Source organism: Mesorhizobium sp. WSM3868 (assembly GCF_002294785.1).
Classification (GTDB): Bacteria; Pseudomonadota; Alphaproteobacteria; order Rhizobiales; family Rhizobiaceae; genus Mesorhizobium.
In genome coordinates this window covers 111,405-167,298 of record NZ_NSGB01000011.1, presented here as the reverse complement: position 1 = coordinate 167,298, position 55,894 = coordinate 111,405, and the positions used below count along the sequence as shown (strand labels likewise).

56 protein-coding genes, 1 tRNA gene and 1 pseudogene (1 of these 58 running past the window's edge) are annotated in these 55,894 nt (G+C 63.8%); 31 read left to right on the top strand and 27 right to left on the bottom strand.

The features are described from left to right. A protein-coding gene (locus CK221_RS18995; protein WP_095778812.1) for a zinc-binding dehydrogenase crosses the window boundary here: on the bottom strand, window positions 1-573 show its 5' portion. 465 nt of this gene lie to the left of the window's left edge; only the first 573 of its 1,038 coding nucleotides appear in the window; the start codon lies at window positions 571-573; its stop codon lies beyond the left edge, outside the window. A 5-nt stretch (window positions 574-578) separates the two neighbouring features. Further along, window positions 579-1,820, bottom strand: a complete 1,242-nt coding sequence (locus CK221_RS18990; RefSeq protein WP_095778811.1) for an acyl-CoA dehydrogenase family protein — start codon at window positions 1,818-1,820, stop codon at window positions 579-581. Window positions 1,821-1,934: 114 nt separating this feature from the next. Between CK221_RS18990 and CK221_RS18985 the strand changes: the two genes are divergently transcribed. The 6 genes from CK221_RS18985 (at window position 1,935) to CK221_RS18965 (ending at window position 5,652) form a co-directional block, all read left to right on the top strand. Next, entirely contained in the window at window positions 1,935-2,750 is an 816-nt protein-coding gene (locus CK221_RS18985; RefSeq protein WP_095778810.1) for an SDR family oxidoreductase, read from the top strand. Between the two features lie 51 nt (window positions 2,751-2,801). Beyond that, complete coding sequence (locus CK221_RS18980; protein WP_095778809.1) at window positions 2,802-3,281, top strand: MaoC family dehydratase; 480 nt, start codon at window positions 2,802-2,804, stop codon at window positions 3,279-3,281. Beyond that, window positions 3,278-4,315 (top strand): phosphotransferase, encoded by a 1,038-nt coding sequence (locus CK221_RS18975; protein ID WP_095778808.1) that lies wholly within the window; start codon window positions 3,278-3,280, stop codon window positions 4,313-4,315. The genes CK221_RS18980 and CK221_RS18975 overlap by 4 nt, the downstream gene beginning before the upstream one ends. 36 nt (window positions 4,316-4,351) lie before the next feature. Next, window positions 4,352-4,507, top strand: coding sequence for a hypothetical protein (locus CK221_RS30800; RefSeq protein WP_245299772.1), 156 nt, complete (start codon window positions 4,352-4,354; stop codon window positions 4,505-4,507). 106 nt (window positions 4,508-4,613) lie between these two features. Beyond that, window positions 4,614-5,258: a TetR/AcrR family transcriptional regulator gene (locus CK221_RS18970; protein WP_067002597.1), complete on the top strand. Its 645-nt coding sequence runs from the start codon at window positions 4,614-4,616 to the stop codon at window positions 5,256-5,258. Window positions 5,259-5,415: 157 nt separating this feature from the next. Beyond that, window positions 5,416-5,652, top strand: coding sequence for a DUF680 domain-containing protein (locus tag CK221_RS18965; protein WP_067002599.1), 237 nt, complete (start codon window positions 5,416-5,418; stop codon window positions 5,650-5,652). 87 nt (window positions 5,653-5,739) lie between these two features. On the opposite strand, the gene CK221_RS18960 is transcribed toward CK221_RS18965, so the two are convergent. The 5 genes from CK221_RS18960 to CK221_RS18940 form a co-directional block, all read right to left on the bottom strand. Continuing rightward, the gene (locus CK221_RS18960) at window positions 5,740-5,958 is read right to left on the bottom strand and encodes a hypothetical protein (RefSeq protein ID WP_095778807.1); all 219 of its coding nucleotides are present in this window, start codon (window positions 5,956-5,958) and stop codon (window positions 5,740-5,742) included. A gap of 85 nt (window positions 5,959-6,043) precedes the next feature. Next, window positions 6,044-6,628: a sarcosine oxidase subunit gamma gene (locus tag CK221_RS18955; RefSeq protein WP_095778806.1), complete on the bottom strand. Its 585-nt coding sequence runs from the start codon at window positions 6,626-6,628 to the stop codon at window positions 6,044-6,046. After that, window positions 6,621-9,629 carry a sarcosine oxidase subunit alpha gene (locus CK221_RS18950; RefSeq protein WP_095778805.1) on the bottom strand — a complete coding sequence of 1,003 codons (3,009 nt, stop codon included), beginning with the start codon at window positions 9,627-9,629 and terminating at the stop codon, window positions 6,621-6,623. Before CK221_RS18950 ends, CK221_RS18955 begins: the two co-directional genes overlap by 8 nt. After that, on the bottom strand, window positions 9,626-9,922 hold the full coding sequence (locus CK221_RS18945) for a sarcosine oxidase subunit delta (protein WP_067002607.1): 297 nt from the start codon (window positions 9,920-9,922) through the stop codon (window positions 9,626-9,628). Before CK221_RS18945 ends, CK221_RS18950 begins: the two co-directional genes overlap by 4 nt. Window positions 9,923-10,007: 85 nt before the next feature. Beyond that, a complete protein-coding gene (locus CK221_RS18940) occupies window positions 10,008-11,261 on the bottom strand; it encodes a sarcosine oxidase subunit beta (RefSeq protein ID WP_095778804.1) in 1,254 nt (417 codons plus the stop codon). A gap of 253 nt (window positions 11,262-11,514) precedes the next feature. Between CK221_RS18940 and CK221_RS18935 the strand changes: the two are divergent. From CK221_RS18935 to CK221_RS18910, 6 genes and pseudogenes are all read left to right on the top strand, one after another. Further along, window positions 11,515-12,273 (top strand): annotated as a pseudogene (locus CK221_RS18935) (SDR family oxidoreductase). A gap of 108 nt (window positions 12,274-12,381) precedes the next feature. Further along, on the top strand, window positions 12,382-12,768 hold the full coding sequence (locus CK221_RS18930; RefSeq protein WP_067002611.1) for an SET domain-containing protein-lysine N-methyltransferase: 387 nt from the start codon (window positions 12,382-12,384) through the stop codon (window positions 12,766-12,768). 177 nt (window positions 12,769-12,945) lie between these two features. Continuing rightward, window positions 12,946-13,209: a 30S ribosomal protein S21 gene (gene rpsU, locus CK221_RS18925; RefSeq protein ID WP_040969057.1), complete on the top strand. Its 264-nt coding sequence runs from the start codon at window positions 12,946-12,948 to the stop codon at window positions 13,207-13,209. A gap of 135 nt (window positions 13,210-13,344) precedes the next feature. Further along, entirely contained in the window at window positions 13,345-14,196 is an 852-nt protein-coding gene (locus CK221_RS18920) for a tetratricopeptide repeat protein (RefSeq protein WP_067002613.1), read from the top strand. A 189-nt stretch (window positions 14,197-14,385) separates the two neighbouring features. Beyond that, window positions 14,386-14,862 (top strand): DUF992 domain-containing protein, encoded by a 477-nt coding sequence (locus CK221_RS18915; protein ID WP_067002615.1) that lies wholly within the window; start codon window positions 14,386-14,388, stop codon window positions 14,860-14,862. A gap of 195 nt (window positions 14,863-15,057) precedes the next feature. Beyond that, window positions 15,058-16,509: an MFS transporter gene (locus CK221_RS18910; RefSeq protein ID WP_245430680.1), complete on the top strand. Its 1,452-nt coding sequence runs from the start codon at window positions 15,058-15,060 to the stop codon at window positions 16,507-16,509. On the opposite strand, the gene coaBC is transcribed toward CK221_RS18910, so the two are convergent. The 3 genes from coaBC to ubiE all read right to left on the bottom strand — a co-directional run bounded on the left by coaBC (window position 16,506) and on the right by ubiE (window position 20,416). Further along, the gene (gene coaBC, locus CK221_RS18905) at window positions 16,506-17,978 is read right to left on the bottom strand and encodes a bifunctional phosphopantothenoylcysteine decarboxylase/phosphopantothenate--cysteine ligase CoaBC (protein WP_210200034.1); all 1,473 of its coding nucleotides are present in this window, start codon (window positions 17,976-17,978) and stop codon (window positions 16,506-16,508) included. The two genes, CK221_RS18910 and coaBC, sit on opposite strands and share 4 nt — an antisense overlap. 73 nt (window positions 17,979-18,051) lie before the next feature. Then, the gene (gene ubiB, locus CK221_RS18900) at window positions 18,052-19,626 is read right to left on the bottom strand and encodes a 2-polyprenylphenol 6-hydroxylase (RefSeq protein ID WP_095778803.1); all 1,575 of its coding nucleotides are present in this window, start codon (window positions 19,624-19,626) and stop codon (window positions 18,052-18,054) included. 13 nt (window positions 19,627-19,639) lie between these two features. Further along, the gene (ubiE, locus tag CK221_RS18895; RefSeq protein ID WP_095778802.1) at window positions 19,640-20,416 is read right to left on the bottom strand and encodes a bifunctional demethylmenaquinone methyltransferase/2-methoxy-6-polyprenyl-1,4-benzoquinol methylase UbiE; all 777 of its coding nucleotides are present in this window, start codon (window positions 20,414-20,416) and stop codon (window positions 19,640-19,642) included. A 170-nt stretch (window positions 20,417-20,586) separates the two neighbouring features. On the opposite strand from ubiE, the gene CK221_RS18890 reads away from it, so the two are divergent. The 3 genes from CK221_RS18890 to CK221_RS18880 all read left to right on the top strand — a co-directional run bounded on the left by CK221_RS18890 (window position 20,587) and on the right by CK221_RS18880 (window position 23,024). Beyond that, the gene (locus CK221_RS18890) at window positions 20,587-21,561 is read left to right on the top strand and encodes an adenosine deaminase (RefSeq protein ID WP_095778801.1); all 975 of its coding nucleotides are present in this window, start codon (window positions 20,587-20,589) and stop codon (window positions 21,559-21,561) included. Window positions 21,562-21,722: 161 nt separating this feature from the next. Further along, window positions 21,723-22,352, top strand: a complete 630-nt coding sequence (gene upp, locus CK221_RS18885) for a uracil phosphoribosyltransferase (protein ID WP_095778800.1) — start codon at window positions 21,723-21,725, stop codon at window positions 22,350-22,352. Window positions 22,353-22,457: 105 nt separating this feature from the next. Beyond that, window positions 22,458-23,024, top strand: a complete 567-nt coding sequence (locus CK221_RS18880) for a TIGR02281 family clan AA aspartic protease (RefSeq protein WP_095778799.1) — start codon at window positions 22,458-22,460, stop codon at window positions 23,022-23,024. Between the two features lie 8 nt (window positions 23,025-23,032). Here the strand turns inward: CK221_RS18880 and deoA are convergent, their stop codons facing one another. The 6 genes from deoA to CK221_RS18850 are packed head-to-tail and all read right to left on the bottom strand — an operon-like array spanning window position 23,033 to window position 29,244. Continuing rightward, entirely contained in the window at window positions 23,033-24,349 is a 1,317-nt protein-coding gene (deoA, locus tag CK221_RS18875) for a thymidine phosphorylase (protein ID WP_095778798.1), read from the bottom strand. Further along, a complete protein-coding gene (locus tag CK221_RS18870; protein WP_095778797.1) occupies window positions 24,349-25,155 on the bottom strand; it encodes a purine-nucleoside phosphorylase in 807 nt (268 codons plus the stop codon). Before CK221_RS18870 ends, deoA begins: the two co-directional genes overlap by 1 nt. Continuing rightward, window positions 25,152-25,544: a cytidine deaminase gene (cdd, locus tag CK221_RS18865; protein ID WP_067325754.1), complete on the bottom strand. Its 393-nt coding sequence runs from the start codon at window positions 25,542-25,544 to the stop codon at window positions 25,152-25,154. Before cdd ends, CK221_RS18870 begins: the two co-directional genes overlap by 4 nt. A gap of 58 nt (window positions 25,545-25,602) precedes the next feature. Next, on the bottom strand, window positions 25,603-26,574 hold the full coding sequence (locus CK221_RS18860) for an ABC transporter permease (RefSeq protein WP_095778796.1): 972 nt from the start codon (window positions 26,572-26,574) through the stop codon (window positions 25,603-25,605). Between the two features lies 1 nt (window position 26,575). Then, entirely contained in the window at window positions 26,576-27,715 is a 1,140-nt protein-coding gene (locus CK221_RS18855) for an ABC transporter permease (RefSeq protein ID WP_095778795.1), read from the bottom strand. Next, on the bottom strand, window positions 27,712-29,244 hold the full coding sequence (locus CK221_RS18850) for an ABC transporter ATP-binding protein (RefSeq protein WP_095778794.1): 1,533 nt from the start codon (window positions 29,242-29,244) through the stop codon (window positions 27,712-27,714). The genes CK221_RS18855 and CK221_RS18850 overlap by 4 nt, the downstream gene beginning before the upstream one ends. A gap of 164 nt (window positions 29,245-29,408) precedes the next feature. Here CK221_RS18850 and CK221_RS18845 point away from each other — a divergent pair, with 164 nt between their 5' ends. Both CK221_RS18845 and CK221_RS18840 read left to right on the top strand, forming a co-directional pair. Beyond that, window positions 29,409-29,618 carry a SlyX family protein gene (locus CK221_RS18845; RefSeq protein ID WP_095778793.1) on the top strand — a complete coding sequence of 70 codons (210 nt, stop codon included), beginning with the start codon at window positions 29,409-29,411 and terminating at the stop codon, window positions 29,616-29,618. 38 nt (window positions 29,619-29,656) lie between these two features. After that, window positions 29,657-30,064: a hypothetical protein gene (locus tag CK221_RS18840; protein WP_095778792.1), complete on the top strand. Its 408-nt coding sequence runs from the start codon at window positions 29,657-29,659 to the stop codon at window positions 30,062-30,064. Here CK221_RS18840 and CK221_RS18835 read toward each other — a convergent pair. The 4 genes from CK221_RS18835 to CK221_RS18820 all read right to left on the bottom strand — a co-directional run bounded on the left by CK221_RS18835 (window position 30,059) and on the right by CK221_RS18820 (window position 32,884). Beyond that, a complete protein-coding gene (locus CK221_RS18835) occupies window positions 30,059-30,514 on the bottom strand; it encodes a GNAT family N-acetyltransferase (protein WP_095778791.1) in 456 nt (151 codons plus the stop codon). The two genes, CK221_RS18840 and CK221_RS18835, sit on opposite strands and share 6 nt — an antisense overlap. A 69-nt stretch (window positions 30,515-30,583) precedes the next feature. Beyond that, on the bottom strand, window positions 30,584-31,573 hold the full coding sequence (locus tag CK221_RS18830) for a BMP family ABC transporter substrate-binding protein (RefSeq protein ID WP_067002774.1): 990 nt from the start codon (window positions 31,571-31,573) through the stop codon (window positions 30,584-30,586). A 197-nt stretch (window positions 31,574-31,770) separates the two neighbouring features. Beyond that, entirely contained in the window at window positions 31,771-32,091 is a 321-nt protein-coding gene (locus CK221_RS18825) for a hypothetical protein (RefSeq protein ID WP_095778790.1), read from the bottom strand. Between the two features lie 91 nt (window positions 32,092-32,182). Beyond that, complete coding sequence (locus tag CK221_RS18820; protein ID WP_245430679.1) at window positions 32,183-32,884, bottom strand: hypothetical protein; 702 nt, start codon at window positions 32,882-32,884, stop codon at window positions 32,183-32,185. Window positions 32,885-33,285: 401 nt separating this feature from the next. Here CK221_RS18820 and CK221_RS18815 point away from each other — a divergent pair. From CK221_RS18815 to CK221_RS18805, 3 genes are all read left to right on the top strand, one after another. Further along, window positions 33,286-33,375, top strand: a tRNA-Ser gene (locus CK221_RS18815). Between the two features lie 557 nt (window positions 33,376-33,932). Then, on the top strand, window positions 33,933-34,871 hold the full coding sequence (locus tag CK221_RS18810; protein WP_348628441.1) for a GlxA family transcriptional regulator: 939 nt from the start codon (window positions 33,933-33,935) through the stop codon (window positions 34,869-34,871). A 426-nt stretch (window positions 34,872-35,297) separates the two neighbouring features. Beyond that, complete coding sequence (locus CK221_RS18805; protein WP_095778788.1) at window positions 35,298-36,869, top strand: BCCT family transporter; 1,572 nt, start codon at window positions 35,298-35,300, stop codon at window positions 36,867-36,869. 299 nt (window positions 36,870-37,168) lie between these two features. Here CK221_RS18805 and CK221_RS30325 read toward each other — a convergent pair whose 3' ends face one another. Further along, entirely contained in the window at window positions 37,169-37,336 is a 168-nt protein-coding gene (locus CK221_RS30325) for a hypothetical protein (protein ID WP_164746634.1), read from the bottom strand. 50 nt (window positions 37,337-37,386) lie between these two features. Here CK221_RS30325 and CK221_RS18800 point away from each other — a divergent pair, with 50 nt between their 5' ends. From CK221_RS18800 to CK221_RS18785, 4 genes are all read left to right on the top strand, one after another. Beyond that, the gene (locus CK221_RS18800) at window positions 37,387-37,959 is read left to right on the top strand and encodes an MgtC/SapB family protein (protein WP_348628409.1); all 573 of its coding nucleotides are present in this window, start codon (window positions 37,387-37,389) and stop codon (window positions 37,957-37,959) included. A 97-nt stretch (window positions 37,960-38,056) separates the two neighbouring features. After that, complete coding sequence (locus CK221_RS29855; protein ID WP_143749063.1) at window positions 38,057-38,413, top strand: hypothetical protein; 357 nt, start codon at window positions 38,057-38,059, stop codon at window positions 38,411-38,413. A gap of 641 nt (window positions 38,414-39,054) precedes the next feature. Next, complete coding sequence (locus tag CK221_RS18790) at window positions 39,055-39,978, top strand: NAD(P)/FAD-dependent oxidoreductase (protein ID WP_245299826.1); 924 nt, start codon at window positions 39,055-39,057, stop codon at window positions 39,976-39,978. A 19-nt stretch (window positions 39,979-39,997) separates the two neighbouring features. Beyond that, a complete protein-coding gene (locus CK221_RS18785; protein WP_067003911.1) occupies window positions 39,998-40,303 on the top strand; it encodes a hypothetical protein in 306 nt (101 codons plus the stop codon). An 83-nt stretch (window positions 40,304-40,386) separates the two neighbouring features. Here the strand turns inward: CK221_RS18785 and CK221_RS18780 are convergent, their stop codons facing one another. From CK221_RS18780 to CK221_RS18765, 4 genes are all read right to left on the bottom strand, one after another. Beyond that, entirely contained in the window at window positions 40,387-40,872 is a 486-nt protein-coding gene (locus CK221_RS18780; RefSeq protein ID WP_067003913.1) for a DUF2269 family protein, read from the bottom strand. Next, on the bottom strand, window positions 40,872-42,155 hold the full coding sequence (locus tag CK221_RS18775) for an SDR family oxidoreductase (protein ID WP_095778786.1): 1,284 nt from the start codon (window positions 42,153-42,155) through the stop codon (window positions 40,872-40,874). The genes CK221_RS18780 and CK221_RS18775 overlap by 1 nt, the downstream gene beginning before the upstream one ends. Window positions 42,156-42,228: 73 nt before the next feature. Then, the gene (locus CK221_RS18770; RefSeq protein ID WP_067003917.1) at window positions 42,229-42,735 is read right to left on the bottom strand and encodes a hypothetical protein; all 507 of its coding nucleotides are present in this window, start codon (window positions 42,733-42,735) and stop codon (window positions 42,229-42,231) included. Window positions 42,736-43,283: 548 nt separating this feature from the next. Next, window positions 43,284-44,429 (bottom strand): SGNH/GDSL hydrolase family protein, encoded by a 1,146-nt coding sequence (locus CK221_RS18765; RefSeq protein WP_179295165.1) that lies wholly within the window; start codon window positions 44,427-44,429, stop codon window positions 43,284-43,286. A gap of 398 nt (window positions 44,430-44,827) precedes the next feature. On the opposite strand from CK221_RS18765, the gene CK221_RS18760 reads away from it, so the two are divergent. The 7 genes from CK221_RS18760 to CK221_RS18730 all read left to right on the top strand — a co-directional run bounded on the left by CK221_RS18760 (window position 44,828) and on the right by CK221_RS18730 (window position 53,133). Beyond that, complete coding sequence (locus CK221_RS18760) at window positions 44,828-45,940, top strand: sugar ABC transporter substrate-binding protein (RefSeq protein ID WP_067318782.1); 1,113 nt, start codon at window positions 44,828-44,830, stop codon at window positions 45,938-45,940. A gap of 73 nt (window positions 45,941-46,013) precedes the next feature. Then, complete coding sequence (locus tag CK221_RS18755; RefSeq protein ID WP_095778784.1) at window positions 46,014-47,534, top strand: sugar ABC transporter ATP-binding protein; 1,521 nt, start codon at window positions 46,014-46,016, stop codon at window positions 47,532-47,534. A gap of 17 nt (window positions 47,535-47,551) precedes the next feature. Further along, the gene (locus CK221_RS18750) at window positions 47,552-48,502 is read left to right on the top strand and encodes an ABC transporter permease (protein WP_164746842.1); all 951 of its coding nucleotides are present in this window, start codon (window positions 47,552-47,554) and stop codon (window positions 48,500-48,502) included. A gap of 171 nt (window positions 48,503-48,673) precedes the next feature. Continuing rightward, on the top strand, window positions 48,674-49,558 hold the full coding sequence (locus CK221_RS18745; protein ID WP_095778782.1) for an AraC family transcriptional regulator: 885 nt from the start codon (window positions 48,674-48,676) through the stop codon (window positions 49,556-49,558). 199 nt (window positions 49,559-49,757) lie between these two features. After that, window positions 49,758-51,365 carry an FGGY-family carbohydrate kinase gene (locus CK221_RS18740; protein WP_095778781.1) on the top strand — a complete coding sequence of 536 codons (1,608 nt, stop codon included), beginning with the start codon at window positions 49,758-49,760 and terminating at the stop codon, window positions 51,363-51,365. Between the two features lie 111 nt (window positions 51,366-51,476). Further along, window positions 51,477-51,872: a hypothetical protein gene (locus CK221_RS18735; RefSeq protein WP_095778841.1), complete on the top strand. Its 396-nt coding sequence runs from the start codon at window positions 51,477-51,479 to the stop codon at window positions 51,870-51,872. A 70-nt stretch (window positions 51,873-51,942) separates the two neighbouring features. Continuing rightward, a complete protein-coding gene (locus CK221_RS18730; protein WP_095778840.1) occupies window positions 51,943-53,133 on the top strand; it encodes an NADH-quinone oxidoreductase subunit D in 1,191 nt (396 codons plus the stop codon). Between the two features lie 231 nt (window positions 53,134-53,364). Here CK221_RS18730 and CK221_RS18725 read toward each other — a convergent pair whose 3' ends face one another. Both CK221_RS18725 and CK221_RS18715 read right to left on the bottom strand, forming a co-directional pair. After that, window positions 53,365-53,799, bottom strand: coding sequence for a hypothetical protein (locus tag CK221_RS18725; RefSeq protein ID WP_067003930.1), 435 nt, complete (start codon window positions 53,797-53,799; stop codon window positions 53,365-53,367). Between the two features lie 623 nt (window positions 53,800-54,422). Beyond that, window positions 54,423-55,607 (bottom strand): Gfo/Idh/MocA family oxidoreductase, encoded by a 1,185-nt coding sequence (locus CK221_RS18715; protein ID WP_095778780.1) that lies wholly within the window; start codon window positions 55,605-55,607, stop codon window positions 54,423-54,425. Between the last annotated feature and the right edge of the window lie 287 nt (window positions 55,608-55,894).

The window sequence follows — 55,894 nt, the reverse complement described above, 5'->3', positions numbered from 1 at the left end:
GGTGACGATCGGCCTAAAACCCTCCTCTTTCGCCAGCCCGATGATCAGCTTGCAGAGCTGGCTGGAGCCGGCAGTCATGATGAAGGCCCTCTCACCCTCCTGCTTGACGATATCGAACATGGCTAAAGCGGTCAGCGGATTGACGATCATCGCCGCGGCGTCCTCGTCGCGCACCGTGTCGAGCAGTGGAATGCAGGAAGCCGCCTCGGCAACCGCGTATTCTGCCCAAGCACCCCAGTTCGACACGCCGGTGGCGAATGCGACGCGCTTACCCGCAAGGCTTTTTGCGTAGGCGTCCTCACCAGTCGCGACGACAACGCCTACGCCCTCAAATCCGGCCGGCCGGCCCTGCACACGGGGCTGGCCGTATTGCCCTGTGATGAAGGCGATATCGGACGGGTTGATTGAGGCGAGACTGACCTTGATCAGCGCTTGTGTCGGACCAGGCGCCGGCACGGCGATGCTGCCGGGCTTCAAATAAGCCTCCATCGCCTCCGGCACGCTGGCCGAAGGCGTTTTGCTGTAGCCGTCGCCGACAAGCAGCAAGCCTCGCATTTCCGATGGAAGCGTCATGGCGGTCAGATCTTCTCCTGCGTGTATTTCCTGAGCTCGGCGCGCGCCACCTGCCGCCGGTGCACGGCGTCGGGCCCGTCGGCCAACCGCAGAGTTCTTAGATGCGTCCACGAGCGGGCGAGCGGCGTATCTTGGCTGATGCCTTGCGCGCCGAACATCTGCACCGCCTCGTCGGTGACCTTGAGCGCGACGCGCGGCGCTACCACCTTGATCTGGCTGATCCAAGGGGCCGCAGCGCGTGCATCGCCCTGGTCGATCATCCAAGCTGCCTTCAGGCACAGGAGCCTCGCCATCTCGATCTCCATGCGGCATTCGGCGACGATGTCGAAATTGGCGCCGAGCTTTGCCAGCGATTGGCCGAACGCCTCGCGCCGCACCGAACGCTGGCACAGCATCTCCAGCGCCATCTCGGCCTGGCCGATCGCACGCATGCAATGATGGATGCGGCCTGGCCCAAGCCGTCCCTGCGCGATCTCGAAGCCCCTGCCCTCGCCGAGGATCAGGTTCGCCGCCGGCACCCGCACATCCTTGAACCTCAGATGCATATGGCCATGCGGCGCGTCGTCGTCGCCATAGACCTGCATAGGCCGGAGCTTGGTGGTCCCCTCGCTCTCTGCCGGCACCAAGATCATCGAATGCCGGCGATGCTGCGGCTCCTCGTCCGAGCCGGTCCTCACCATGACGATATAGATGGCGCAGCGCGGGTCGCCGGCCCCGGACGCCCACCATTTCTCGCCGTTAAGCACATAGTCGTCGCCCTGCCGCTCGCAGCGCATCGAAATATTGGTGGCATCGGATGAGGCGACGTCCGGCTCGGTCATCAGATAGGCCGAGCGGATCTTCCCTTCGAGCAGCGGCTCCAGCCATTGCCGCCTGTGCTCTTCCGAGCCGTAGCGCTCCAGCACTTCCATATTGCCGGTATCGGGCGCCGAGCAGTTGAAGGTCTCTGCGCCGAGATGCGCCTTGCCCATCTCCTCCGCCAGATAGGCATATTCGACCGTCGACAGGCCGTAGCCGCGCTTGGAATCGGTCAGCCAGAAGTTCCACAGCCCGCGCTCCCGCGCCGTCTTCTTCAGCCCTTCGAGGATTTCGGTCTGCCTGGCCGTGTAAGTCCAGCGGTCACCGTTTCTGCCGACCTCGGCGAGAAACTCCTCGCCGAGCGGCGCGATCTCGTCGCGCACCATCGCGGCCACGCGCTGATGGATCGGCTTCAGCCGCTCGGTCATGCCGAGGTTCATGTCCGCCATCGGTTCCGACCCTTTCGCTTCTTTATCCGTGGCAAGGATGACCGTACTTCGGCTAGCCTTGTCAACGTGAGTCCGTCGGTTCCGGCCGGGACGAGGCGCGCGGGAGGAATTTGGATGAGCTATCTCGACAAGCTGTTCTCGGTCGCCGGCAAGACCGCGCTTGTGACCGGTGCCGCAACCGGCATAGGCCGCATGGTCGCGACCGGACTGGTGCAGGCCGGCGCCTCCGTGATGATCGCCTCGCGCAAGGGCGAGGACTGTGTGCGGGTCGCCGACGAAATCAATGCGCAGGGCGGCTCCGGTCGGGCCGAGGGGTTTGCCGGCGACGTGTCCAGCGAAGCGGGCATCGCCGCGCTGGTTGCCGAGGTGAAGGTCCGAACGGACCGGCTGCACATCCTGGTCAACAATGCCGGCATTTCCTGGGGCGCGCCGCTCGCAGAGTTTCCCTACCACGCCTGGACCAAGGTGTTCGGCGTCAACGTCACCGCCGTCTTCCACCTGACGCGCGAGCTTTTGCCGCTGCTCGATGCCGCAGCAAGCGACGACGACCCGGCCCGCGTGATCAATCTGGGCTCGGTGATGGGCACGCAGCCGCTGGCCGACGATGCCTATTCCTACACCGCCTCCAAGGCTGCGGTGCATCACCTGACGCGCACGCTGGCGATCGAATTCGCCGCCCGCCGCATCACCGTCAACGCCTTTGCGCCCGGTCCCTTCCAGAGCCGCATGACGGCCTTTGCCACCGCCACGGAGGAGCAGGCGAAACGTGTCGGCACCCATGTTCCGCTCGGCCGCATCGGCGTGGCGGATGACATTGCCGGCGCAACGCTCTATTTGTGCAGCCGTGCCGGAAGCTATGTCACCGGCGCCATCCTGCCGATCGACGGCGGCCAGTCGGTGCAGCACGGGATGACATTGTTCAAGGAGTAGGACGCCCGGTTCAAGCAATCGCGATCCGGGCGGGGTGCGGAGGACATCAGCGTGGAACCGATCAGTCTCAATACGCTTCTGGCCAGCGTCGGCAAGGAAGTCGGCGTGTCGCCCTGGCGCACGGTGACGCAGCGCATGATCGATCAGTTCGCCGACGCCACCGACGATCACCAGTTCATCCATTGCGATCCGGAACGCGCCGCGCGCGAGACGCCGTTCGGCGGCACCATCGCGCACGGCTTCCTGTCGCTGTCGCTGCTGTCGGCCATGACCTTCGAGACCATGCCGCCGATCGAAAACACCAAGATGGGCGTCAATCACGGCTTCGACACGTTGCGCTTCCTGGCGCCGGTGAAGACCGGCTCGCGCATCCGCACCCATTTCGTGCTGGCCGACGTCAAGGTGCGGCCTTCGGGATGGGTGCAGACGGCGCACGACGTCACCATCGAGATCGAAGGATCGAAGAAGCCGGCGCTCACCGCGCGCTGGCTGACCCTGACGCTGATCGAGCGCCAGCCCGAGACCGCATGAGCGGCGACGCCAACGCGCTCGACCAAGCAGCGCTTGCGCCTTATCTCGAAGCGCATGTGCCGGGTTTTTCCAAGCTTTGCGCGGCCCAAAAATTCAAGTCCGGACAGTCGAACCCGACCTATCTGCTGACCGCCGCCAGCGGCCGCTACGTGCTGCGCGCCAAGCCGCCGGGGCAGTTGCTGAAATCGGCGCATCAGGTCGACCGCGAATTCCGGGTCATGCAGGCGCTGAGCACGACCTCCGTGCCGGTGCCGCGCATGCTCCATCTTTCAGGCGAGGTGACGCCGATCGGCCGCATGTTCTACGTCATGGAGTTCCTCGACGGGCGCATCTTCTGGGATCCGTCGCTGCCGGATACATCCGGCAATGACGAGCGTGCCGCGATCTACGACGCCATGAATGCGACCCTCGCCGCCCTGCACCAAGTCGATGTCGAGGCTGTGGGCTTAGGCGATTTCGGCAAGCCCGGCAGCTATTTCCAGCGCCAGTTCGCGCGTTGGACAAGTCAGTACCGCGCCTCCGAAACCGAAAGCATAGCCGCTGTGGATCGGCTGATGACCTGGCTGGAGACGCATATGCCGGCCGATGACGGCCGGGTCTCGCTGGTCCATGGCGACTTCCGATTGGACAATATGATTTTCGCCAAGGACGAGCCCAAGGTCATCGCCGTGCTCGACTGGGAACTGTCGACGCTTGGCCATCCCTTTGCCGACCTCGCCTATCAATGCATGCAATGGCGGCTGCCGCATGCGTCTGGCTTTCGCGGCCTAGACGGCGTCGACCGCGCCTCGATCGGCCTGCCGTCCGAGGAGGCCTATGTCGCCGCCTATTGCCGCCGGCGCGGCATCGACGGCATCGGCAACTGGACCTTCTTCCTCGCCTTCTCCTTCTTCCGCCTGGCGGCGATCTGCCAGGGTGTCTACCGCCGCGCGCTGGACGGCAATGCCTCCAACCCGGAAAAGGCCAGGACCTATGGCGAGGCGGTGAAGCTGCTCGCCGCGCTGGCGGTGGAACTGATTGACAAGAAAAGTTGAGGGAGCCAAGCCACGGGCCGTTTCGATGGAGCGACGGTGCTGATCACCGGTGCGACAGGCGGTCTCGGCAGCGGCGCGGCCAAAGCCTTCGCCACTGAGGGCTCGCGGCCATGCGCAGGCGCTGGACGGCGGCATCAGCGCGATTTAGTTCAGAAAAAGTGGGTAGCGGCTTTCCTGTTCGGAATTAAGTAGGAACAAAGCGTTAGGGCGTATCTTGGGGAACCAGGCCGCTCCCTTGTCCGTTTCCGTACAGCGTATATAATTTTATCAGGCAACCAACCATAAAGGCAGGCGGAAATTGCCGCTGAGCGTTCAGAAACGCCGCGAGAAACAGAAAGCCGAGCTTCGTTCCGAACTGGTCGACGCAGCTCACAAGCTTGTGCAGGAAGAGGGCTACGAAGGGCTTACCATTCGCAAGCTTGCCAAGCGGGTCGGCTACGCGCCGATGTCGGTCTATTCCTATTTTGCCGATAAGCAGGACATCCTGTTCGCGCTCGCCGAGGACGCGTTCGAAACGCTTGCCCGCCGCATCGAGGAGCACCCGGCAGACGATCCCGTTGAGGCGCTGCGGGCTGTGATGACCGAGTATGCCGCCTTCGGGCTCGGCAATCCCAATGAATACCGCACCGTCTTCATGACAGAGAAGACCCGGCTGCCGGAAGGCCGGAGCTACGAGGACATGGAACAGGGCAATCCGGCGATGAAGGTGCTGATCAGCAGGGTCGAGGCCTGCGTCGCAGCCGGCAAGCTCAAAGGCGACCCTCGCGCCATAGCCACCATGCTGTGGACCGTTGGCCACGGCACGATTTCGCTGCTGATCACCTTTCCCTTCTATCCGTTCGGCGACCCCCAGGCCTATGTGAAGCGGATGTGCGATTTTATGTTGGCCTCGTTGTCGGCGCAGCACATACCCCCGCTCACCGATACACCCGTCAACTGCTGACCGGCTGCGCCGGTTTGAACAAGCCGGTCGCTTGATTCGCGAGGCCGGTACTCCGTTCAAGACAATTTGTCGTACGTGTACAAATTGCCTCTTGAATTCGGCCTCCGTTAACCGTATCTGTACGTTGTATCGTACATGTACGATTGGAGACGGAAAGATGAAAAAGACAATCCTCGCGCTCGCTGCCGTGCTGTCTCTCTCAGGCGCCGCTTGCGCTGGCGGGAGCCAGCCGGCCAAGCACGCCCCTGCGGCCTGCACCCAGACTCACACCAATCAGGCGCTCGACTGCGCCGCGACCGGCTCGGTGGAAAAGACCGATGCCGCCAACATCCAGACGAACAAGAGCCCGCGGCTCGGCATCGACGTGAACCCTTGGTTCGTGCCCGGCCTCTAATCACCGCCAAATCGCAAACGAAAACGGGCGACACTTGGCCGCCCATTTTCGTTTCGCCTGAAGCCCGATTTGACAGCGGCAGCGGCTCTACTTCTTGCGCGACTTCATTCCAGGCAAGGTCTTGGCCCTGCCAGGCTTTGCTGGGCCGCCGGGGATGGTGGTGCTGGTAATCGATACCGGATCGCTGGCCGGGAAGGTGTCCTCGAGGCCTTCCTCGAGCTCTTCTTCCTCGATCTCGCGATCCCGCTCCAGCGAACGGACCGCCTCTGTCTTCTTGGGCGTCTTCGGCGCGGATTTGGACGGCATCGGCAGTCTCCTCGCAAGCCGCAGAAACGGCCCGGACCGGTGAAGGTTTCCCCGAGGCCGGCCCTTCGGACCGGTTGGCGCAGGATCAGTTCGCCGCGTCGCTCGCCGCTTCCGACAGCAAAGTAAATACATAGTCCGAGAAGGAACGCCAGCATTCCACCCGGAACGTGTCTTCAGCGGTACGCAGCAGCACGATCTCGGACTTGCCGAGAATGGTGCGCGATGCTGCCCCGACCGGGAAGGCCTCGAGCGACAGGTCCTGTGGGCAACCGGAATTGACCGTCACCGCGGCCGCCGGCCCGGCAACCGAGATCGCCACATTGCGATGCGAGATGCCGACCGCGGAGTGCAGCGCCGAGACCTTGGCGCAGTCGGCCAGCGGATCGTTGCCGGCGTCGTCGATGACCAGCCATTCGTCCGGCCCGAGCCATAAGGCGGTGCGCCCGCCTTTCGCCGCCGAGCTCTTCGGCTTCGCCGGCAGCGTCACGGCGAGCGCCTTGGAAAGCGCGGCGACGGAAGTTTCGGGCGCGCGCAGCGAGATGCGTTCGGCCGGCGGCAGGATCTCGACCTTGACGGCCGGCGCCGACACCGCGCGGCCGGCAAGTGCCGGACGCCGTTCGGTGGCAGCTGAAGCGTCGGCGGCTTTTGTCTTGGCGGCAGCCTTAGCCATTGAGGCGCTCCCCCTTTTCGTCGACGAACACCATGCCGGTGACCTCCACCTCGATCGTGCCGTTCGGCATCGGCACATAGAGCGTCTGGCCCATGCGATCACGGCCGCCGGCGACCAGCGCCAGCGCGATCGAGCGCCCGCAGTTCTCCGACCAGTAGCTGGAGGTGACGTGGCCGATCATCTTCATCGGGATCGCCTGTTTCGGATCCTCGACGATCTGCGCGCCTTCTTCCAACACGACCTTCGGATCCTTGGTCTTCAGACCGACCAGTTGCTTGCGGCCCTTGGCGACGAGATCCGCGCGCATCATGCCGCGAATGCCGACGAAGTCGGTCTTTTTCTTGCCGACCGCCCAGTCGAGACCGGCATCGTTCGGCGTCACCGTGCCGTCCGTATCCTGGCCAACGATGATGTAGCCCTTTTCGGCGCGCAGCACGTGCATTGTTTCGGTGCCGTAAGCGGTCGCGCCATGCTTCTGGCCTTCGGCCCACAGCGCTTCCCACACCGCTTCGCTGTAGTCGGCCGGCACGTTGACCTCGAAGCCGCGCTCGCCGGTGAAAGACATGCGGAACAGCCGCGTCGGCACGCCGCAGATCTTGCCTTCGCGCACCGACATATGCGGCAGTGCCTCGTCCGACATGTCGATGCCTTCGACCAAAGGTTCGATGATTTTCCGCGCGCTCGGCCCCTGCACGGCGATCACCGCCCATTGCTCGGTGATAGAGGTCAGCCAGACATTGAGATGCGGGAACTCGGTCTGGAGATAATCCTCCATGTGATGCATGACACGCGGCGCGCCGCCGGTGGTCGTCGTCACATGGAAGCGGTCCGGCGCCAGCCTGCCGACGACGCCGTCATCATAGATGAAGCCGTCCTCGCGCAGCATGATGCCGTAGCGGCAGCGGCCGGGCTCCAGCTTCTCCCACGGGTTGGTGTAGAGCAGCTCCATGAACTTCGCCGCATCCGGCCCGACGACCTCGATCTTGCCGAGCGTGGAGGCGTCGAACAGGCCGGCCGCTTTGCGCACCGTGACGCATTCGCGGTTGACAGCGGCGTGCATGTCCTCGCCGGCTTTCGGGAAATACCAGGCGCGCTTCCACTGGCCGACATCCTCGAACACGGCACCTTGGGCGGCCGCCCAGCCATGCGTCGCCGTGCGGCGCGTCGGGTCGAACAGCGCGCCACGCGCATGGCCGACGATCGAGCCGAAGGTGACCGGCGTATAGGGCGCGCGGAACGTGGTGAGACCAACCTGCGGGATCGGCTTGCCGAGCGTCTCGGCGGCGATCGCCAGGCCGTGCATGTTCGACGTCTTACCCTGGTCGGTCGCCATGCCGTTGGTGGTGAAGCGCTTGACGTGCTCGATCGAGTGCATGCCTTCATGCACCGCCTGGCGAATGTCCTTGGCGGTGACATCGTTCTGAAAATCGACGAAGGCCTTGACCGTGGTGCCCGGCCCGGCGCCGGGCGCAGCGCCAAGCATGCCGCGTGACCAGCTTTCACTGGCATCGACCTTCGGCTTGGCGCCCTTGCCCATCTTGCCGCTGGAATCCTTGCCGCCGGCGTCCCTTGCCGCCTGGGCGCCTGCCGCATAGGCCTCGTCGACCGTTGCCTCCAGACCGTCCGTGCCGTTGCAGGCGCCGACCGAGACGCAGTCCTGCGCATAGGTCCCCGGCACGAAGCGTCGCGCCTCCTCGTTGAAGGCGACCTTGCCGCGCGACTGCGAGAACAGATGCACCGACGGCGTCCAGCCGGCGGACATCAGGATGGCGTCGACCGCGATCGTGCGCTCGCCGCCGCCGTTCTTCGGCTGCACCGTCATCGACGATACGCGCAGCTTGCCGCCGGCGCTAACCACAGCGCGACCGAAATTGATCTCGATGCCGAGGCTCCTCGCTTCGTCGATCGCCGCCCCCGACGGGTTGTCGCGCAGGTCGACGATGGCAGCGACATTGACGCCGGCCTTCCTCAGGTCGATCGCGGCCGCGTAGGCCGAGTCGTTTGCCGTATAGACGCCGACATTCCTGCCGACCGCCACGCCATAGTGGTTGAGGTAGGTGCGCGCCGCCGATGCCAGCATGACGCCCGGCCGGTCGTTGTTGGCGAACACCATGTGACGCTCGATGGCGCCCGTCGCGAGCACGACCCGCTTGGCGCGAACCTGCCACAGGCGCTCGCGCGCCAGCTCCCGGCCGGGGCTCTTGAGATGGTCGCTGACCCGCTCGACCAGGCCGACGAAGTTCTGTGCGTAGTACCCGAAAGCTGTCGTGCGCGACAGCACTCGGACATTGTCCATCGCCCTGAGTTTGGCGATCGCGGCTTGTGCCCAGGCAAAGCCGTCCTGGCCATCGATCCTGGCGCCGCTCTCGAAGCGCAGGCTGCCGCCGAATTCGGCCTGCTCGTCGGCGAGGATCACCCGCACGCCGGTTTCGGCTGCGGCAAGCGCCGCAGTGATGCCGGCCGCACCGCCGCCCAGCACCAGCACGTCGCAATGCGCGTAGCGCGCCGCATAATGGTCGGGATCCGGCCGGTCGGGGGAAACGCCAAGGCCGGCCGTCGCGCGGATCTTCGGCTCATAGAAATTCAACCAGGCCGACTTCGGCCACATGAAGGTCTTGTAGTAGAAGCCGGCCGAGAACATCGGCGAGGCAATGTCGTTGACCGCGCCGACATCGAAGGCGAGCGAGGGCCAGCGGTTCTGCGAATTGGCGGTGAGCCCGTCATAGAGCTCCTGCACGGTCGCGCGCACATTCGGTGTCTTGCGCGCGTCGTCGCGAACGATCTGCACCAGCGCGTTGGGCTCTTCCGCGCCGGCCGACAGGAAGCCGCGCGGCCTATGGTATTTGAAGGATCGGCCGACCAGATGGACGCCGTTGTCAAGCAAGGCCGAGGCCAGCGTGTCGCCCTCGATGCCGAGATAGGACTTGCCGTCGAAGCTGAACGAGGCGGTCTTGGCCTGGCTGAGACGCCCGGCGCCGGAGATGCGGAACGACGCGTTCATTTCGAGGCTCCAGGCAGCTTCGCGGGCTTCGGCTCGCCGGCCTTGTAGGTCATGACGAACTTGTCGGTGACGGTGTCGCGCACGGCGTTGAAGAAGCGGGCGCAGCCATGGATATGCCGCCAGCGCTCATAGATGACGCCTTTCGGGTTCGAGCGGATGAAGAAGAATTTCTCGAAATCGTCTTCGCTTTCGGCGGCAATGTTGGTCGGGCGCGCGATATGCGCCTCGCCGGCATTGCGGAACTCGAGTTCCGGGCGCTCTTCCTCGCAATAGGGACAGCGGATGAGAAGCATCTAGGTTGATCCTACAATTCGCCATGGCCGACGCGGGCGCCGGCCGGTTGATCGCAAAGCTTCTGGCAGGCCATCTCGGCCATCATCAATGCGCCACCGCCGCCGCCGCCGCTTCGTCGATGAGACGGCCGGTGCGGAAGCGCTCGAGCGTGAAGGGCGCGTTGATCGGGTGCGGGTCGTCCCTGGCGATGGTGTGGGCAAAGACGTTGCCCGAACCTGGCGTCGCCTTGAAGCCGCCCGTGCCCCAGCCGCAATTGACATAGAGGCCCTTGACCGGCGTCTTAGCCAGGATCGGCGAGCGGTCGGGGGTCACGTCGACGATGCCGCCCCAGGAGCGCAGCATCTTCATGCGGGTGAAGATCGGGAACATTTCGCAGATGGCGTCGAGCGTGTGCTGCAGGATGTGCAGGCCGCCGGTTTGCGAATAGGAGATATACTGGTCGGTGCCGGCGCCGATGACCAGCTCGCCCTTGTCCGACTGCGAGATGTAGGCGTGCACCGTGTTCGACATGATGACGCATGGCACCACCGGCTTGACCGGCTCCGAGACCAGCGCCTGCAACGGATAACTCTCCAACGGCATGCGCACGCCGGCCATATCCATGATGACCGACGAATGGCCGGCCGCGACGACGCCGACCTTCTTGGCGCCGATGAAGCCGCGCGTCGTCTCGACGCCGGTGACCGCGCCGTTGGCCGCGCGCTTGACGCCGGTGACCTCGCAGTTCTGGATGATGTGCACGCCGCGCGCCGAGGCGCCGCGCGCATAACCCCAGGCGACCGCATCGTGGCGGGCTGTGCCCCCGCGGCGCTGCAGCGCGGCGCCCATGACCGGATAGCGCGCCTCCTTGGAAATGTTGAGCGGCGGACAGAACTCCTTCGCCTGTTCCGGCGTCAGCCACTCATTGTCGATGCCGTTGAGGCGGTTGGCATGGATGTGGCGCTTGAACACCTGAACGTCATGCACATTGTGCGCGAGCATCATGACGCCGCGCGCCGAATACATGACGTTGTAGTTGAGCTCCTGGCTCAGTCCGTCCCACAACTTCAGCGCATGGTCGTAGATGCCGGCGCTTTCGTCATAGAGATAGTTGGAGCGGATGATGGTGGTGTTGCGGCCGGTGTTGCCGCCGCCGAGCCAGCCCTTTTCCAGCACCGCGACATTGGTGATGCCGTGCTCGCTCGCCAGATAATAGGCGGTGGCCAGGCCGTGGCCGCCGGCGCCGACGATGATGACGTCGTATTCCTCCTTCGGCTCGGGTGAGGTCCATTGCTCTTCCCAGCCCTTGTGGCCGCGCATCGCCTCGCGGGCAATGGCGAATACGGAGTATTTCTTCACGTTCAGCCTCGCGCCAAAAATCGCGGATCTCGGCCGGGCATCCCCCGGCGCGCGTGGTGTATCACTAGCGAAAGCGCGTAGCCACCCTTGCGCTGTTTGCGACGGCGCTTGCCGTTTTGCGCCGCGGCTGCGCGGCGCATGCCCGACAACTCGCATTCCGATCGGCAAGTCAGCTTTCGGGTGGCTGCCGAAATGCCGATTTGCGACCAAGCATCCCACCACCGGCTGGACCGGCATAGAGAAAGGATGAGAAATGTTCGCACTCACCAACAAGGTTGCCATCGTCACCGGCGCCAGCTCCGGCATCGGCCGCGCCACGGCCGGTCTATTCGCCGAGCAGGGCGCCAGTGTCGTCGTCGCGGCGCGCCGCCGGGCCGAGCTCGATGCACTCGTCGGCGAAATCGAGACGGCCGGTGGAACCGCAATTGCACTCGCCGGCGATGTCCGGGACGAAGCCTATGCCAGAGCTCTGGTCGAGCTTGCGGTCGAAAGGTTCGGCGGCCTCGACATTGCCTTCAACAATGCGGGCGCCGTCGGCTTGATGGCGCCGGTACCGGAGATGGCGCCGGCGACTTGGCACGACACGATCGACACCAATTTGACCAGCGCCTTCCTCGCCGCAAGGCACCAGATCCTGGCGATGCTGGAGCGCGGCGGCGGCTCGCTGATCTTCACCTCGAGTTTCGTCGGCTATACCGCCGGCATGCCGGGCATGGCCGCCTATGCCGCCGCCAAGGCGGGGCTGATCGGGCTGACGTAGGTGCTGGCCGCCGAATACGGCCCGAAAGGGCTGCGCGTCAACGCGCTGTTGCCCGGCGGCATCGACACGCCCGGCGCCACGACCACGACGCCCGAGGCGCGTGCCTTCGTCGAAGGTATCCATGCACTGAAGCGCATGGCGCAGCCCGAGGAGATCGCCCGCTCCGCGCTCTACCTTGCCTCGGACGCCTCAAGCTTCACCACTGGCACGGCACTGTTTGCCGATGGTGGCGTCTCGATCAATCGGACGTGAATCATCTGACGGTCGGCAGCCATGCTCATCCGCTGAAATCGCGCGACGGGGCCTTGCATTCCGGTCCGTTTTGACGATTTGGTTTCCCGTCGAAAACGGATCGGAACGATGCTGCTGATCAGAACCTATGTAGCCCAGAGCGCCATCGAAGGCGTCGGCGTTTTCGCCGCCGAGCCGGTCAGGAAAGGTGCCTCCATCTGGCGGCTCGATCCCGATTTCGACCGGCTGATCCCCATGGAGAAATACGAGAAGGCGCCGCCGCATCTCAAGGAATTGCTCGACCGCTACGCCTATCCGAGCCCGGACAAGCCGGGTTTCATGGTATATGAGGTCGACAATGGCCGCTTCATGAACCATGCCGAGCGGCCGAACACGGATTTCTCCCAACATGGTGGCGCCACAGCGACCCGGGATATCGCGGCCGGCGAGGAAATCACTTGCGACTATGGCGAATTCTTTGAGGATTTCGCGCGCCTGCATCTTGCGACCGCCTAAGGCTCAGACCCGCAAGGCACGGTACTCGGGCTTCCGATCGCGGTTTCCTGCAATCAACGATGGACAGCACGGCCTGATTCTGCTATCAGCCGGCACAATTCGCGGTGCAGGTCACTGCGGAGGCATGCGGCTATGGGCTGCTTGCCTGAGATTTCAAACCCGAAGACAGGATTGCACGTGCAGGTACTCGTCCGCGACAACAACGTTGATCAGGCGCTTCGCGCGCTGAAGAAGAAGATGCAGCGCGAAGGTATTTTCCGCGAAATGAAGATGCGCGGTCACTACGAAAAGCCGTCCGAGAAGCGTGCCCGCGAGAAGGCGGAAGCCGTCCGCCGCGCCCGCAAGCTGGCCCGTAAGCGCGCCCAGCGCGAAGGCCTGCTGCCGATGACCCCGCGCCCGGCTCCGGCTGGTGCTGCCGGCGCATCGCGTTCGCCGCGCTGATACCGTCAATTTTTCGTCCTTTTCGAAGGATACCGAGGGTGGCGCGATGCGGAATCGCCGCCACCTTTTGTTTATGCGTTCGAGCCGGTTCGGAGAGGGAACGGACCTGACGGCGCGGCGCCAGTGAGGACTGAGATGAACGCAATTACCGTGGAGCGCAGAACCGCTTTTCGCGGCTTCGCCCTGACGGCGGCCCTGCTTTCGGGCCTGACCCTTGCAGCATGCCAGACCGCCCCGACGGGGGAGTTCAACAATATCGACAAGGCGCAAGGCTCGACCGAGAACATCTCCTCGCTGTCGGCTGTCATCCAGCGCAATCCTCAGGATCCCGAGGGTTACAATGTGCGCGGCTCGGCCTATGGCCGCGGCGGCCAGTACCAGGCGGCGCTCAAGGATTTCGACACCGCCATCCAGCTCAATCCGAACTTCTATCAGGCCTATTCGAACCGGGCGCTCATCCAGCGTTTCCTGGGCAACCAGCAAGCAGCGCTTGCCGACTATAACCGCTCGATCCAGATCAACGCCAATTACGACGCCGCCTATATCGGCCGCGGCAATCTCTATCGCAAGGCTGGCCGCGTCAACGACGCGTTCAACGATTTCCAGAAGGCGATCCAACTCGACACGACCGACGCCCGCGCCTACCACAATCGCGGCCTGATCTATCAGAGCCAGGGCCAGCACAAGTTCGCCATCGAGGATTTCTCGACCGCAATCTCGCTGGCGCCGGACGCAGCCGAGCCCTACAACGGCCGCGGCCTGTCCTATCTCGCCATGAATGACGAGGACAACGCCTTCGCCGACTTCAACATGGCCATCAAGCTCGACGGCAAGAACGCCGAGGCCTGGGCCAACCAGGCGCTGATCTACGAGCGACGCGGCGACAAGGAAAGGGCGGCCAAGTCCTACCGCGAGGCTGTCCACCTCGACCCGAACTACCAACCCGCCAAGGACGGCCTGTCGCGCACCTCGGCCGGCGCCAGCTGATCGGAAGCTAAGGCCGCCGGGGGTCCGGTCGCCCGCGATGGGTCTATTGCGGCGCTGACACGCCGATGTGACCCGTTAGTCGCCAAGGGCGATGCGCTGGCTCGCCATGCTCGCGCCAAGTTTTGGGCGGAACGCTCCTCGCACCTCGACCGTTTAACCGGGGCCGTTTGTTGCGAAAGGACATTTCCGATGATCAAGACACTTGCCTGTGCCGCCGCCGCGCTTGCCGCCACGGTCCTCGCTTCTCCGGTCAGCGCCGGCACGCTCCGGCTCGGCACGCTCGATTGCACCATCGACGGAGGCACCGGTTACGTCATCACCTCCAACAAGGGCGTGTCCTGCGTCTTCCGGCCCTATCATCACGGCCCGGCCGAGCTCTACACGGGCATGATCTCCAAGCTCGGCGTCGATATCGGCCGGACGCATCAAGGTCAGCTTGTCTGGGCGGTTCTCGCCGCCACCCGCCACCATGACGCGGGCGATCTCGCCGGCAGCTACTACGGCGTCAACGCGGAGGCGAGCGTCGTGACCGGCGGCGGCGCCAATCTTTTGGTCGGCGGCCTCGACGGCGCCTTCATGCTCGAGCCGCTGAGCGTCCAGGCGCAGACCGGCGTCAACCTCGCTGTTGCCGTGGCTTCGCTGGACCTCGTCCACTCCTATAAGTGAAATTTCAAATCAATTAGCACCGATACGGCCTGGGACGCTCGTTCCGGGCCGAATTTTTAGCACGCTGCTCGCTGACATCGCCGAAAAAGCCTCTTGAGCTCAACTGCGCTTGAGGTTCTACAAGCCCTGCCGAACTGGATCTGGCGCTTCGTTCGCAATGCGGATGAGGTTGCGGAAAACAAGCGGGAGATCGACGTGACGGCAGCAGGCGGCGGCAAGGTGGCCGGCAACAAGGTGGACTGGCGAGCACTGTGGGTAAGCGGCGACCTGGCGCGTTTCTGCTTTGTCAGTCTCGGCATCCTGCTGCATGCCACCAATGAGACTATGGTGGCGACGGTGATGCCGGCCATGGTCGGCGAGCTGGCCGGCGTGCAGCTGGTTGGCTGGTCGCTCGCGATCTATGAGCTCGGCGCCATCGTCGCGGGTGCGGCCGCCGGGCGGCTGGTGAGCTATGTCGCGCTGCGCTCCAACATGATGGTCGCCGCCCTGCTCTACGCAGCAGGCGCGCTGATCTGCGCGGCGGCACCCTCCATGCCGTTCTTCCTCGCCGGGCGGCTGGTCGAAGGACTTGGCGGCGGCGCGCTGGTGTCGCTCGCCTTCGTTTCGGTCGAGCGTCTCTTTCCGCGCAACATCTGGCCGCAGCTCTTCGGCATCATGTCGGCGATCTGGGGCGTCGCCGCCTTCAGCGGACCGATGCTCGGCGCTGTTATGACCGAGTTCCTGTCATGGCGCTGGGCCTTTGGCGTCTTCACTTTCGGCGGCGCGGCGATGGCGCTGGCGAGCTTTATCGTGCTGGACACGCCGGAGGCGACGAGGCCGCAAGCGGGCAGCGGCACGGCGCCGCCCTTTCCCTATCCGGCGCTTGCCTGTCTCGCCATGGCCGTCGTGCTGATCGCTGCCGCCGGCATCGACATCGCCCTGCTGCGCTCGTCGCTGCTGCTGGCCGTCGGGCTGATCGGCCTGGCGCTTTTCTTCCGCATCGATGCCCTCAGGCCGCGCTCGCGCCTGTTTCCGGCACCTTTGTTCTCATGGCGCTCGCCGCTTGGCTCAGGCATGACCATGGTTGCGGCCTTCTCGGTAGCGACCTGCACGTTCACCATTTACGGGCCGCTGCTGCTCACCACGCTGCACGGCATTCCGATCCTGACCACCGGCTATATCATCGCTGCCGAATCCATCGCCTGGTCGATCCTGTCGATCCTCATCGCCAATGCGCCGCTGGAACGCGAAAGACTGATCATCGTCGTCGGCGCGCTGATGATCGCCTCCGGTCTTGCCGGTTTCGCCTACGCCATCCCCGCAGGTTCGATCCCGCTGATCCTGCTCTGCGCTCTGCTGCAGGGTGGCGGCTTCGGCGTCTGCTGGCCGTTCCTGACGCGTGTCATCGTCGCTTCGGCCCGCGACGGCGAGCAGACGATCGCTTCCGCCGCCGTGCCGACCATGCAGCGGATCGGCTACGCGGTGGGCGCGGCCCTTGCCGGCATTGTGGCCAACGCCAGCGGCTTCTCGCAAGGCCTCAGTCGTGACGCGGCTGCAGGCGTGGCCGGCTGGCTCTTCCTCGCCTTCGTGCCGCTTGGGATCCTCGGCTGCATCGCCGCGCTGCGGATCGCGCTGCCGCCAATGCGACCGCAGGCAGCGGCCAGCTAAACCACTGTCGTTTTCAGCCGCTCGGCAATCGATGCGGCGAGCCGTGTCGCCACCTCGTCCTTGCCCATCTCCGGCCACTCCTCGATGCCCGTGCGCGAGACGATGCGCACCTTGTTGCGATCGCCGCCCATAACGCCGGAAGAGCCGATGCCGCTCCCATGCGAGACGTCGTTCGCGACGATGAGATCGGCGCCCTTCTTCCTGAGCTTGGCCTCGGCGTTGCCGATGAGGTCCTGCGTCTCGGCGGCAAAGCCGACGACAAGACCGGGCCTCTGCGCATGATGGCCGACGCCCGCCAGGATGTCGGGATTCTCGACCATCTTGAGCGACGGCGGGCCCTTCCCTGCCACCTTCTTGATCTTTTCACCGGCGGCATTCGCGGTGCGCCAGTCGGCGACGGCCGCGACGAAAACAGCCGCGTCCGCCGGCAAAAGGCTCTCGACCGCTTCCTTCATCTCGGCCGCTGTTTCCACATGCGTGGTCTTCACCCCGGCCGGATCGGCGATGTTGACCGGACCGGACACGAGCCGGACATCGGCGCCGAGCTTCGCCAGTGCCGCCGCGATAGCATGGCCCTGCTTGCCGGACGAACGGTTGGCGATGTAGCGCACCGGATCGATCGGCTCATGCGTCGGCCCCGAGGTGACGATGATCTTGCGGCCGGCAAGCGGCTGCGGCTTCTCGTCGAGCATCGCCTCGATCGCGGCCACGATTTCCAGCGGCTCGGCCATGCGGCCTTCGCCCGCCTCGTTGCTTTCCGCCATCTCGCCCTTGGCCGGCCCGACAAAGGCGATGCCATCCTTCTGCAAGGTCGCCCGGTTGCGCCGCGTCGCCGGATGCGACCACATTTTCGGATTCATCGCCGGCGCCATCAGCACTTTCTTGTCGGTCGCGAGCAGCACCGTCGAGGCGAGATCATTGGCATGGCCGTTGGCGAGCTTCGCCATCAGGTCGGCGGTGGCCGGCGCTACGACCAGCAGATCGGCCTCGCGCGACAGCCTTATGTGGCCGACATCGTGCTCGTCATTGCGGTCGAAGAGTTCGGTGAAAACATGGTCGGCCGAAAGCGCGCCGACGGACAACGTGGTGACGAATTCCTGCGCGGCTGATGTCATTACCACCCGGACAGAAGCGCCGCGCTCGCGCAGGCGCCGGATCAGATCGAGCGATTTGTAGGCGGCGATCCCGCCGCCGATGACGAGAAGGACGCGTTTGCCGGAGAGCGTTCCGCGAACTGACGGCCTGCCGGGCATGTCGGCGATAGGCGGTGCTTGCTGGCCGGGGCCGGTCAGCGCGCGCAACGTCTTCTCGATCTGGTCGATGCGGTCGGCCTGTCCTGCCCGGCCCTCAACCGCCGCCCTGATCATCGCCCGGGCCTGCTCCTCCATCGAGCAGCCATTTTCGGCAGCCAATTGGCGCAGCAGGTCCTTAACTCCATCGTCAAGGTTGCGGATCGTGATGCTGGCCATCTGATTGCACCCGCTTCAAACTAGCGCCGGCAATGATAGCAATGCAATCAAACCGCAGCAAGGCGGCGGGCGGTCAGAAAATCCGCCACGCGATGTAAATCAGCGTCAGCGCAATGATCCACAGCGCCACGCGGCCGGAGCGGGTGTGGCGCGCCTCCGCCTTGCCGATCGCGCGCGCGGTCGCCTCGTCGAAGCGCAAGCCATGCTCGGCCATCAGGTCGATCTCACGCGACAGCCGCTCGGTGCGAACCGCAATGTCCGGCGCCTGCCTCGCCAGCGAGATCAAAGCCTTGCCGGCGTCCCGCGCGTCCGAGAGCACGCCGCGCGGGCCGAGATTGCCCGCGATCCAGTCGCTGACCACCGGCTCCGAAGTCTTCCACATGTTGAACGCCGGATCGAGCGTGCGGGCCACGCCTTCGACCACCACCATGGTCTTTTGCAAAAGCACCAGCTCGGTCCGCGTCGCCATGTCGAAGAGGTCGGTCACCTCGAACAGCAGCGTCAGAAGCTTGGCCATCGAGATCGTGTCGGCCGACTGGCCGTGGATCGGCTCGCCGATGGCGCGGATCGCCTGCGCGAAGGCCGAGACATTGTGCTGACGCGGCACATAGCCGGCCTCGAAATGCACCTCGGCGACGCGCCGGTAGTCGCGCACGATGAAGCCGTAGAGGATCTCGGCCAGAAAACGCCGCTCCTTCTTGCCGAGCCTGCCGGCGATGCCGAGATCGACGGCAACGATGGTGCCGTCCGGTTCGACGAACAGGTTGCCCGGGTGCATGTCGGCATGGAAGAAGCCGTCGCGCAGCGTGTGCCTGAGGAAAGACTGGACGAGATTGGCTGCGATCGCCTTGAGGTCGTGACCGGCGGCGGCAAGGCCGGTCAGATCGTTCATCTTGACGCCGTCGATCCACTCCATGGTGATCACGTCGCGGCCGGTCCGCTCCCAATCGACCGCCGGCACGCGGAAGCCCGGATCGTCCTTGGTGTTCTCAGCGAGCTCGGAAAACGCGGCCGCTTCGAGCCGCATGTCCATCTCGACCTTGGTGGTCTGCGCCAGCGTCTGGGTCACCTCGATCGGCCGCAGGCGGCGCGATGAGGGGATGTACTTCTCCTGCAGGCGGGCGGCGAGGAAGTAGCTCTCGAGATCCTGGAAGAAGCGATGGCGCACGCCGGGGCGGATGACCTTCACCGCGACCCGTGAAGCCTTTCCGTCGCGAACGACTTCGGCGCCGTGCACCTGGGCGATCGATGCCGCCGCGACCGGCTCGCCGAAGGTTGCGTAGAGATCCTCGATCCTGCGCCCGAGCGAGGCTTCGATCGCCGCGACCGCTTCCGCCTTCGGAAAGGTGTGCATCTTGTCCTGCAGCAGCGCAAGGTCGACCGCCATGTCGTTGCCGACGACGTCGGGCCGCGTGGCGAGGAACTGGCCGAGCTTCACATAGGACGGCCCCAGCCGCACCACCGCCTGCGCCAGCCGGTCGCCGCGCAGATGGCTTCGGGCGCGGCGGCGGGTGAGCACGCGCGCCAGCCGCCAGCCGAGCTTCGGCATACCGGAAAGCTCTTCGCCGGGCAGCGCCGCGACGACGCCCTCGCGGACCAGCACCCAGCCGGCCCTGGCGAGCCGGAAGCCGGCGCCAACGCTGGTCATCGGACGCCCTGCCTCAAAGCTTCCAGCCCGAATGGAGCGCCGCGATGCCGCCCGAATAGTTGCGGAAAGTGACCCGATCGAAGCCGGCCCGACCAATCATCGCCGCGAAGTTCTGCTGGTTGGGGAACTTGCGGATCGATTCGACCAGGTAGGAATAGGGCTCGCCGTCGCCGGTCACCGCACTGCCGATTTTGGGAATGGCGTTGAACGACCAGGCCTCGTAGGCCTTGTCGAGCAGCGGCATGTCGACCTCGGAAAACTCCAGGCATAGGAAGCGCCCGCCGCGCTTCAGCACACGAAAAGCCTCGCTCAGCGCCACATCGATGCGCGGCACATTGCGGATGCCGAAGGCAATCGTGTACGCATCGAACGTGCCGTCATCGAAGGGCAGCGCTTCGGCATTGGCCTCGACGAAATCGGTGTTTTCCGAGAGGCCTTTCTTCTCGGCCCTGTCGCGGCCGACGTCGAGCATCGAGCCGTTGATGTCGAGCACCGTGGCATGCGCCTGGCGCTGGCTTGCCTCGATGATACGGAAGGCGATGTCGCCGGTGCCACCGGCGACGTCGAGCACGTTCCAGCCCGGCCGCTTCGGGGGGTTGAGCCAGGCGACCATCGCGTCTTTCCACAGCCGGTGCAACCCACCCGACATCAGATCGTTCATCAGGTCGTATCGATTGGCCACCTTGTGAAAGACGTCGTTGACGAGCGACTGCTTGTCGCCCGCGCCAACCTTCCTGAAACCATAGGAGGTTTCCATGCCGCCCGCGGCCGTGGTTCTCTCAACTGACATTATTTCGATCCGCCATAAAACCGGCGGGACCATAGCCGATCGATGGGGCCGGCGCTATTGTCCAAGGCGCGGTTTTCGGCCGCGCTTTCAGAACTGGTCGGGGAAGAGTCTGCCACGATTTCCACCCGGAATCGGCGCCACGACAGAAGAATACCGCACGGGATGGCCGCATGATCTTGAAAGCCGAATTGCACTGCCACATCGAAGGGGCAGCGGCGCCCGACCTCGTCGTCAGCCAGGCCCGCAAATACGGCAAGGACCCTTCGCCCTACATCCAGAACGGCTCCTTCGTCTGGCACGATTTCACGTCTTTCCTCGCCGCCTATGATTTTGCTTCCGACCTGTTCCGCACCGAGGAGGATTACGCCCGTCTGACCGATCATTATCTCACCAGCCTCGCTCGCGACGGCGCCATCTATTCCGAGGTCTTCACCTCGCCGGATCACGCGAAAAAGGCCGGGCTTTCGCCCAAGGCCTATACGGACGCGCTGGGCGAAGGCATGGCCCGCGCCAAGGCGAGGACCGGCATCGAGGGGCGCATGATCGTCACCGGCGTACGCCACGTCGGCGTCGAGGCGATCGAGCAGGCGGCGCGCTTTGCGGCGCGCTGCGGCCATCCGCTGGTCACCGGCTTCGGCGTCGCCGGCGACGAGCGCATCGGCGATTTCGAGGACTATGTGCGGGCTTTCGAGATCGCGCGCGAGGCCGGCCTCGGCATCACCATCCACGCCGGAGAATTGATGGGCTGGGAAAGCGTGGCGGCAGCGCTCGACCATATCCGCCCGTCGCGGATCGGCCATGGCGTACGCGCCATCGAGAACCCGGACCTCGTTCGCCGCATCGCCGCCGAGGGCGTGGTGCTGGAATGCTGCCCCGGCTCCAACATCGCGCTCAAGGTGTTCGATAGTTTCGCCACGCATCCTTTTCCGGCGTTGCGCGCGGCCGGCTGCAAGGTGACGCTCAATTCCGACGACCCGCCCTATTTCTGGACCTCGCTGAAGCGCGAATACGACATCGCCGCCGAGCATTTCGCGATGGACGACAAGGCGCTTACCGCCGTCACCAGGATGGCCATCGAGGCCGCCTTCGTCGACCGAAAGACCAAGGCGATGCTGATGAGCCGGCTCGACCCCAAAGGCCGGTGAATGGTGAATGGTGAATGGTGAATGGTGAATGGTGAATGGTGAATGGTGAATGGTGAACGTTGGCCGGCGGCTTCAGCGTGTCAACCAATCATCGCCCCATCAGGACTCGCAAACCGGCTCACTATTCACTATTCACTATTCACCATTCACTGGAGAAGACCATGCAGGGCGTCACCGTCGTCGACCACCCCCTTGTCCAGCACAAGCTGACCATCATGCGCAAGAAGGAGACCTCGACGGCAGGCTTCCGGCGGCTGCTGCGCGAGATCTCCCTGCTTCTCGGCTACGAGGTGACCCGCAACCTCGAACTGACGACCACCACGATCGAGACCCCGATCGAGGAGATGGAAGCGCCGACGCTGGAGGGCAAGAAGCTGGTTTTCGCCTCCGTGCTGCGGGCCGGCAATGGCCTGCTCGAAGGCCTGCTCGATCTGGTGCCGGCGGCGCGTGTCGCCCATATCGGCCTTTACCGCGACCATGAGACGCTCGAGGCTATCGAATATTTCTTCAAGGCGCCGAGCGACCTTGCCGACCGTCTGGTGATCGTCGTCGATCCGATGCTTGCGACGGCCAATTCCGCGATCGCGGCGATCGACAAGCTGAAGGGGCGCGGCGCCACCAACATCCGCTTCCTTTGCCTCCTGGCCGCGCCCGAAGGCATCGAGCGCTTCACCCAGGCGCATCCGGATGTCCCGATCTTCACCGCCTCGATCGACCGCCAGTTGAACGACAAGGGTTACATCATGCCTGGCCTCGGCGATGCCGGCGACCGCATGTACGGAACCAAGTGAGATCTTTTCTTAACCGCTCGTTTACGAAACGCCCTGGTTCCGGCGCGCGTTAAAGCCGAAAACACCATGTCGGCTTAAGGATCGAACCTTCACGAAGGTCGATCCATGCTGCGCAGGCTTCTTCTCCTTGGCGTCTTTGTCGGAAGCTCGGCATCGATTCCGATTGTCTATCAGTCGAACCCGCAGATGGTGGAAACCCTGCTGAGATCGGCGGTTGCTTCGAAGCCGGCGCCGCCTGAGGCTCAGCCGGACGTCAATCTCGCTTCGGTTCCAGCCAGGCCGGCGGCGCCGATGCCGCTCGGCCGCCAGGTGCTGGTCAATGCCGACCAGCGCGGCCATTTCACTTCCGCCTTCAAGTTCAACGGCCGTCAGATAGACGGCATGATCGACACCGGCGCCACGCTGGTCGCGATCAACATATCGACGGCGCGCCGGATCGGCATCTCGCTCAACCAGTCGGATTTCAATCAACAGGTGAACACGGCGAACGGCGCCATCAAGGCTGCCGTGGTCACCGTCGACCGGCTGCAGATCGGCAAGATTTCCCTCGACAACGTCCAGGCGGTGGTGCTCGACGATCGAGCGCTGCAAACCAACCTGATCGGCATGAGCTTCCTGCAGCGGCTGCAGAAATACGAAGTGCAGGACGGCGCGCTGCTGCTCGTTCAATAGGCGCGATTTTACAGAGGCAGTATCCGCCTGAGCACCGTCTTTTCTGCGGTCGGCTTCGAGTGACCGACCGTATAGGCGGCGCGCACCGCGACGGCGGCAGCCTCGGCGTCGGCCTCGGTCCGCGCATGGACCAGCGCCAGCGCCTCGCCCGCATGCACCTCCGCGCCCACAGGCAGCAGCCGGGTGAGGCCGACGGAATGATCGATCTTGTCATCCGGACGGACGCGCCCGCCGCCCAGCGCAGCGACGGCGAGCCCGATTTCGCGCGTCGCGATCCCGGTGACGAAACCGTCCTCGGCCGCTTTGACCGCCAATTCCACTGCCGCCTTCGGCAGATATTTCTCCGGATTCTCGACGAAGTCGGCGGGTCCGCCGAGCGCCGTCACCATCCGCGCGAACACCGCCGCCGCGCGGCCGCCGGCAAGCGTCTCGGCCGCGCGCCTGATCCCGTCCTGGTTGGACGAGACAATTCCTGCCGATTGCAGCATCTCGGCGGCAAGCGCCAGCGTGACGTCCTCCAGCCGGCGGTCGCGGAAGCGGCCGGTGAGAAAGTCGACCGCGTTCTTCACCTCGACCGCATTGCCCGCTGCCGAGGCCAGCGGCTCGTTCATGCCGGTCACCAGTGCCGAAGCGTTCAGGCCGGCGCCATTGGCGACCTCGACCAGGCTGTTCGCAAGTGCGGCCGCATCGCGCGACTTCTCCATGAAGGCGCCGTTGCCGACCTTGACGTCGAGCACAAGCGAGCCGAGCCCGGCGGCAAGCTTCTTCGACAGGATCGAAGCCGTTATCAGCGGCACCGATTCCACTGTGCCCGTCACGTCGCGGATCGCGTAGAGCCGGCGATCGGCCGGCGCCAGGTCGGCGGTCTGGCCGATGATGGCGCAGCCCGTCTCGAGCACCGTCTTGCGGAACCGCGCCAAATCCGGCTGGCTGACGTAACCGGGAATGGCATCCATCTTGTCCAGCGTGCCGCCGGTATGGCCAAGCCCGCGGCCGGAGATCATCGGCACATAAGCGCCGCAGGCCGCGACGATCGGCGCCAGCATCAGCGAGACATTGTCGCCGACGCCCCCGGTGGAATGTTTGTCGGTGACCGGGCCCGGCAAATCGGACCAGTCGAGCACGTCACCGGAATCGCGCATCGCGAGCGTCAACGCCACTGCTTCCTCGCGACTCATGCCTTTGAGGAACACCGCCATGGCGAAGGCGCCGATTTGGCCTTCCGAGAGCGTGCCGGCCGTGATCCCCTCGATGAAGGCCGCGATCTCGGGCGCCGAGAGCTTGTGGCCGTCACGCTTGCGGCGAATGATTTCCTGCGGGAGCATCAGCTTTCCGGCAAACCTTCCTCGAAGACGCGCCGCAGGATCGTCGCCAGCCGCGCGCCGCCGACCGGCGCCATGTCCTTGGTTTCCTGGTGCGAGAGTTCCGCCCCGGTCATGCCTGCCGCAAGGTTGGTGATCACCGAGCAGGCGGCGACCTTGAGGCCGAGGAAGCGGGCCAGGATCACTTCGGGCACGGTCGACATGCCGACCGCGTTGGCGCCCATGACGCGCGCCATGCGGATTTCGGCCGGCGTCTCGAAACATGGTCCGGAAAACCACATGTAGACGCCCTGGTGGAGCGCGGTGCCGGTCTCCTTGGCCGCCGTCTCGATCGCCTTGCGCAACCCCGCATCATAGGCCTCGGTAAGGCCGACGAAGCGGCGGTCGCTCGGCTCGCCGATCAGCGGATTGGAGCCGGAAAAGTTGATGTGATCGGTGATCATCATCACCGAGCCCGGTCCCATCTCGGAATCGACCGAGCCGGCGGCGTTGGTGAGGATGAGATGCGAGATGCCGATGCCGGCAAGCACCTCGAGCGCCGGGCGCATCGCGGCGGCATTGCCGTGCTCGTAATAGTGCGCGCGCCCGGAAAGCATCAGCACCGGCGTGCCGGCGAAACGCCCTGCCACCACCTCGCCGGCGTGGCCGGAGACGCCGCTGCGCGGGAAGCCCGGCAGTTCGGCATAGGGGATGCGCCTTGCGTCCTCCACCTGGTCGACCAGCCCACCGAGGCCGGAGCCCAGCACAAGCGCCGCGGTCGGGGCCAGCCCGTCCAGTTTCTCGACCAGATGATCCAGCGCTTCCTTCATTTCAAGATATCGCCCCTAAATCCGTATGGCAGCATGTCGCCCATGGTGACCGTCTCGACCACGCCGGTATTGTCGCAGAGATAGAGCTTCGTCTCCGGCCGGCAGAATTCCGCCAGCCGCTGCCGGCAGCCGCCGCAGGGCGAGCATTTGGCCATGCGCTCGGCGATCACCGCGATCTCGGTGATCTTGCCGCCGCCGCCCATGATGTAGTGGCCGAGCGCGGTGGTCTCCGCACACCAGCCCTCCGGATAGGACGCCACCTCGATGTTGGCGCCGGTGAAGACGCGACCGTCCTCGGTGCGCAGCGCGGCGCCTACGGGAAACTTGGAATAGGGCGCATAGGCCTTGGCCATCGCCGTCCTAGCCGCTTCGAACAGATCATGCGACATTTGCTTCTTCTCTCCCACGATCTTGTTCAAATTGCCGGTTGCCGAGACTGCCCGAGCCTCAGCGTTCCTTGACATAGGGCACGCCGCCGGCGCGCGGCGGGATCGCCTTGCCGATGAAACCGGCGAGCAGGATGACGGTGAGCACATAGGGCAGCGCCTGCATGAACTGCACCGGCACTTTGCCGAGGATCGGCAGCGGCGAGCCCTGCAAGCGGATCGATGCCGCGTCGAGGAAGCCGAACAGCAGGCAGGCGAACATCGCGTTGACCGGCTTCCATTTGGCGAAGATCAGCGCGGCAAGCGCGATATAGCCCTTGCCAGCGGTCATGTCCTTCACGAAGCCGCCGTTCTGGACCATGGAGAGATACGCGCCGGCGACGCCGGTAAGGATACCGGTGCAGATCAGCGCCCGGTAGCGCAGCCAGGCGACCGAGATGCCGGCGGTGTCGACGGCCGCCGGGTTTTCGCCCACGGCGCGCATTCTGAGACCGAAGCGGGTGCGGAACAGCACCCACCAGGTGAACGGCACCATCGCGAAGGCGAAATAGACCAGGATCGAATGGCCGGAGATCAGCTCGGCATAAACGGGACCGAGGATCGGCACGTTGCGGACGGCTTCGGCGCCGGGCCACACGATCGCCTCGAAGCGCTCGCCCGGCTGCAGCGCCGGCGTGCGGCCGCCCTGCTCGAACCAGGCCTGGCCGAGGATGATGGTCGAGCCGGCGGCGACGAAGTTGATGGCGACGCCGGAGACGATCTGGTTGCCGCGATGCGTGATCGAGGCGAAACCGTGCACCATGGCGAAGGCGACCGAGATCAGGACGGCGGTGCCGAGACCGATAAAGGCGGAGTGGAAGACCGATGCCGCTGCAGCGCCGGCGAAGGCGCCGACCAGCATCTTGCCTTCGAGACCGATGTCGAAGATGCCTGCCCGCTCTGAATAAAGGCCTGCAAGACAGGCAAGCAGCAGCGGCACCGACAGGCGGATGGTGGAATCCAGGACCTGGACGATCGCGTTGAAACTGTCCATCTCAGGCCCCCTTCCCCTTGACCGCCTGCATGCCGACCGATTTGGGGCTGACCGATGCGAACAGCGCCTGGATATAGGGCCTGAACATATGCTCCAGCGCGCCGGCGAAGAGGATGACCAACCCTTGAATGATGACGATCATGTCGCGGCTGATCGACGGCATCTCGAAGGCAAGCTCGGCCCCGCCCTGGTAGAGCATGCCGAACAGGATCGCCGCCAGCACGATGCCGACCGGATGCAGCCTGCCCATCAGCGCGACCGCGATGCCGACATAGCCGGCGCCCGAGACGAAATCGATCGCCACATTGTGCTGGTCGCCCATCACGGGGTTGAGCGCCATCATGCCGGCCAGCCCGCCCGAGATCATCATCGCGGTGAGGATGATGCGGGTTTCCGAAATGCCGGCATAGCGCGCCGCCTTTGGACTATGGCCATAGGTGCGCATCTCGTAGCCGAGCTTGGTGCGCCAGATCAGCAGCCAGACCAGAAAAGCCATCGCCAGCGCCAGCAGGAAGCAGATGTTGAGCGGCGCCGAGCGGATCTTGGCGCCGAACAATTCGATCATCCAGTTGAGCTTCGGCAATTCCGCGCCGGCCAGGAAATTGCGTGTTTGCGGCGCCTGCGATCCGACCGGCTTCAGCGGACCGACCAGCAGATAGACCATTACCGAGGCGGCGATGAAGTTGAACATTATGGTGGTGATGACGATGTGCGAGCCGCGCTTGGCCTGCAGGTAGGCCGGGATGAAACCCCAGAGCGCGCCGAACGCCGCCGCGGCGACGATCGCCATCGGAAAGATCACCCACCAGGGCAGGACGCTGTCGAAGCTCAGGCAGACGAGCGCGATGCCGAGGCCGCCGATATAGGCCTGGCCTTCGGTGCCGATGTTGAACAGGCTGCAATGCGCCGCCACCGCCACCGACAGCCCGGTGAAGATGAAGGTCGTGGCATAGAACAGGGTGAAGGCGATGCCTGTGCCCTTGCCGAAAGCGCCTTCGACCAGGATGACGGCGGCGCGGAACGGATTTTCGCCGACAAGCATGACGACGAAGCCCGCGACAATGAAGGCAACCGACAGGTTGATCAACGGAATCAACCCATAATCGGCCCAGGCCGGCAGCTTGGCGTAAGGCGTGCTCATTCGGCGGCCTCCTGGTGCTCGACACCGGCCATCAAGAGGCCAAGCTCGCCTTCCGTCGCTTCCGGTCCGCGTTCGCCGACGATGCGGCCGGCGAACATTACCAGGATGCGGTCGGACAGCGAGCGGATCTCGTCGAGCTCGACCGACACGACCAGCACCGCCTTGCCCTGATCGCGCATGGCGATCAGCCGCTTGTGGATGAATTCGATGGCGCCGACGTCGACGCCGCGCGTCGGCTGCCCGACGATCAGCACGCCGGGATCCTGCTCCATCTCCCTGGCCAGCACAATCTTCTGCTGGTTGCCGCCGGAGAAATTTGCGGTCTTCAGCCGAGGATTGCCTGGACGGATGTCGTATTTCTCGATCTTGTCCTTCGCGTCGGCCATGATGGCATCGACGTTCAGGAACGGCCCCTTGAGGTAGCGCTCGTCGTCGTGATAGCCGAGGATCGAGTTCTCGTTCTCCTCGAAGGCGAGCACCAGCCCGACATGGTGGCGGTCTTCCGGCACATGGGCGAGACCGCGGTCGCGCAATTCGCCGGGATCGGCCTTGCCGGTCAGGTCGATTGGCTTGCCTTCGAGCATGACCTCGCCCGAGACGGCGTGCCGGATGCCGGAGATCGCCTCGAGCAGCTCCGACTGGCCGTTGCCGGCCACGCCGGCGATGCCGACGATCTCGCCGCCGCGGACGTCGAAGGAGACGTCGTCGACCATGGTGACGCCGCGTGAATCCTTGACTGTCAGGTTCTTGACCGAGAGTTTTATCGCACCGGCCTCCGACTGGCCCTTCTCCACCCGCAAGAGCACGCGCCGGCCGACCATCAGTTCGGCCAACTCGCCGACCGTCGTTTCCTTGGTCACCCTGGTCGCCACCATGGTTCCCTGGCGCATGACCGAGACCGTGTCGGTAACGGCCATGATCTCGCGCAGCTTGTGGGTGATGAGCACCACCGTTTTTCCCTGTTCCTTCAGCTGCTTGAGGATGCGGAACAAATGGTCGGCCTCCGCCGGCGTCAAAACCCCGGTCGGCTCGTCGAGGATCAGGATCTCGGCGCCGCGATAGAGCGCCTTGAGGATTTCGACGCGCTGCTGCAGGCCGACCGGCAGTTCCTCGATGATGGCGTCGGGATCGACCTCAAGGCCGTATTCGCGCTCCAGCCGTTCGAGCTCGGAGCGCGCCTTGGCGATGCTGCTCTTCAACAGCGCGTCGGTCTCGGCGCCGAGTATGACGTTCTCCAGCACCGTGAAATTGTCGACCAGCATGAAATGTTGGTGCACCATGCCGATGCCGAGCGCTATCGCGTCGTTTGGGGTGTTGATCGACACCGGCTTGCCCGCCACGCGGATTTCGCCGCTGTCGGCCTGGTAGAAGCCATAGAGGATCGACATCAGCGTCGATTTGCCTGCGCCGTTCTCCCCGACAATGCCATGGATGGTGCCGCGCGTGACTTCCAGGTTGATGTCGCGGTTGGCGCGCACGGCGCCAAAACTCTTGTTGATGCCTATGAGCTCGATTGCGGCTTGCGCCATGCAGCCTGTCCCACTCGTTATTTTTTATCGCTTGGTCAAATTGCCTAGCACGACGCCCCGCCCGTGCCAATTGGCCGGAACGCCATTCACTCTCGACAAAACCCCCCGCGCTTGTCAATTTCGAAGGTGGCCGGGGAGCTTCACATTCACAGAGACCGGGATGGATGACGATGCCTGACGATCGGCTGACGACGCTGGAAATCCGCGCCGCCGAGCAGGAAAAGACGATCGATGAACTGTCCGACCAGATCGCCGAGCAGTGGACGGTGATCGAGCGCATGGAACGCAAGCTCGCCGCCCTTACCGACCGGTTCCTGGCCCTGGAGGAGCAGGCCGCTCCCGACGTGCCGGTGACCAAGCCGCCGCACTACTGAGCCTGCGGGGTCAGCGGGCGGGTTCGAGGCGAACGGTCATGGCCGGTGAAGGAGACCGCATCGCAAGGGCCGGCGACTATGTCTTCGGCCTGATGGACGAACGGGAGCGCGCTCGCGCCGAGCGCGACCTAGAGATCGATCCCGCCTTTCGCGACGCGGTGCTGCGGCTTGCCGAGCGCATGCGTGCTTTGGAGCCGCAGGGAGCGTCGGCCACGGCTTCGGATGAGCGCTGGCAGCTTGTCCAGCGCCGGCTTGGCGAATTGCCGCAAATGCGGTTTGCCGGGCTGGACAAGGGCGATGCGAAGCCGCAGCCGATCGTGATCAACAAGATCGAGCGCAAGCCTTATGGCGTCGGCCTGCATTCCCTTGGCGGCCGGCTCGGCCTGGCTATCGCGCTCGCCCTGGCGGCCGCCTTCGCGCTGGGCTATCTCGCCGGCACGCTATAGGGCGCACGACATCAAAAGCATCGGCTCGCCCTCCTGCTCGAAAGCTTCCGCCGCAGTCCAGCCAAGCGCTTCGTAGAACGGTCGTGCCTGCCAGGTGTAGAGATAGAGCCGGTTAACGCCGGCCGACGCGGCGTGGCCTTCTATGGCCCTGACCAGCGCCGAGCCAACGCCCTGCCCTCGATACGCCTTGTCAACAACAAGCCCGGCGAGCCACGGCGTCAGATCATGCGCCGGGTCGATCTCGTTGCGGACGAAGAGGCAGCTTCCGATCGGCGGGCCGCCGAGGCGGGCGACGACAGCCGCCTCGAACCCGTCGCCTGCGATCAGCCGGCGAAGTCCCGCAATATCCTCTGCGAGCGTCCGGCCGGTGCCCTCAAAGAAGGCGGCCAGGCGCAGCTTGGCGATCGCCTCGACATCGCGCTCCGTCATGGCTTCGATAATCGGTTGCATGATGCTGGTCCGAAAAACAAACCGCCGGGCGAAAGCCCGGCGGTCGAAGAAGCCTCGTTCAGTTGCCGATCAATACGGGCAGTTGTTGTCAGTGGTGTAGTCGTGCACCTGGACCTTGCCGGCGATAATGTCGGCCTTGGCCTTTTCGACGGCCGCCTTCATCTCATCCGTCACCAGCGCCTTGTTGTTGTCGTCCATGGCGTAGTCGACACCGCCTTCCTTGAGGCCGAGATTTTCGACGCCGCCCTTGAAGGTGCCGTTCTTGCCGTCCATGAAAGCATTGTAGACGGCAACATCGACGCGCTTCATCATCGAGGTCAGCACCTTGCCGGGCTGCAGGCCGTTCTGGTTGGAATCGACGCCGATGCCGAGCTTGCCGGCATCCGCGGCCGCCTGCAGCACGCCGACGCCGGTGCCGCCGGCCGCGGCATAGACGACGTCCGCGCCCTGATCGATCTGCGTCTTGGCGATCTCGCCGCCCTTGGCGGGGTCGTTCCAGGCGGCCGGGGTATCGCCGGTCATGTTCTGGATGACCTCGGTGGCCCCGGCAGACTTGGCGCCGCCGACATAACCACATTCAAACTTGCGGATCAGCGGGATGTCCATGCCGCCGACGAAGCCGACCTTCTTCGACTTCGACGCCATCGCAGCCAGAATGCCGACGAGGTAGGAGCCTTCGTTCTCCTTGAACACCAGCGAGCGGACATTGGGCAGGTCGACGGCATCGTCGATGATGGCGAAGTTGAGGTCGGTATATTCGGCCGCGACCTTCTTCAGCGCATCTTCCCAGGCGAAGCCGGCCATCACGATCGGGTTGCGGCCGTCCTCGGCGAAGCGGCGCAGCGCCTGCTCGCGCTGCGAAGCGTTGGAGACTTCGAATTCGACATAAGCGACGCCGGTTTCCTTCTTGAATTTCTCGGCGCCGTTATAGGCAGCCTCGTTGAAGGATTTGTCGAACTTGCCGCCGAGATCGTAGAGGATGGCCGGCTGGACATCCGCGGCGAAGGCCGGGAGAACCATTGCGGTTGCGGCCAGGAGGCCGAGAACGATACGTTTCATGTGATCCACACCCTGTCGGTTATTTTCCGTTTGCACCGCAAACCCTGCCCGGTCCTCCGGCAGGCATGCGACGTCAGGCAGGAAGTGTATGCCCCTCCCGCTCGCGGCCAATCTGGCACGGCCCGAAACAAAATTCACGTGGAATTTTGACCTGTTGGAAAAAGCGTGAAGGCCGACCGTTTCGGGCGGAGTCCGCGTCAGGTGGTCGGGGCGAATTCGTGGCGCCGCCGGCGGTAGCCGAGGGCGTAGAGCAGGAACGCCAATACCGCGAACACGGCGAATCCCGGCTGGCCGAGCACCCAGGCGATGATCCCGTCCCAGACCAGCGGACTGGCCTTGGCGCGCACATAGGTCTCGAACGCGGCGCGCGTGTCGGGCGATACCGCCAGCCAGCTTGCGTTGAGCGGCGTCATGACCGGCGCCGACGCCGCGACGGAGCGCGTGGTGTCGATCACCGCCATGATGACAGAAATCGACAACGCAACCATGGCCGCCAGCCGAAAGATGAAACGCAGCATCCAACGCACTCCCCGGGAACACTCCCGTCTGCCCCGCCAAACGACATAGAGCGTGCACAACCGCCACGCAATCGCGACACGTGATTTTGAGTTAGGCCCTCCGCGCCGCTTTGCGCCGGTTGACGCGCCAGATGGCGAAAATCCCGCCGCCGACGGCTCCGATGATCAGACCGCCCAAGCCGATGAAGACAGCAAAAAACCCGCAGGCGCCCTCGAAGCAGCTCATATGAGTGGCGTCGGCGATTAGCGACCCCGCGAAAAATCCGATGCAGGCGCCGATGGCGCCGCCAAGAATGATGCCGAGCAACGCGGCGACGAGCGAGACCAGGAGCGGCGGGCGTACGGCCTCGGGATTGGCATACACCGTGTCGGCGCCGGCGCCGCGCCGCAGGAGGTAGATGCAGAGCAGGCCGATGGCGATCTCGGCCACCGTGAAGCCCAGCCCTTCGGCCGAGAAGACGAAATCGGGCACAAGAAGCGTGTAGGCCTGACGCACGACGAGCCAAAGGATGATGGCGACCTGCCAGATCGTATAGTGACGCGGGAAACGCGCCGACCGGTTGAAGGCGAGGCCGAGCAGGTAAAGCCCCCACAGAATGGTCACGGCGCCGCCGGTCAGCCCCCCGTAGATCAGGAAGAGCACGCTTTCCGGCAGATTGAAGTCGCCGATCAGCCGCCAGCTCGAGATCAGGCCATAGGCCGAAAGCGCCATCACGATGATCAGCCACGCCACCGGGATGAAGGAGAGCCCGCTGTCGGGCCGGCCCGCGGGCTGCTGGTTGATCGATGCCATGTCAGGACAATGCCCCTCGCAAAGCCCAAGCAGTTCCGGGAACTGCGTCGTGGTTTTCCGTCCGGAAGTGCACGAAACAACGCCTCAGGCAGTCGACAGGCGGCCAGAGCCGAAGTCAAGCGCGGGAAACTCCGCCGGCCAGCCTGTGCACAGCATTCGGCTGCATGGCAGGCCACCCGCAGCTTTCGCGCCATCCACGGCAAAAGCCACGGAATGACTTGGCATTCGCTTTCGGATCGACTAGATGAGCCCCGCGCCTGTTTTGCCTAGACGGCTAGAGGTGCCGGGAAAAGGGTTGCCTGCCGGTTGAAGGCACCCCAAATTTAGGCCGAGAGCCCTTCCCGAGGGAGATGCATCTCCCCAACCCGCGCGGCGAAACCGGCCGACGCGACATGCAAGACGGAGAGGTGGCCGAGTGGTTGAAGGCGCACGCCTGGAAAGTGTGTTTACGGGCAACCGTAACGCGGGTTCGAATCCCGCTCTCTCCGCCATTAATTTTCCTAATACTATGATGTTTTCAAGCTGTTAGCGAAGAGGGAAGACACCTCAAAGCCGAAGCATCCTTGATCTGTGTAACAAGCTGCTCCGAATCCGCTTATCCCGCCAAGACACCACTGACCGGTGACGGTATGGCTGCCCCAATCAGGATTGCCTGCAATGGGGCCGGTAGCGGCATGGCTGGTTGTCGACAACTCCGTCCCGAAAACGGAAGCGCAGGTTTCTGCTGCCGGGGCAATGTGCCTAATAATGGTCGCTCAGCATCCCTCCGCCACTATCTGAAAGCGCACGCCGCGACCTGTGTCTCGGCAGTTGTAGCGGCAGGATTGCATGATGGCGGCATCGCGACGGCTCTCGAACATGAATGTGCGCAATTCGACAGCCACGTGCCACAATCCCTTCGTATCTTCATCGGGACAAGCAAGGCAGATATTGGCGTCGACGGCGAATTTGCGACATCCTGTTCCCGATATCGGACGTGACCGCAGTGAACATAGCCGAACATCCGATCAAGCGCTCTCTCGTCTTCTTTCTGGTGCCGGATTTCACCATGGTCGCCTTTGCGACCGCGCTGGAGCCGATCCGCATAGCCAACCGGATGCTCGGCTACGAAGCCTACAAGTGGCGGCTGGCCAGTACCGACGGGCAGCCCGTGTCCGCTTCGAACGGGGTGTTGTGTGCGGTAGACACGTCGTTGAAAGACGAGCGGCGCAGGATGGCCGGCCCCGATAGGCTATCGATGGTCATCGTCTGCAGCGGCACCAACATCGAACGATATTCGAACAAGTCGGCCTTTGCATGGTTGCGCGAGGAACATAGTCGCGGCGTTGCAATCGGCGGTCTCTGCACCGGCGCCCATGTGCTGGCTGCTGCCGGGCTGCTTTCCGGCAAACGTTGCGCCATCCATTGGGAAAATCTGCCAGGCTTCGCCGAGGCATTTCCGAATGCGCATGTGTTTGCCGACCTTTTTGAGGTCGATCAAGACATCTACACATGCGCCGGCGGCACCGCCGCTCTCGACATGATGTTAAAGCTGATCGGCGATGATTTCGACGAAACTCTCGTCAGTCGCGTATGTGAGCAGGTGCTGACCGATCGAGTGCGGAGCGCAAGCGATGGCCAGCGGCTTCCTTTGCGCGCGCGGCTCGGCATTCAGAATTCAAAAGTGCTGACCATCATCGAACTTATGGACGCCAATCCATCCGAACCAATATCGATACGCGATATTGCCAAGCAAGTCGGACTGTCGCGGCGGCAGATCGAGCGTCTTTTCCGGGATGAGATGGGACGCTCCCCCGCCCGCTACTATTTGGAGATACGCCTTGAGCGCGCACGGCACATGTTGATCCAGTCATCCGTGCCCATAGTCGAAGTAGCTATCAAGTGCGGCTTCGTTTCGGCGTCGCATTTTTCCAAATGCTATCGCGAACTCTACGCCCAAACGCCGCAGCAGGAACGATTGGACAGGAAATATCCCTCCGCGGCGTGAACGTTATCAGTTTTGCCGCTTCAGGCCGGTTCGGCCACTCAATTTGTACGTCTACAGGCATCGCGCCGCGCAAGCACAGCGACCAGGCTGACTCGACATCGGGTTTTCACAGCGAGCGTTCTTGACGCGCCGCAGCATGGCGCGCCTTGCCCGGGTGGGCATTGCCCTACCCGAAATCGACCGATTCCCTACTGACTCGCCGGCTTCCTCCTATCCCCTTTTCCCGCCCTTCTACCCTGACGGGTGTGGTGGGGGAGGGGCAAATCCGACACATCCAGAACGACGTGAATGGCCGGAGCTTCTCATTGCGAGGCGACCTGAGCCGTCCCTGATTTTGGCCCTCAGAAAGGTCAGTATTTTTCGCGTACGCACAATTCGAAGGAAAGTATTGAAGAAATAGTTCCAATAGATATGGGAGGGTCAAGCATGTCGAGTACAAGCAGGCTACGAGGCATAGATCCGGCGGTATTCTGGCCGGCCATAGCGATAACTGCCGCGTTCATCTTATGGGGAGCTGCCGCCCCGGATAGCCTCGCCACTGTGACGAAAGCCACGCTTGCAGCGATCATCAATGGTTTCGGGTGGGGCTTTGTTGTCTCGACGGCGATGTTTCTGGCCTTTGCCGGGTTCCTGGCGATCAGCCGTTTTGGCAAGATCAGGCTTGGAGCCGACGACGAGCTGCCGGAATTCAGCACCGTTTCCTGGGTATGCATGATGTTCAGCGTCGGCATGGGCATCGGACTGATGTTCTGGGGCGTTGCCGAGCCAGTTTTCCATTTTGGCGCGCCGCCTCACGGGCTGGCTGCCCCGCAGTCTAAGGAAGCTGCGCTGATCGCGATGGAATATGCCTACTTCCATTGGGCCCTGCACCCCTGGGCGATCTACGCCATTGTGGGTTTGGCGATCGCTTACTTCACCTACCGCAAGGGCCTGCCTATCCTGATCTCAAGCGCATTCACCCCTTTGCTTGGTAGCGCCGTCAACGGACCGATTGGCAAGACGATCGATATTCTCGCCCTCATCGCCACGCTATTCGGGACCGCGACATCGCTGGGTCTTGGCGCACAGCAGATCAACAGCGGTCTGAATTTTCTCTGGGGAACCGGCGAGGGGACAGGCATTGACCTGGCGATCATCGCCGTGCTGTCGGTGCTGTTCATACTTTCGGCAGTGTCGGGGGTCGGCAAGGGCGTCCAGTTCCTGAGCAACACGAACATGGTGGTCGCCGCCGCGCTGCTGCTCTTCTTGGCCGTCGTCGGCCCGACCGTCTTCATCCTCAACACCTTCACCGAAGCGCTCGGCGAATACCTCACCAATCTTGTCGCCATGTCGTTCCGCACCGCCGCCTTCAGCGACGGCAAATGGCTGAGCAGCTGGACCATCTTCTACTGGGCGTGGTGGATTTCCTGGGCGCCTTTCGTTGGCGTCTTCATTGCGCGCATCTCCAACGGACGGACCATCCGCGAATTCGTCATCGGTGTTCTGTTCATCCCGAGCGGCGTGACCTTCCTCTGGTTCACCATCATGGGCGGTACCGCTCTGCACTCCGAACTGGTGGGGGTCGGCGGCCTTGTCGAGGCCGTTAACACCAAGGGGGCCGCCATCTCACTTTTCGCCCTGCTCGAACAATATCCGGCAACTGCTATCACCTCTTTCGTTGCGATCTTCCTTGTGGCGATCTTCTTCATCTCGGGAGCGGATGCCGCCTCGATAGTGATGGGTATGCTGTCATCTCGAGGCACGCTTGAGCCCGCACGGGTCACTGTCGTCCTTTGGGGTATCCTTGCGGGAGCATCGGCCTGCGTGTTGCTGGTGATGGGAGGCTTGGAGGGCCTGCAGACCGCGTCGATCATTGCGGCAGCCCCCTTCCTCGTCGTCATGGTCGGGCTGTGTATCTCGCTGTGGATGGCACTGCTGGATGACCTCGAAGGGCGGGCCGAACCGGTCGCGCCCCTGCCCGAAGCGTCGCCTCTCATCGCGACAGTCGCGGCAGAGTAGGCTAAGCCGCAGCCGGCCAACAACCGCACCTGAGAAATCAACTTCAGGTGCGGTTTGTGGCGGTACGCGAATGCGATCGGTGCTGCTCATCGTCGCCGCCGGGTCAAGCCAGAACCAAATGCAACTGGGTGCTCGAAGGGAGGGCGAAGATGATAACCGACCCGCAAATCTGGCTCAGCCTGCTGACGCTTAGCTGACAACTCGAAAGACGCTCTCTCCGCCAGCACTCTAATGGTCGGGATGGCGGCAAGCCGCATCGTGGGCGGCTCAGATTGCGCCGCTCTGAGGTGTGGATCGGCCTATGGTTCGTCCTTGTCGATCCCGATGCTCTCGCCTTCGCCATGCACCTGGTTCCGGTCCCAATCGTTGGTCTTGTCAGGCGTTTTCGCGGCAGCTTTTTGGTTTTCCCGTTCCTTGTCCTTGCGGGGCTTAGGACCGGGCAGATCGCGCGATGATTTGGGTTCCATTGAGGTGTGTCCCTGTCGGTCGAACAGAACCCAACGTGGGCTGAGCTCGAATGTTCCGGCGCTTTGCCGGCGATATGCATTGCAAGGACATCCCGGCGTCCTGCGGAAGGAACCGGGCAGCCCACAGATACGTTCTGGCGCTCATGGATGAGCTTGTTGAACGTTTCGGGCAGCAAACCTGGCTGCCATTTTCCGTGATTTCAGCCAGGCTTTTGCTGGCTGCGGTTCTTGGCTCACTCGTCGGCATGGAGCGCGAATGGCGTAACCGGCCGGCCGGGCTGAGGACGCATATCCTGATCTGTCTGGCAGCCGCCTTGATCGCCATCCTGGCCATCGAAATCACCCATCTCCCCGTCTTCGATGGGCAGGAGATAGCCATTGACCCCATCCGCCTGATCGAAGCCACAACTGCCGGCGTCGCATTCCTGGCTGCAGGGCTAATATTCTTCTCCAAAGGGGAGGTTCAGGGGCTGACGACCGGCGCGGGAATGTGGCTGGCCGGTGCCATTGGATTGGCAGTGGGTCTCGGGTTCTGGCAGATCGCAATTCTTGGCACAGTCTTGGCGCTGATCGTGCTAGGGCTTTTGCAGCTGGTGCAGGTTGCCCCAAAGGACGAGCAATAGTCGGAGCATTTGGAGGCAGGGCGTCCAGTCCCTGCGCTTGTCGGCGTTACAGTGTTTTGCTGAATTGCAGATTCCGATCGTCTCGGCCGGCGCACTCATGGCAGATCATGACCTGTCACCAGATCAAGTGCAGACACCCATGGTCCGGCCCGACAAGGCAGGAATCCTCCTAGCCATTTTCGGCTCTGCGCAGCAGCCGCGACAAGTGCTGCCGATGCATCGCCTGCATGTCTTCAAGCAGCTGGAGGAAGCGCAGGGCGTCATCGGTCGGCAATCCCTGATCGCTGAGGTCGGCAACCAACTCGTGCTGACGGCGAAGGTGCCGCTCGCCTTCGTGAACATGCCGCCTGGCCATTTCGATATCATCGTCGATTGCCATTTACCGGAACGTCGCTGGTGTCGTGACGTTCCTCGGGTGGGCTGTCCAAGATTGGAACTGATTGCGCGGCCATGACTTGTTATGGGAGCGGTCGTTTCCCGTTGGGACGTAGCCGTCTCGGCAGCACAAAAGCCCGTCGCTTACGCTCATTGGCTGCGACGGGCTTTTCAAGTCTTAGAAAATGTTAATGTCGGTTGCCGCAAGCGCGGCGCATAATGGAACTCTGCCCCGCTGCGCGGGGTAAGGGCCCGGCCTGTATGTCAAGCCCCCAACCCCGCCCGGCAGGCCGGGCTACTTTGATCCACAAAAGCGAACTTTTGCATCGTCCGGTCCGCCGCGTGGCGAACGGCGGCCTGCGGCACGTGAAGGCAGCCGAACGTCGTCAGCGTCTGGCGAGACAACGGATCGGCGCGCAACGCGAATGCACGGCGGAACCAATAAGCAAGGGCGCGGTTGGGACAGATGGTCGCCTATAACGAAACAACTGATCCCGCGCTTACCGGTGCGCGCGGTCGAGGCCGGATTTTGCGCCCTCGTTTCTGGCCGTTCGGAAGGAAACGAGGCCATCCTCACGAGCGGCATCTGTGTCGGCCTCATTCTTATGAGAACCGGGAAGCAGTCGCGCACGCCCTTGGTCTTAGTCACCAACAGACAAGTTCGTTTGCCGGGCACGAGCCGCTTGCAATAGCTCTGCATCACCTCCCGGGAGTTCTTTGGTGATCGAAGACGATAGCGTCTGTCAGTGGGAACGAATTGACTGCTTGGTTATCGGTGGCGGTCCGGCCGGCTTGGCAGCAGCGACGTATCTCGGGCGCTTTCGCCGCCGGGTCGTCGTTGTCGATTGCGGTCAAAGCCGCGCGAAGCTCATTCCGATTACCCGCAACTGTCCCGGCTTCCCCGACGGCATAGCCGGCGCCGAACTGCTGAATCGGCTGCGGCAGCAGGCTTTGCAGAGCGGAGCCGATCTTAGGCACGATATAATCCACGAGATTGGCCGCGACGGAACGGATTTTATTGCGATCGGTTCGACAGCCATTCGTTCCCGCGCGGCGCTCCTGGCTACTGGCATTGTCGATAAGCTTCCAGAGACGCCTTCGGCAGACGATATGATCAGAGCCGGCACCTTGCGCCTCTGTCCGATCTGTGACGGCTATGAGGTGATCGATAAGCGCGTCGCAGTCCTGGGCCCGGCGGAAGAGGCGGTGAAGAAGGCATTGTTCATGCGGACCTACACTCGCGACGTCACCGTACTGACGACCGATGCTTCGAGTGAAATTGATGCAGATGCCGGCCGACTGATCCACGAAGCTGGAATCCGGCTCGAGCCCTGCATCCCTCATTCGCTACGACCCTCGGGAGAGCAGGCCACCATTCAACTCTCCAACGGAACAGCATCCTCATTCGATACCGTCTATCCAGCCATGGGATGCAGGGCAAGGTCGCAACTTGGCCTAGATCTCGGGGCGACATGCGACGAGCTTGGAAATCTTGTCGTGGATGCGCATCAGCGCACGGTCGTGCCAGGCCTGTATGCCGCTGGCGATGTGGTCAACGAAATCAATCAGATTGCTGTCGCATTCGGCCACGCCTCGATCGCGGCCACCGACATGCATAACTATCTCGACGATGCCAAGTGCTAGAATTCACCGGTGGATTGCGATGCATCTTGTTCAGATCCTGCTTCCCTGCTCGGACAATGACGGCCAGCCTTTCGCTCAAGAAGATTTCGACCGCGTGAAGGAAGAACTGGCGAGTCGCTTCGAAGGCGTTACTGCTTACCTTCAGGCGCCTGCCGACGGTTTGTGGAAAAAGGGTGCCGAGTCCAACGCCGACAAGATTGTGATCTTCGAAGTCATGGCCAACGAGGTCGATCTCATCGACTGGCGTGAACGCCGGATCGCACTCGAGCGGTGGTTTCGACAGGAGAAGGTGGTTATCCGCTACATGCCGATCGCGCTGGTGTAGTCGTTCTTGTCCATGCACGGAAAATCAAAGCCGGCGCCTCTCCTCCCGGCGTAGCTCAGATGAGCTCGCTCGGCCCGTCGGCATCAGCCGGTCCCGAACCATTCGATGGCCGGGCGGGTGATCATCAGCCATAAGATAGCGGCGACCGCGCCGAAGGCCGGAAAGCCGAACATGAACCAGAGCCGGAAAAGCCGGTGATAGCGCGGCGGAAGCAGCTGGCCGGCTTTCGCCGCCGCCAGGGCAAGATCGCGCATCTCCATCTGCATCCAGACCACGGGAAGCCAAAAAACACCGGTCACGACGTAGAGAAGGATCGACAGCGCGATCCAGCCGTCCCAGAGCGAATAGCCGACGAGCCAGGCAAGCGCGACGCCGGTGATCGGTTGCGCCACAACTGCCGTTGCCGTGAACAGGAAATCGGCAACCACGACAATGCGCGCGACAGCGGCCACGGTAGCCGGGTTGCCGGTCCGGTGTGCAAGCAGCATGAAGAAGGCGATGCCAGCGCCCGTCCCCAGCAGAACCGCCGCGCCCACGATATGGAGATATTTGAGACCGAAGTAGAGCATCAGCGCTCCTCCAGGATCGCCAATGCGACGAAGTGCAGAAGAACGATCGGCAGGATCTTCATCAGCGGCCCGAGCGGTTCATTCCACAGATCGGGCCGCAGGAGCGTGCCGGCCAATGCATAAAAAACGCATACGCCGATCGCTCCCCAGAGCCCAACGCGCGCGGTTTTGCGAAGCGCGATGAGAACGCCGATGACCAGGTCGGCCAGCGCGCCGGCGATGACCAAGGGCGCCGCCAGCGCGCTCACAGCGGTACCGATCAGGAGTTGGACACCGCTCTGCCATCCGGTTGTCAGGGATATGATTCCGGTCATGATCCAGAAGAACGGCAGCACCGTGAAGATCGCGGGTTTGATGAAGTAAAGGCCGGCAAACCATCTGTCCTGCACCGTGGCTGGGTTTGCGGCGAGTGCTGTCGGGAGACCTCGCGGCTCGATCCCCGTTGTCGCCTTCCAGGGTCCGGGATCACCCGTTGCTCCCCGGCTGATCTCAAGGGCGGCGTTGGTGCGCATGGGAGGGCGCCATCCCAGCACACTGACGGCGTCACCCAGCCGATAGAGTAGACGCGCCGCCCATCTCGGGAGAGCCAGGACGCGAGCCTCGTCCCATCCAAGCCACCTGCGGTAATGCGCGACTACCTCCTCCATGGCGAAGGCGTCCGGACCAGCAAGGTCGAGAGCGATCCGTGACGGGCTGTCAGGGCTGAGGAAAAACGCCACCGTTTCGACCACGTCCTCAAGTTGGACCACCTGCAGACGGCCGGAGCCGGGCATGGAGGGCAGCAGAGGAAGCGCGGCAAGGCCGCGAAACAGGGCGCTCGCTCCAAAAACGGGGCGGCCCAGAACGACGGAGGGTCTCAGCACGACCCAATCCAAGTCGAGCGTCATCAAGGCCTCCTCGCCGGCATATTTGCTGGCGGAGAAGGCGGAGGGTTGCTCACGATCGACGCCGATAGCGGAAAAGTGGATGACCCGGCGCACCCCGGCTTGCCGGCAGGCACGAAACAGCGCCGCTGCGCCGAATGCATGAACCCCCGTCGTATCTTCGCTGGCGCTGTCCTGCAGAACACCGGCACAATTCACCACCGCGTCAACGCCTTGAAGAGCACTGCCCCAGTTCTCGGGGGCGAGCGCCTTCGCCATATCGATGGCGACCGTTCCCGCCTCCCCCGCCCGGCTTGATCGGCGTCGTGAGGCCCGCACGACCTCGTGCCCTGACGCGACCAGACGCGCGCACACCGCTGTGCCGATGAGACCGTTCGATCCCGTTACGAGAACCTTCATTGCCGATGTCCCGCCGGACAAGACAGCGCGGCGGGCCGAAGGGTCGGATCGTTCCGCAGAACGCGCCCCCCGGTCACCGGCTTCTCCTCTCGGCTTGCCGGTCGCGCCCTGTTGGCCGGTTGCCGGAGGAGTCGAACGCCTCGATGGCGGCGCGTTCCATTTCTTTCAGTGATCTTGAAAGCGTCAGGCCCCAAACGACATGAGCTGCAATCATCAGCATGTTTCTCCTGATGGGGTGACGGTGCGCCGGGGTCAGAATGCGGGCGGCGGGAATCCAACCGAGATAACTCAGCGCCCAGATGCATAAGCCGTAGGCGACCCCACTCCCTCGAGTGGTGGGCAGCAGGGCAAACAAAGCACCGGTGAGACCGCCAAACCCGAAATGCGCAAGCAGTGTTCTTGAACGTGCTTCGCGCTCGTCAACAGCTGGAAAAGTGCGGTCGACGATCTCGCGAGGCGGAAGCGGATAGCGCTCGTCGTCGGGCAGGACTGCGTGCAGGCGCCTCATCGTTGCCGTCATCGCCATGGTCGCCGCGACGCCTGCCACAGCCCCAAGCAACGCCTTATCGAGCGGCCGCATTGCTCACCATCTCTTCTCCATTGGGATCGAAAGACGACCTTTGCGTCCAGCCTGACGTCGACGCTTCAGGCCAGAAGCAAGAATCAACGCCGTCGTCCTCGACCCTCACTTCGCTTTAAAACCTCCATCAACCCGGCAAGCCGGTCAGGGAGCCACCTCTCGGTCCGAAACAGCGGAAGTGCACGCAGATGGCGCCTCATTATCTCACTGGAGAACTGGCGCCTCAGTAGCTGCGCAATCTGCTCATTATTATGTCTTCTATGTTCAACCATTTTCGTGACCGCAATCGGTTCGGTCACCAAACCGGAAAGACTTGCAGTTTGTTCCTGGACAGCTGAGCTCTTCTGCCAGCTCCATTATGCTAAGTGCTCGTCGTCCTGTTCTGAGGTTGGCCATCCGTGTTTTTGCCGAATTGCACCCGACGACGGGCGCCGATATTGGAGCACGACCGGGGCGGGTCGCACCAAGAATGGTGACATGGGCGGCGCCGCCAACATCCAGAAGGCGCCGGCGCGGGCAGCAGCCGCCACTCGCAGAACCAGGTAATCCTATTGGCCGCGAAGCAAGCTCTCGAAAGCTTCCTCGAACAGCCTGGCCATCTCGGCATAGCCGCCGTCGGACGGATGCAGGCAGTCGCCGCAATCGAAGGCGGCGAGCAGCCTCGACGGGTTGGCGGGATCGGCCAGCGCGCGCTCGAAATCGACGACGGCATCGGCTTCGCCCGATGTCCTGATCCAGGCGTTCACCGCCTCGCGGTCGCGCTCCTTGTTCGCAGAGTAGAAGGTTCTGAGCGGCTGGCCTTCGAAGGCGCCACCGAAGGGCGGCAGGGTGCCAAGCAGCACCTTGATGCCGTTGATGCGGGCGCGTGCGATCAATTGCCGGTAAGCCGCGATCAGGCTTTCGACGGCGACGGCCTCCTGACGGCCGGCAAGCATGGTTTCCGGCCAGCCGATGTCGTTGATGCCTTCCAGCACCGAGACCCATCGGACGTTGGGAAAGCCCAGAACGTCGCGGTCGAAGCGGGCGAGCGCGTTGGCGCCGCGGGCGCGGCTGGCAAGCACGCGGTTGCCGCCGATCCCCTGGTTGAGGACGCCGATGCCTGACAGCCGGCCGCTTTTCGCAAACCGCTCCGCCAGCCGGTCCGGCCAGCGCGCATTGCTATCGACGGTCGAGCCGAAGCCGTCGGTGATGGAATCGCCGAGACAAACCAGAGAGCCGCTGTCCGGCCCGCTCTCGACCAGCACGGCGCTGAGGAAATAGCGGCTGGTCGAGGTCTGCTGCACCGGCAGTTCGGCTGCGCCGGCGAAGTCGCCGATTTCGGAGATGTAGGCGGTCTGCTGCGCCTCGTAGTGATAGGTCTCGATCGGAGCGAAATCGGGGAAATAGAGGCTGATCGCGATCTGCCCGAGATCGGGAACCGCTAGGTCCACAACATCGCTGAGCAGCGGCGCGCCGGGCGCCAGATCGGTCTGCCGTTCGCCGCCGAACGTCACCTGCCGGATGCTGCCGGCGTCGACCGCGCCGTCTTTCGCGGCAAGCGCGACGGTCGCGGCGCCGATACGAATCGGCGAGGCGCCATATTCGTTGGACAGCCTCAATCGCAACCTCTCACCGCCGGTGCTGACGCGCACGACTTGGCGTACCGTCTGCCGGTGGAAGCCATAGAGCACGGCGTCTCCCGGCCAGACGTTCATTGGGCTTGCGCTCCAGGTTCCGATCCAGTGCTCCATTCTCTCCATCCCTTCGGTTTCGGCGCGCGGCCCTCGCCAACACAGATAGCCGCGGCTTGCGGAGCGAGCTACCGGTTGCGCTTTCCGCGACACATAGATTTTTGACTCCGAATGCAACGCGCCGGAGGTCGAGCATGTTGTAGCGCAGTCGTAATCGCGGCCTCGGCTTTCACTAGCGGAATCAAAAAAGTACTAACACCCGCCCCGGAACGTGGTGGCTGGCCGGATAGCGCGCGCCTAGCCTGATCAGATCGTCCGGGGGAGGAAACGTTCCGGGGGATGTTTGGGGCTGAGTGCCCCGCCGGGCGGGCTTGGTGGAAAGCTCTACCGGCAAAGATTCCAACCATTTCAGGGAGCGAGACATGGGTTGCGAGACCAAGAGCTTAACATTGAACCGCCGCGCGCTTTTGCAGGGCGCGGCAGCCACTGCCGGCGGCCTGTTGCTGGCGGGCGGCGAGCGCGCCGCGGCGCAAGGCACGACCTCCAAGGTTGTGGCCTGGGAGACCGGCTATCTCGGCTTCTTCTTCTTCGTCGTGCTGCAGGAGGCGCTGAAGCGCAAGGTCGAAGGCCTCGGCCTGGAATTCGTCGGCAAGGACGCCAATGGCGATGCCAACGCGCAGGTCAACGACTGGAACAGCCTGCTCTTGCAGAAGCCGCGCTACCTCATTTCCGACGCGCTGGATTCGGAGCTGCTCATCCCACTGAGCAAGAAGGCGAAGTCGCTCGGCGTGCCGCTCGGCATGGTCGACACCGTGCTTACCGGCGGAGAGGTAGCCGCTTCGGTGACCTTCGACAACAAGCAGTCGGGCGTCATGGCGGCGGAGAAGACCGCCGAGCTGCTCACCAAGAAGCACGGCTCGCCGAAGGGCAGCGTGCTCAACAATTACGGCTCGCTGACCGCCGTGGCGCTGCGCGACCGCAAAGACGGTTTCGAGGACACGCTTAAGAGCAAATATCCCGACATCGAGATCATCTCGCGGCCGCAGAACAACCAGCATGAGCAGGCGCTCGCCGTGGTCTCGGCGACGCTGCGCGAGCGGCCGGACCTCGACGCCATCCACATGCCGACCGACATCTTCGTCGTTGATGCCCGCAAGGCACTCGAAACGCAGAAACGGCTGTTTCCGGTCGGCCATGAGAAGCACATCATCCTGACCAGCATCGATGCCTCGCCGAATGCGCTGGAATGGGTGAAGGCGGGTGAGATCGACGCCGACATCGCACAGGACCCGATCGCCTATGTCGAGATCGTCGTCGACCTGTTGGAAGAGTACACGCTGAAGGGCAAGCCGGTTCCGACCGGACCTTACGAAAACAAGAAGTATTTTTGGGAGAAGGGCACGATCGCCGACAGCCCGTCCGGCCCGCTGCTCACCATCCCGCCCTACTTCCTCACCAAGGAAAATGCCGACGACCCGCGCCACTGGGCCAATGTCGTGACCCAGGTGTGGAAGATGCAGCAGAACGCCGGCTGAGATCGCAGCCGACGAGACGGTGAGAACGCGCCCATCGCGTTCTCACCTCATTTCGAGATTGCCGGTTATCCCAATGGTCATCCCCGACGGCACGATCATGCCCGATAGTCTTGCGCAGGACGGCGCCAACGCTGTTCTTACCGTCGACAACATCTTCAAGCGCTTCGGCCCGCTTGCGGTGTTGGACGGCGTCTCGCTGAGCGTGTCGCGCGGCGCGATCCATGGCCTGCTCGGCAAGAACGGCGCCGGCAAATCGACGCTATCCAACATCATCGCCGGGCTGTTGCGCCTCGACACCGGCTCGATCCTGCTCAACGGCGAAGACGTGTCGGCCCTGCCGTTGACGGCGCGCAAGAAGCGCGGACTCCACCTTCTGTCGCAGCATTCGGAGATCTTCGAAGACCTTTCGATCGGCGAGAACCTTCTGCTGCCGGATCTGCCGAGACGCTACGGCCTGATCGACTGGCCCGCGCTCCGCCGCCTGGCGGCGCGCCAGCTCGAAAGCCATGGCATGCCGGTCGACCCGAGGCGGCGCGCCGGCGACCTCGGCGCGAGCGACAGGCGCAGGCTCGCCATCATCAAGGCGGTCGCGGCCGAAGCCTCGCTGATCATTCTCGACGAGCCGACGGCAGGCCTTGCGGCGGCCGAGCGGCTGCATCTGCTGGAATGGGTCGAAAGCCTCACCAAACGCGGCACGTCCTTCATCTACATCTCGCACCACAACGACGAGGTGCGCCAAATCTGTTCGGAATACACGGTGCTGCGCGACGGCAAGGTGACCGCCAGCGGCAAAGCGGCGGAGCTTTCGGCCGAGGCCATGGCGCGCGTCATCACCGGCGCCGACGTCGCCGAATTCCACCGCGCCCGCAAGGATCATGGCGCGGCCATCGAGCTCAGCGGGCTATCCTTTTCCGGCGGCGGCCCGGTCGATCTTGCGATCGGCCACGGCGAGATCGTCGGCCTCGTCGGCCTGCTCGGCGAAGGGCCGCAGGAATTGATGCGGGCGCTGGGCGGCCTGCTGCCCATCGAGGCCGGTGCCGTCCTGATCGATGGCCGGGAAGCGCGTCTCGGCTCGCCGGGGCAGAGCCTCGGCTCGGGCATTGCCTACCTCACCCATGACCGCATCGGCGAAGGCCTGGTCGGCTCGATGTCGGTGACCGAGAACCTCAACCTCGGCAATTGGCCGCTATCGCTCGGCTGGCTGGTGAGCGGCGCCGGCATGAACCGCCGCATGCGCGAGGCGCGCGGCGCCATGGAGATCGTCATGGGCAGCGGCGCCCAGGAGATCGGCGAGTTGTCTGGCGGCAACCAGCAGAAGGTGCTGCTTGGCCGGCTGCTGGAACGCAAGCCGAGATTGCTTCTGCTCGACGAGCCGACCGTCGGCGTCGATGTCGCCGCCAAGGAGCAGATCCACCGCCTGATCGACGATGCGACGAAGAAGGGCGTTAGCGTGCTTCTGCTCGCGCAGGACCCGGAAGAGATGCAGCGCCTCGTCGACCGCGTGGTGATCTTGTCCAAGGGTCGGATCGCGCGGATGTTGCGCGGCGCCGAGATCACCATCGATGCGATCGCCGAAGCGAGAGCGGCGCGATGACAGCGGCAGTATCGGACATGACCAGCAAGAAATTCCTTCTCGACAATGTGGTCTGGATCCTGATCATCGTGTTCAGCATCCTCGCCGGCTTCCTCAATCCCTTCTTCCTTTCGGAAGGCAATCTGCAGAACGTGCTGGTGCAGGCGACCACGCTGGGCGTGCTGGTGCTTGCGGTCTCCTTCACGCTTCTGATCGGCGAGATCGATCTCTCGGTGGTCGGCAATCTGGTCTTCTCAAGCATGATCGGCGCCTATGCCATGCAGCAGTTCGGCGTCCACTGGACGCTGGCCGTGCTCATCACCATCGTTGCCGGGGTGCTCGTCGGTCTGCTCAACGGCTACTTCGTCGCCTATTTGCGCATGAATTCGCTGATCGCGACGCTGGCCATGGGGCTTTTTCTGCAAGGCGCGGTGCTCGGCGCCACCCAGGCCCGCACCATGGTGGTGACCGATGAAGGCTACAGCTACATAGGCAGCGCCACCATCGGCAGCTGGCCGGTAATGCCGATCGCACTCTTCGTCGCCTATCTCCTGGCGCATGTCGTGCTTGCTTATTCGGCCTGGGGTCGCAACCTCTATGCCACCGGCGGCAACCGCCGGGCGGCGAATGCCGCAGGCATCAACGTCAAGCGCGCGAGGCTTGGCGCCTTCAGCGCTTCCGGCTTCCTCGCTGGAGTGGCCGGCTTCCTCTACACCTCCTATCTCGGCGGCGTCAGCGTGACCGTCGGCAGCACGACGCTGCTCTATGCCGTGGCAGCACCCGTCATCGGCGGCGTCTCGCTGTTCGGCGGCCGCGGCCGCGTCATCGGCATGCTCGGCGGCACGCTGCTCATCACCGTCATCCAGACCGGCCTGCAGCTCATCAACGTCTCGGCCTATTACATTCAGATGATCGGCGGCGCGATGATCCTGCTTGCGATCGCCGTCGATGCCTTCCGCATAAGGAGCGAGGAACGCGGCGTCGTTTGAGGCGCCGCTCAGCGCCGTGGAGGCTCAGAATAGTCAAAGAAGTACCAATGGAGTGGCGCGAACATGGTGGCGAAGATCTTGTCGGCTCGATAGCTTGGCTGACATGAGGCCGAAACCGGACGGCGCGTCGTAGAGGGGACGCGCCTTGGCTTCAATACGGGAGGAGCAGCGATGAAACCCGATCTTGAAGTTGTGCAGATCAGGCCGGGCGAGTCTTTCACTGCCTGGTCGCACGGTTACCCGTTCCGCACGGTGCGCTGGCATTTCCATCCGGAATACGAACTGCATCTCATCGTCGCCACCCGCGGCCGCTATTTCGTCGGCGACTTCATCGGCGAGTTCGAGCCGGGCAATCTGGTGCTGACCGGCCCCAACCTGCCGCACAACTGGGTGAGCGATGTGCCGAAGGACGCGACGGTGCCGCTCCGCTGCCGCATCATTCAGTTCAATGAGGGCTTTATCGACGGCGTCATCAACACCTTCCCCGAGCTCGCGGCGCTGACGCCGGTGCTCGAAGCCTCGCGCCGCGGCGTGCTGTTCAGCCGCCAGACCAGCAAGCAGCTTGGCCCGCTGATGGAAGAGATCATGAATTCGCAAGGCGTGCGCCGCATTGAGCTGTTCATGATGATAATGGGTCTGCTCAGCCGCGCCGAAGGCGCGCGCATGCTGGCCAGCGCGAGCTACCTGCCCGATCCGTCGGGCTATATGTCGGCAGGCATCAACAAGGCGCTTGCCTATCTGCGCGAGAACCTGACCCAGCCCTTCAGCGAGACGGACCTAGCCGCCATCGCCGGCCAGTCGCCCAGTGTGTTCTCCCGCTCCTTCCGCCAGCACACCGGTATGACGCTGGTTCAGTATGTGAAGCGGCTGCGCATCAACCTGGCCTGCCAGATGCTGATGAGCGACGAGCAGGCTTCGATCACCAGCATCTGCTTCGAGGTCGGCTACAACACCCTTTCCAACTTCAACCGGCAGTTTCTCGCCGAAAAGGGCATGACGCCCTCGCATTTCCGGCGGCTGACACTGCACAACATCAACCTTGCGAAAGCGGCCTAGCCAGCCGGCTCGACAAGCAGCGGCATCGAGTTGGCATGGGTAAACGTGCCCGGCAAGGCAAAGCTTTGCCTGCGCCGCTGGCCGAAACGGCAACACCGATAAGGAAACGAAGGTGACATCACCATCCGCGACCCTTGTCATCCTGTCGCAAAGCAATGACCTATAGCAACCGAACGGATCGGGCGAAGGATCTGAAGTCATGAGCAGTCATTTCATCGGCATCGACATCGGAACCGGCAGTGCCCGCGCGGGCGTCTTCGACGAAGCGGGCGCCATGCTTGCGTCCGCCAAGGCCGACATCGCCACCTGGCATGCCGAAGGCCATATCGTCGAGCAATCGAGCAATGACATCTGGCGCGCCGTTTCTACGACCGTTCGCGAGGCGGTGTCGCTTGCCGGCATCCCGGCGCAGTCGGTGCATGGCATCGGCTTCGACGCCACCTGCTCGCTTGTCGTTCTAGGGCCGGGTGGCGAGCCGCTGACGGTCAGCCCGTCAGGGGATCGCGAGCGCAACATCATCGTCTGGATGGACCACCGCGCCACCGAGCAGGCGCGCAGGATCAACGGCACCGGCGAGGACGTGCTGCGCTATGTCGGCGGCACCATGTCGCCCGAGATGGAAACCCCGAAGCTCTTATGGCTCGCCGAGAACATGCCGCGGACCTTCGCCGCGGCATGGCAGTTCATGGATCTCGCCGATTTCCTCACCTGGCGCGCGACCGGCATCCTGTCCCGCTCGACCTGCACGGTGACTTGCAAATGGACCTATCTCGCGCATGAGGCACGCTGGGACGATGCCTATTTTCGCAAGGTCGGGCTCGGCGCGCTCGCGGATGAGGAATTTGCCCGGATCGGCACCGAGGTCGTGGCGCCGGGGAGCGCGCTGCCCAACGGCTTGACGAGCAAGGCGGCGGCCGAGCTTGGCCTTTTGCCCGGAACGCCGGTCGCCGCCGGCATGATCGATGCGCATGCCGGCGGCATCGGCTCGGTCGGCGCGCGCGGCGGCGCCGGCGATGTGACCACGCGCATGGCCTATGTCTTCGGCACTTCGGCCTGCACCATGACGACGACCGAACAGGCGGCTTTCGTGCCGGGCGTGTGGGGGCCCTATTTCTCCGCCATGGTGCCGGGGCTGTGGCTGAACGAAGGCGGCCAGTCGGCCGCGGGCGCCGCCATCGATCGCCTGGTCAGCATGCACCCCGCCGCCGTCGAGCTGGCAGGGATCGCGGCGCGAGGCGGCCAGAACCTCAGCCAGTGGCTGGCGCAGGAGGCGGAGCGGCATGGCGGTGCGGCGAAGGCGGACAGACTGGTCGGCGGCCTGCATGTCGTTCCCGAATTTCTAGGCAATCGTGCCCCCTTGGCCAATCCCGACGCGCGCGGACTGATCGCCGGCTTGGACATGGCGACCGGAGCCGACAGTCTCGTCGCGCTCTATGTCGCCGGCCTCTGCGGCCTCGGCTATGGCGCCCGCCAGATCCTGGCGGCCATGCGTGGCCGCGGCATCAAGATCGACACCATCGCCATCAGCGGCGGCGCAGGGCAGAGCCCGCTCGTGCGGCAGCTCATCGCCGACTCCACCGGCAAGGTGGTCTACGCGCCAACGTCCCCCGAGCCGGTGCTGCTCGGCTCAGCGATGCTCGGCGCGGTCGCCGCCGGGCGCCACTCCGACCTTCCCGCGGCCATGGCGGCGATGTCGGAGGTGGGCGAGGTCTATTCGCCGAACGCGGCGCTCGCTGCCTGCCACGACAGGCGCTTTGCCGCGTTCGAACGCCTGCAGGCTGCTGCGCTGTCAGTTTTGGCTGTGTGAGATATCCAGCCGTCGCCCGCCAACATTCACCGTCACTTGCCCTCTTGGGCCGGAACCATCGCCGGGCGGAGGGGTTGTGTCGTCAGACTTCGATACATGGAAGGAAAGACGATGCGGACATTGACGATGATGCTCGCTCTTTCGACCCTTGCCCTGGCGCAGCCGGTCTCGGCTCAACACGCCGATCCGCAACCGCCCCAGGTTCTGCCCCCGGCTGAACAACCTCGGCTCGACCAGGTGCAACCCGATCCGCCAAGTTCCGGCCAAACCGTTACCAACGTCGTGGTGGTGGCGATGGAAGACCTGCCCGCAGAGATCAAGGTCCAGGCCGAAGCCGTGGTCACCAGGACAACCGCCACGGACCTGGCCAGGCTGCAGAAATCGATCGATGCCTCGCCCGAGGCGGTATCGGTGCTGCATGCGAACGGGCTGAATTCCTCGCAGGTCGTCGCCGCCAACATGGATGGCGACGGCACGCTGACGCTGATCATCCAGACCACGACATGATCGGCGCCGCCGCGGGCGGTTGACCCGACTGCAGCGGCCAAACAAAACGAGAGTCCGCGAAGAGGCCGCCATGGCCGAACCCGCAATTCGCAACTTCACGCTCAACTTCGGACCGCAGCACCCCTCGGCGCATGGCGTGCTCAGGCTGGTGCTGGAACTCGACGGCGAGATCGTCGACCGCGCCGATCCGCATATCGGCCTACTCCACCGCGGCACCGAGAAGCTGATCGAATACAAGAACTATCTGCAGGCCCTGCCCTATTTCGACCGGCTCGACTATGTGGCGCCGATGAACCAGGAGCATGCCTTCTGCCTCGCCGCCGAGAAGCTGCTCGAAATATCGGTTCCCCGGCGCGGACAGCTTATCCGCGTCCTGTTTTGCGAGATCGGCCGGCTGTTGTCGCACCTGCTCAACGTCACCACGCAGGCGATGGATATTGGCGCGCTGACGCCGCCGCTCTGGGGCTTCGCCGAGCGGGAGAAGCTGATGGTCTTTTATGAGCGCGCGTCGGGCGCGCGCATGCATGCCAACTATTTCAGGATCGGCGGCGTGCATCAGGATCTGCCGGGAGAGTTGCTCGACGACATCTGCAATTTCTGTGATCCCTTCCTGGGAACATTGAGCAATCTCGATGAACTCCTGACCGAAAACCGTATCTTCAAGCAGCGCAATGTCGACGTCGGTGTGATCGGACAGGACGATGCTTGGGCATGGGGTTTCTCCGGCCCGATGGTGCGCGGCTCGGGCGCGGCCTGGGATCTGCGCAAGGCGCAACCCTATGAATGCTATCCCGAAATGGATTTCGACATTCCGGTCGGCAAGCACGGCGACTGCTACGACCGCTATCTCGTGCGCATGGAGGAGATGCGGCAGTCGGTTAGGATCATGAGGCAATGTCTGGAGAAGCTGCGCTTGCCCGACGGGCACGGCCCGGTCGCCGTACCGAACCAGAAGATCACGCCGCCGCCGCGCGCCATCATGAAGCGTTCCATGGAGGCGACGATCCACCATTTCAAGCTGTACACCGAAGGGCTTCATGTGCCGCAGGGCGAGGTCTACGCCGCGGTGGAGGCGCCCAAAGGCGAATTCGGCGTCTATCTTGTCTCTGACGGCAGCAATGTTCCGTACCGCTGCAAGATACGTGCGCCGTCTTTCGCCCACCTTCAGGCGATGGACTTCCTGTCGCGCGGGCACATGATCGCCGATGTCGCGGCCATCATCGGATCGCTGGATATCGTGTTCGGAGAGATCGATCGCTGAGCGGAGGCGCGGCGCGGGCAGCCCTAAGAGCAATTCCAGACACAGTCCCAAACTTCGCGCGGGGAATTGCATCAACAGCCGAATGAGCGAAAGCAAAAAGATAGAGCGGTTCGACGTTCTCGCAAAACGGTGAATCGCTCTAGCTAGCGACGGCTGGGGACAACAAACAACTCCCCTCCGTCTCCGATAAGGATTGAACCTGCCGCGGTTCTTCGAACCGCGGCAGTCGTCTTAGTGCATGAACACCGATCTCAGCCAGGCAAGAATGCCCGAGCCTGGAGAGATGGCCGCGCGAACGCGGGACGCCGCCCAGCGTGCCGGCAGATTGGCGCCGACATGGCAATGGCAGACGACCTCGTGCAGTTGCCAGTCGCTGAGTTCGAAGAAGCGCTTTGCTTCGCCGTAGGTGTCGTCCTTCAGGCCCTGAGCACGAAAGATCGGGTCTTCGAAGGCGACAGTAATCGGCGATCCGGTGGAACGCATCTTTTCGCGCACGTCGGGTGTGGCGTATTCGGTGCCCGCAAGCGCCATAAGGCGCCGGCCGGGATCCTGCTCGAGAAGTTGCGCCCAGCGCTCGAGGCGTTGGCCACGACTGGCGATGAGAACCGCTGCTTCAGCATGAACGTCGGCAACGGCATTGAGTTGGTCTACGGTTTGGTGCTTCAAGGCCGCCTCCTATGTCGGCAGATGATCACCCGCCCCGCAAACGGAACTAAGGCGCTGCATGGCGCCGGCAAGGGCGAAATGGGCGACGGGAAATCATTTGATCGTCATTCGTGTTCGACCCCGCCGAAACGCGGCGGGATGGCTGTGGAACCATCCCCGGTCGAGGCCGTTCTGCCATGCGTCAGCCGCCGGTGATCAGGTGTCGATGAAGCGTCGGATGAGGCGGCTCTACCCATCATGTTCTGGTCGGGCAGATACCGGTTGCCCAAACCGCATCTCGCGGACTGCTCCGCCAGCGCAACGAGGGACCACCTTATGGCTATTCTCCCCACTCCCGACCCGACGCCAACGCCGGTCCCCACGCCGCCGCCGTTTCCCGACCCAAAGCCGATGCGCGAACCGGATCCGGAGAGGCTGCCGGACGAGGAACCCGTTCCCAATCCGGATGAGAACGACGTGCCTCCCAAGCACTCGGGTACGCTCGGTGCAGGGGCGACGAAGCCATATCGGTGCAGGATCGATGAGGCCGCCATCGGGCGCTCGACTGATTCGCGACACGTCGGCCGGTCGCGCCGCCGCGCATTGTAAAGCGGATTGAACGATTCAAAGCACCAAGCCGGCGTCTATTCAAACCGCGCCGGCGTCCAGGCTCCTCCAGCCGCGTTCGACTCCACTGCCGCCGCCACGAACTTCACACCACGAGCGCCGTCGACGACGTCCGGTACCTGCGCCGCGCGCGCAACATCGACCGCAGTGCCCGCTCGATGCGCGCGGATGATGTCGGCGGCGTCACGGTAGAAATTGGCGAAGGCCTCGATATAGCCCTCGGGATGCGCTGCAGGCATGCGCGAGACGCGCCGGGCTTCCGCCGTCGAGCCGTGGCCGCCGCGCACCAGCGTGCGTGCCTCCTCGCCATACGGCGCGAAGCGCAGTTCCTCCGGCCGCGTGCCCGACCATTCGAGCCCGGCCCGGTCGCCATAGATGCGCACCGAGAGATCGTTGTAGTGGCCGGGCGAAGTCTGGCTGGCGAGGATGGTGCCGCGCGCCCCGCCGGTCCAGCGCACCAGGACATGCGCGTTGTCGTCGAGGCGACGACCTGGCACGGCGGTGAAAAGGTCCGCCGATACGGCGTCAGCCTCGAAGCCGGAGATGAAGCTCGCCAGGTTGAAGGCGTGCACGCCGATGTCGGCAAGCACCGCCGATTGCCCGGCGCGCGCAGGGTCGGTGCGCCATTCGGCCTGCTTCTGGCCTTGCGCGTCGATCGGCTGCGTCAGCCAGTCCTGGATGTAGGCACCGTGCACGGACAGGATGCGGCCGAGTTCGCCCGCTGCCACCATTTCGCGCGCCTGCCGCGCCATGGCGTAACCGGTGTTGTTCAATGTGACGAGGAAGCGGCGCTTCTTGGCTTTCGTCAGCGCCACCAACGCCTCAGCCTCGGCAAGCGTCGTCGACAGCGGCTTGTCGCAGATGACGTCGATGCCGGCTTCTAGGAAAGCAGTGGCGATCGGCGCATGCAGATGGTTGGGCGTGACGATGACCACCGCCTCGATGCCGTCCGTCCGCGCCGCTTCGGCCTTTGCCATCGCATGGTAGTCGGCATAGCTGCGCTCCGGCGCGATGCCGATCTCGGCGGCGGATGCCGCGGCGTTTTCGGCATCCGAGGACAGCGCACCCGCCACCAGCGCGATCTGGTCGTCGAGCCGCATGGCCAACCGATGAACCGCGCCGATGAAGGCGTTGCGACCGCCGCCGACCATGCCGACCGTCAGGCGCTTGCGTAAGGTTCCGTCAGCGGTTGCGTAGACCATGGTTCGAGTCCTCCCGGATGCCGTCCAGCACAGGGACTATAGGGGGCGCCTCGCCAATTTCGAACAGCCTTTCCAAATTTTGTTTTGTAAAACGATCGTGCCGCACTAGCCTTGTGCGAGACCGGTGGAGGAGGGTTCGGATGGTGAAGCGTCGCATGGCTACCCGCCGGCTTGTCGAGGCGATGGAAGGAAGACAATCGCTTCAGGTTTTGAATTCTCCCCTTTTTCCAACCGTCGGCGACTGGCGATCTTCACCGCAAGTTCGGGGCGCCTCAAGTACAACAGCT

Bases quoted from the DNA above. Each gene is read 5' to 3' on its own strand.
- CK221_RS18990 (WP_095778811.1), bottom strand. From the start codon at position 1,820: ATGGCGGACATGAACCTCGGCATGACCGAGCGGCTGAAGCCGATCCAT.
- CK221_RS18985 (WP_095778810.1), top strand. From the start codon at position 1,935: ATGAGCTATCTCGACAAGCTGTTCTCGGTCGCCGGCAAGACCGCGCTT.
- CK221_RS18975 (WP_095778808.1), top strand. From the start codon at position 3,278: ATGAGCGGCGACGCCAACGCGCTCGACCAAGCAGCGCTTGCGCCTTAT.
- CK221_RS18965 (WP_067002599.1), top strand. From the start codon at position 5,416: ATGAAAAAGACAATCCTCGCGCTCGCTGCCGTGCTGTCTCTCTCAGGC.
- CK221_RS18960 (WP_095778807.1), bottom strand. From the start codon at position 5,958: ATGCCGTCCAAATCCGCGCCGAAGACGCCCAAGAAGACAGAGGCGGTC.
- CK221_RS18955 (WP_095778806.1), bottom strand. From the start codon at position 6,628: ATGGCTAAGGCTGCCGCCAAGACAAAAGCCGCCGACGCTTCAGCTGCC.
- CK221_RS18950 (WP_095778805.1), bottom strand. From the start codon at position 9,629: ATGAACGCGTCGTTCCGCATCTCCGGCGCCGGGCGTCTCAGCCAGGCC.
- CK221_RS18945 (WP_067002607.1), bottom strand. From the start codon at position 9,922: ATGCTTCTCATCCGCTGTCCCTATTGCGAGGAAGAGCGCCCGGAACTC.
- CK221_RS18930 (WP_067002611.1), top strand. From the start codon at position 12,382: ATGCTGCTGATCAGAACCTATGTAGCCCAGAGCGCCATCGAAGGCGTC.
- CK221_RS18920 (WP_067002613.1), top strand. From the start codon at position 13,345: ATGAACGCAATTACCGTGGAGCGCAGAACCGCTTTTCGCGGCTTCGCC.
- CK221_RS18915 (WP_067002615.1), top strand. From the start codon at position 14,386: ATGATCAAGACACTTGCCTGTGCCGCCGCCGCGCTTGCCGCCACGGTC.
- coaBC (WP_210200034.1), bottom strand. From the start codon at position 17,978: ATGGCCAGCATCACGATCCGCAACCTTGACGATGGAGTTAAGGACCTG.
- ubiB (WP_095778803.1), bottom strand. From the start codon at position 19,626: ATGACCAGCGTTGGCGCCGGCTTCCGGCTCGCCAGGGCCGGCTGGGTG.
- ubiE (WP_095778802.1), bottom strand. From the start codon at position 20,416: ATGTCAGTTGAGAGAACCACGGCCGCGGGCGGCATGGAAACCTCCTAT.
- CK221_RS18890 (WP_095778801.1), top strand. From the start codon at position 20,587: ATGATCTTGAAAGCCGAATTGCACTGCCACATCGAAGGGGCAGCGGCG.
- upp (WP_095778800.1), top strand. From the start codon at position 21,723: ATGCAGGGCGTCACCGTCGTCGACCACCCCCTTGTCCAGCACAAGCTG.
- CK221_RS18880 (WP_095778799.1), top strand. From the start codon at position 22,458: ATGCTGCGCAGGCTTCTTCTCCTTGGCGTCTTTGTCGGAAGCTCGGCA.
- deoA (WP_095778798.1), bottom strand. From the start codon at position 24,349: ATGCTCCCGCAGGAAATCATTCGCCGCAAGCGTGACGGCCACAAGCTC.
- CK221_RS18870 (WP_095778797.1), bottom strand. From the start codon at position 25,155: ATGAAGGAAGCGCTGGATCATCTGGTCGAGAAACTGGACGGGCTGGCC.
- cdd (WP_067325754.1), bottom strand. From the start codon at position 25,544: ATGTCGCATGATCTGTTCGAAGCGGCTAGGACGGCGATGGCCAAGGCC.
- CK221_RS18860 (WP_095778796.1), bottom strand. From the start codon at position 26,574: ATGGACAGTTTCAACGCGATCGTCCAGGTCCTGGATTCCACCATCCGC.
- CK221_RS18855 (WP_095778795.1), bottom strand. From the start codon at position 27,715: ATGAGCACGCCTTACGCCAAGCTGCCGGCCTGGGCCGATTATGGGTTG.
- CK221_RS18850 (WP_095778794.1), bottom strand. From the start codon at position 29,244: ATGGCGCAAGCCGCAATCGAGCTCATAGGCATCAACAAGAGTTTTGGC.
- CK221_RS18845 (WP_095778793.1), top strand. From the start codon at position 29,409: ATGACGATGCCTGACGATCGGCTGACGACGCTGGAAATCCGCGCCGCC.
- CK221_RS18840 (WP_095778792.1), top strand. From the start codon at position 29,657: ATGGCCGGTGAAGGAGACCGCATCGCAAGGGCCGGCGACTATGTCTTC.
- CK221_RS18835 (WP_095778791.1), bottom strand. From the start codon at position 30,514: ATGCAACCGATTATCGAAGCCATGACGGAGCGCGATGTCGAGGCGATC.
- CK221_RS18830 (WP_067002774.1), bottom strand. From the start codon at position 31,573: ATGAAACGTATCGTTCTCGGCCTCCTGGCCGCAACCGCAATGGTTCTC.
- CK221_RS18825 (WP_095778790.1), bottom strand. From the start codon at position 32,091: ATGCTGCGTTTCATCTTTCGGCTGGCGGCCATGGTTGCGTTGTCGATT.
- CK221_RS18820 (WP_245430679.1), bottom strand. From the start codon at position 32,884: ATGGCATCGATCAACCAGCAGCCCGCGGGCCGGCCCGACAGCGGGCTC.
- CK221_RS18810 (WP_348628441.1), top strand. From the start codon at position 33,933: ATGGTCGCCTTTGCGACCGCGCTGGAGCCGATCCGCATAGCCAACCGG.
- CK221_RS18805 (WP_095778788.1), top strand. From the start codon at position 35,298: ATGTCGAGTACAAGCAGGCTACGAGGCATAGATCCGGCGGTATTCTGG.
- CK221_RS30325 (WP_164746634.1), bottom strand. From the start codon at position 37,336: ATGGAACCCAAATCATCGCGCGATCTGCCCGGTCCTAAGCCCCGCAAG.
- CK221_RS18800 (WP_348628409.1), top strand. From the start codon at position 37,387: ATGTTCCGGCGCTTTGCCGGCGATATGCATTGCAAGGACATCCCGGCG.
- CK221_RS29855 (WP_143749063.1), top strand. From the start codon at position 38,057: ATGGCAGATCATGACCTGTCACCAGATCAAGTGCAGACACCCATGGTC.
- CK221_RS18785 (WP_067003911.1), top strand. From the start codon at position 39,998: ATGCATCTTGTTCAGATCCTGCTTCCCTGCTCGGACAATGACGGCCAG.
- CK221_RS18780 (WP_067003913.1), bottom strand. From the start codon at position 40,872: ATGCTCTACTTCGGTCTCAAATATCTCCATATCGTGGGCGCGGCGGTT.
- CK221_RS18775 (WP_095778786.1), bottom strand. From the start codon at position 42,155: ATGAAGGTTCTCGTAACGGGATCGAACGGTCTCATCGGCACAGCGGTG.
- CK221_RS18770 (WP_067003917.1), bottom strand. From the start codon at position 42,735: ATGCGGCCGCTCGATAAGGCGTTGCTTGGGGCTGTGGCAGGCGTCGCG.
- CK221_RS18765 (WP_179295165.1), bottom strand. From the start codon at position 44,429: ATGAACGTCTGGCCGGGAGACGCCGTGCTCTATGGCTTCCACCGGCAG.
- CK221_RS18760 (WP_067318782.1), top strand. From the start codon at position 44,828: ATGGGTTGCGAGACCAAGAGCTTAACATTGAACCGCCGCGCGCTTTTG.
- CK221_RS18755 (WP_095778784.1), top strand. From the start codon at position 46,014: ATGGTCATCCCCGACGGCACGATCATGCCCGATAGTCTTGCGCAGGAC.
- CK221_RS18750 (WP_164746842.1), top strand. From the start codon at position 47,552: ATGACCAGCAAGAAATTCCTTCTCGACAATGTGGTCTGGATCCTGATC.
- CK221_RS18745 (WP_095778782.1), top strand. From the start codon at position 48,674: ATGAAACCCGATCTTGAAGTTGTGCAGATCAGGCCGGGCGAGTCTTTC.
- CK221_RS18740 (WP_095778781.1), top strand. From the start codon at position 49,758: ATGAGCAGTCATTTCATCGGCATCGACATCGGAACCGGCAGTGCCCGC.
- CK221_RS18735 (WP_095778841.1), top strand. From the start codon at position 51,477: ATGCGGACATTGACGATGATGCTCGCTCTTTCGACCCTTGCCCTGGCG.
- CK221_RS18730 (WP_095778840.1), top strand. From the start codon at position 51,943: ATGGCCGAACCCGCAATTCGCAACTTCACGCTCAACTTCGGACCGCAG.
- CK221_RS18715 (WP_095778780.1), bottom strand. From the start codon at position 55,607: ATGGTCTACGCAACCGCTGACGGAACCTTACGCAAGCGCCTGACGGTC.